The sequence below is a fragment of the Tolypothrix sp. VBCCA 56010 genome, assembly GCF_050875635.1.
In the GTDB taxonomy this organism is placed as follows: Bacteria; Cyanobacteriota; Cyanobacteriia; order Cyanobacteriales; family Nostocaceae; genus Hassallia.
Genome location: NZ_JBPAOH010000002.1, coordinates 57672 through 115342 on the forward strand (window position 1 = coordinate 57672; position 57671 = coordinate 115342).

Consider the following 57671-nt stretch of genomic DNA (forward strand, 5'->3'; position numbering starts at 1 on the left):
AAACCAACGCTTCTAGCAAGCTTTTATGCGTCTGGAATTGTCCCACTCAGGCTGAAGCGATCGCCAAGCGCTCATTTACTCCAAGTGATAATTTGCAAATTTTATACCACGGCTCCATCGTGCCATCGCGACTACCAACAACCGTATTAAAAGCTCTGGTAATGCTGCCCGATAATGTCAAATTGCGCGTGATTGGCTATGACACAGTAGGTCATCAAAATTATACACAAAAATTGCGAGATATCGCTGAACAATTGGGAATTGGCAAGCAAGTAGAATTTCTTGGCGCTATGCCTAGATATGAACTATTGCAAAAAAGCTTGGACTGTGATATAGGGCTGGCATTCATGCCGATAAGTAGCCAAGATATTAACCTGCAACGCATGGTGGGTGCTTCTAACAAGCCTTTTGACTACCTCGCTTGCGGTTTAACATTGCTAGTTTCTGATTTACCCGATTGGAAGCAAATGTATGTTGAACCTGGTTACGGATTAGCTTGTAATCCTGAAGACCCAGAAAGTATTGCTGCTGCTTTAAAGTGGTATTTAGAGCATCCGGTTGAAATGCGAGAAATGGGCGATCGCGGTCGGCAATGCATTTTGGAAAAATGGAATTATGAGACTCAATTTGAAGTCGTTAAAAACCAGATGAATAAAATATCATGAAAAGAAATTTTTATCATCATTTGTTTTGCAATGCCCATACTTTTAGATGAAAATTTTAACTTATGCTGCGTATTGCTTACTTTGTCTCTCATCCGATTCAATATCAAGCTCCTTTATTGCGACTGATCGCCGCCGATCCAGAAATTGAACTGAAAGTTTTTTTCTACAATGATTTTTCTTTAAAACCTTATCAAGATTTGGGATTTGGACGTGTAATTGAGTGGGATGTGCCACTAATAGAAGGTTATGATTACTGTTTTTTAAATTGTTGGGGTAGCAAGCAGCAAGAAATGTCCCAACAATCCCTAGCCAAAGATATTAGCAAACAGTTAAAACAAAAACAATTTGATGCTGTTTGGGTGCATGGATGGTCTTGGCTTTGCAGCATCCAAGTAGTGTTGGCAGCCAATCGCTTAGGTATTCCAGTGTTGCTGCGGGGAGAAACTAGCGGGTTGGGGGAACCAACTCATCCTTTGAAAAAAAGGGCAAAAAGAGCTTTTTTGAACTGGCTATTTCCGAAGATTGCGGCATTTCTCTACATCGGAACTCTCAACCGTCAATTTTATAAAAACTATGGTGTTGAGGACGATCGCCTGTTTTGCGTGCCTTATGCTGTTGACAATGACTATTTTCAGCAGCGAGTAATGTTAGCGCGTGCCAACCGTGAAGAACTGCGGCGATCGCTTAATTTAGATTTTGGTAGACCGATTATTCTCTACGCTGCTAAACTGATTGAGGTGAAACGTCCGCAAGATTTGCTTGCAGCTTATCGCTTGCTTTCATCTGATGGGATCGAACCAAAACCTTATTTGTTATTTGTGGGAGATGGCATTTTGCGCTTAACTTTAGAAGCCGAAGCGAAAAAAACAAATTGGCAGTCAATTCGCTTTTTGGGTTTTCGCAATCAATCAGAAATGCCTGCAATTTACGATTTGTGTGACGTATTTGTTTTACCATCTAATTTTGAACCTTGGGGATTGGCAATCAATGAAGTGATGAATGCAGGCAAAGCTGTTGTTGTTAGCGATCGCGTTGGTTGTGCCCCTGATTTGGTGAGGGAAGGGCAAAATGGACGGATTTTTACCGTAGGAGAAATTACGGATTTAGCAGAGGCAATTCGCTTTTGCATCGACCACCAAACAGCTGGAGATATCAGCCTCAAACAAATTCAAAAATGGAGCTATCAAGAAGATATCCAGGGACTCAAACAAGCTTTAAATTACCTCAAGCATAAGGTGGCTGAATGAAAAAAGTTTTGATTGTCGGACAAACGCTAGAATTAGGTCGTACTGAGGAACTTTACGGACGAGGATTTTCGGCACTTGGTTGTAAAGTTCAACATTTCACTTGGCACGAAGCAGCACCCAGCTTAGTTTCCGGTTTGTTGTGGGATAAAGTAACTTGGCGACTTGCATGGCAACTACGAGCTAAAACCGCAAATCAGAAATTAGTTGAGATAGGCAATCAGTTTCAGCCTGATTTAACTGTGGTTACTTCACCAGATTTGCTTGCTCCTAGCAGCATACAAGCTTTGCAGCAGCATGGTTTAGTCTTTGTCTTTTTTACAGATAATCCCCTAGATGCACATCACACCCATAGTAATTCCTGGGTCAAGGGGGGGTTAATCTTGTGGGATGCAGCTTTAATCTGGAGCCGAGAATTAGTTGAGCGGTTAACTGAAAATAATGTCAAAAAGGCGGTGTTTCATCCTTTTTGTAGCGATGTTGAATATCACTTTCCCAAAAAGCAGAGTAACCCAGCTTATGATGTAGCGTTTATCGGTAATTGGGATGCTAGTCGCAAACGCGAGCAGTATTTGAAAGCGATCGCTGATTATAAATTAGGGCTGTGGGGGTCTAATTACTGGAATACTCATTGTCAAGAACCTGCATTAAAAAATCTGTGCCAGGGAATGTGCAGTTATGCAGAAATTCCGGAAATTTTAGGCTCTGCCAAAATGGGTTTAAATATTTTACGTCCGCAAAATGAAGAGGGACATAATATTAGAACCTTTGAAATTCCGGCTACACAAACGCTGATGTTGAGCGAGCGAAGTAGAGAATTATTGAATTTATTTGTAGAAGATAAAGAAGCAGTTTATTTTTCTAATCCTGAAGAATTAAGAAATAAAGTTGCATATCTTTTACAAAACCCGGAAAAAATTAAATTTCTTGCTCAAGCAGGATATCATCAGGCACTAAAACATAAAATTGCTGAGAGAATCACAGAAATTGCTAACTTGTATCAACAATTGAAATCTTCTCCATCCAGTGACGCTAAGGTTTTGCACTCATAGAAGGTATAGCTATGAGAAAATTACAAATTAAAATTAAAAAATGAAAGTTACTGTTTCAGTCTTTGGGCGATTTCATGCCTTCAACTTAGCCCAACAATTGCAAAAGTCAGGTTATTTATACAAATTAATTTCTAGTTATCCAACGTTTGAAATTACTAAATATGGTATTGATAAATCTTTTATTAATTCTTTATTGTATTGGGAAGTTTTATCTCGAAGTTGGCAGCGAGTACCTAGTTGGCTTAAAGGCGATCGCAATTTACAGCTATGGTTTCTAGAACAGTTTGATCGTTCAGTTGTTAGCGCTCTATCACCAGGATTTGATATATTTGTGGGATGGTCGGGATGTTGTTTTTGGTCTATGTATCGCGCTCAAAAAATGGGCGCTAAAACAATAATTGAACGTGGAAGCAGCCATATGCAGTACCAAACAGCCATCCTCCAAGAGGAGTATGAAAAGTGGGGACTGCAATTTACAGAAACTCATCCCGGAATATACGACAGAGAAATTCAATCATATAGTGATACAGACAAAATTGCCATCCCCAGCGTATTTGTCAAGCGGACTTTTTTAGAACAAGGAATACCAGAAAGTAAACTTATTCACGTTCCCTATGGGACTAATACAGCAGAATTTTATCCAGAGCTAAAACAAGATAATATCTTTCGAGTCATTCACTGTGGTGGTATAACTCTGCGTAAAGGTGTGCAGTATTTATTGCAAGCTTTTTATGAGTTGAATCTACCCGAAGCTGAATTGTGGCTGGTGGGTACAATCTCTTTAGAAATCGAGCCTTTTTTAGCCAAATATCAAAGCGATCGCATTATTCTCAAAGGCAATCACCCTCAAAGCCAACTACGTTTTTTCTACTCTCAATGCTCGGTATTTTGTCTGGCTTCGATTGAAGATGGTTTTGGCATGGTGATTCCGCAAGCAATGGCTTGTGGACTGCCAGTTATTCATACAACTAATACTGGTGGTGAGGATATTGTGCGAGATGGCATTGATGGTTTTTGTGTTCCTATTCGGGATGTAGAAGCTCTCAAAGAAAAAATTATTTGGTTATATGACAACCCAGATAAGCAAGTTGAAATGGGGAATAATGCTTTAGCACAAGCTCGTAAATCTCTTGATTGGGATGATTATGGACAGAAAATTAGCAGTGAATATTTAAAGATTTTGCAGCCAGTATCTGCCGACAAATTAACTTAATAAATGAATTTATCAGCCCAAAAATGAACAAGCAAAATCAGGATATACAAGCTATTGCCGGACACATATTAGACCTTTATCTGTTGGCATCATTCAAATTTAAAAATCCCCATAGCTATACAAAATTTCGCCAGATTAAAAGCCTGAAAAAAAGAACAAACGCCAGTGTTTTTGTCGAAACTGGAACTTATTTAGGTGTAACCACCAAAAGATGTGCCCCCATTTTCAATCAAGTCTACACAATTGAGCTTGATAAAGAACTTGCAGAACTTGCCAAAAGTTTTTTATCTAATAACAAAAACGTTGAAGTTATTCAAGGAGATGCTTTAGAAGTATTGCCTCAATTATTAAAGCGTGAAGAAATTAACGATGCGCTGGTATTTCTAGATGGTCACTTTTCGGGTGGGATAACTGCATGTGGAGAAATACCAGAACCAGGAATTGAAGAAATAAAAATACTTGCTCAACACAAACACAAAATTAGGTGTATTGTTGTTGATGATTTTCGTTCATTTGGAACCGAGTCAAGTTTTCCCACAAAATTTGAATTACTGAAAGCAGCAGAAGAGTATTTTTCTGATTATGAAATAACTGTTCACCTAGATCAGTTAATTATTGTCAAGTGAAGTAATGCCAAAAACTTTTGACTGGCTAGGTAAACATGTCCAAACAACCTACTTTATTAGTTTATCCCCAATTACCCAAAGCCGGCTTAGGCAACATGCTTTTAGTTTGGGCAAAAGCAGTTTTGTTTGCTGATATAAATCACCTGCCTATTGTTGCACCTGTTTGGGGCAAAATTGCCATTGGTCCTTATTTAAGAGGTGAACGAGATAAAAGGTATTATGGTCATCTCTTTTATCATAAAAATTATGAGTCACGATGGAAATCTTCTCTGGCAATTTTCAGAAAAAAATATCTTCACAATAATCCAGCAATATCTCAAATAGAATTATCTCATTTAGAGCCGAAAAATGTAGATTTGCATCTATTTATTTTTAATCAACTGCCACATTGGAGTGACTACTTTACAGATTTAAAAGAATATCAACCTCTGATTAAGCAGAAACTGTATTCTATCATTCGTCCGTCAGTATTTGAAGCCATTTTAAATCGCCCAACCCCAGAAATCGGCATTCATATTAGAATGGGAGACTTTAGAAAACTTAAACCGGAAGATGACTTCACTAAATTAGGTAATGTTCGCACACCTTTGAGTTGGTTTATTCAGGTTATTGATGCAGCTCGTAAAATTGCTGGTTATGATGTGCCTGTAACTATATTTTCAGACGGTTATGATCGCGAACTTGATGAACTGTTAAAACTTCCTCAAGTTTCCCGTGCAACTGCTGCTTCTGCTCTCTCCGATATGCTTACCTTGTCTAGAAGCAAGCTTTTGATTACTTCTTCAGGCAGCACATTTAGCAGTTGGGCTTCATATTTAGGACAATGCCCGACTATCTGGCATCCAGCACATTTCCATGCAGGTGTTTTTCCTGCTGATATTAGCCAGAGTATATTTGAAGGAGGGTTAGATCCAGAATCAATGACAGTTCCCGATTTACTAATTCATAATATCAAATTAGCATTTGCTTATTTGTAATAGCTTTATCGTCGCTTCGCTCCTGGGTGTGGGGTGTGGGGGAGCCAGTGCGGTGGGCGGCTCTGCCGACTTGTAGCATCTGGCGTTGTGGGGTGTGGGGAAAACTTTCATGTTTTGTACATCCCACACCCAGGAGCGATTGGGTTTAAAACCCCACCGTCGCTCTTAGTGTCAACAAGCAGGTTGGTGCAGCACCGATCCAATTGACCCCTACACCCTACACCCTACCCCCTACACCCTGTTCAATAGAGAAAGTATTACCTGCATTCAAAAGATTAAATAGCTTTTACTTAACGTCTATCGAGCCAATCACCCAGCAGATTTTAAAGATTAGCCAATTAGAGAATGGAAAAATAAATGATAAGAATAGCCATTTTGATTCCCAGTTATAATAATGAAGATACTATTAATTATACCCTTGAATCTATCCAAACTCAGCGTGAATGGTTAAAGAAAATTTCTGCTGTTTATATTGCCGATGATTGTTCAAGCGATCGCACCATAGCATTGGCACAAGCAACTTGGCACTCACCCATCGGACTGCATATTTTGCCAGCAGATCGCAACCAAGGTCAATGGGAGAATGTAAATCGGGCAATAAATTTAATCAAAGAAACAGCAGATTGGTGTTTGATTTTACATTCTGATGATATTGCCAAACCAAATTGGCTAGAAATGATAATTTCTAGAATAGAAGCTTGCTCAGAAAACATAGGTAGTATTTGCTCCAGTTGGGATAATTTAATGCCTGATGGTTCTATAAAACAGGGAGAGGATGACCCTGATAAACAACTTGAAGTAATTGAGGGTAATGATGATGCCGTTAGGGGAACTTTACTTAAAGGTTGCTGGTGGCATATATCAGGTTGTGCTATTCGGGTTAAAATGCGTGAAGATTGTGGAAGCTTTAATCATAAATTTCCATACCAAGCTGATTGGGAATGGCTGCTGCGTTCTCTTAAGAGAGGATGGGCTGTTGAGTACATTCCTAGAACATTAATTTTGTACAGGCAAAATGTAAGTAGTGTTTCTTCTAAATCGTTCCAAACTCATCGAGATATTAGAGAATTTTTGGAAATTATTCCCAAATATATAAATTTATTAGAGCCTAAAGATTTGTTTTATCTTTATCAACAAAGAATTAACTTTCTTTTCCGGCGGTTAGTCAAATCTTTAATTACACTAAATACTCAGAGAGTTTGGCAATCTTTCCAAGTATTTTTTATGTTGTTGGGCAGTTTGAGAGCATGTCAAAAGCAATTAAAGATGATTGATGAGTAAGAAATATATTTGCTGACTTTGTTAGTATTTATAGGAGTTAAATGAAACAAAAGCTTGGGTAACTATGTTTACAGTAGAGCGGCAGTGGTTAATTGTCTGGCTATTCGTCTGGGTGGGAGTGATGGGTTTGGTGGTCTACAGTCAATGGAATAGAAAATTACCCAGCGTCGGCTTTCCACTGTGTTATTTGTTCAATCTATCGATAAACCACTGGTTTGGAGCCATGATCTATTCCTTTCCGTGGTACTATCCCCAGTCTGCTTACTTACTTAGCGTCGGTTGCTCCCCAGAAAATACGATTTCAGGTTTTCAAGTAAGTGTGCTTGGTGTCATAGGATTCGGATTTGGCAGCGTATTTCTTGCTCCCTGGTTGCTAAGAAGTTTCAAACCCCCTTGGCTGCGGGAGATGCCAAAACAGCCTAACTTAAAGTTACCTAAAACTTACATTTTATTAGGGCTGCTTTTTTATTTTGTTATCGGACCAATTTTAAGTAAAATTCCTAGCGTCGCTGCCTTGACAGGTTCGGGTTTCTCATTGTTGTCTGTGGGTTTATGTTTAGCTTGCTGGAAAGCTTGGTGCATGGCTGATAACAAAGCCTTTCTATCTTGGCTGTTGATTTCCTGCTGTATACCTTTTTTATCTATGGTGAATGCAGGCTTTATTAGTTTTGGCGTAGCAGCAGTTCTGATTGTGCTGATATTCGTATTCACTTTTTACCGTCCCCGATGGCAAGTCTTAATTATCGGATTGCTGGTAATGTTTTTAGGTTTATCTGTCTTAGTTACCTATTTTCGCGATCGCGATATAATCCGCGCTCAAGTTTGGGGTGGACAAAGTACCGAGTCACGAATTGAGCAAGTATGGAAAACAATGACTAACTTCGAGTTTTTTAATGTCTACAAACAGCAACATTTAGAAGTAATTGATGGTCGGCTAAATATGAATATTGGAGTGGGTATGGCTATCAACCACATCTCCGAAGGTATGGCTAAATTTGCTGATGGTGAAACGCTGGGGCAAGCAGTAATAGCAGTAGTTCCTCGTATTTTATGGCCCAACAAACCGGTATCTGCGGGTAGTGGGGACTTAGTCAGCCGATACACAGGCTTAGAGACTCCTCCGGGAACTAGTATAGGAGTAGGAAATGTTTTAGAGTTCTATCTCAACTTTGGTACATTGGGAGTAGTTTTCGGATTTATCCTTTTTGGCACTGTGCTGCGAGTATTTGATATCACAGCCGGACAAAAATTGCTCTCTGGTAATTGGGTAGGATTTGCTTCCTGGTTTCTGCCTGGACTGGGCTTGATGAATCCAGCCGGTTCCCTAGCAGAAGTGGTATCAAGTGTATCTGCCTCTGCGGTTCTGGTTTATCTCATTAACAGGTTTTACCTGAACAAACAAAAAAGATTATAATTTGCTTTTTTCAGTCCAAAAAGGAAGGAGTAAATCTGATTTTATTTAGCTGATTGGTGCAGAAAAAGGGGCAATTAATACAAATATACTAGCTGCGATCAAAGCGAGATGCAGATGAAACTATGTTTACTTTAAACTTCCAAAATATCAGCACTAGTCAAATAGTAAATGAACTAAAAAGCAAAGGATATTTTGTTTTTGAACAGGCATTGACCGAACAGTATGTTGAAGAACTACTTCTAGACGTAGATTTCAATCAAATTATAGTTAATAATAATGATGTTGGTGTAGTTACTGCTTACAATCAAAAATTTTTAACTCATTGCCTTGGTAGCTCCAAAAAAGCCTACGATCTTATCACATCTCAAAAGGTTTTAGATATATGCAAAGAATATTTTACTGACAGTTACAAGCTAACTAATCATAGAATTTATCAAACAAGCAAAATATCGCACATGCCCTGGCATACAGACAATAATCGACAGGTTGGTAAGCAATTAGTCAGCAAACATAATATGCCGGGACTATTATTTTTGTTTTATTTATCGGACGTAACTAAAAATCCATTTCAATATCTAAAAGATTCTCACAAATGGTCTCACAAATATAGTCACGAGATTTACCTTAGTGATCGCTTTATCGATAATAACTATAAACAAGATATTCTAACATTTATGATGAAAAAGGGAAGCCTTATCTTGTGCGATATCCACGGAGTACATAGAGCAGAACCTTTTCAAGATAATCGTTACACCAGAACTACCTTACTGTTTCAGGTCGATCAAGTTGGTAATGAGAACGCAGGACATGGTGAAAAAAACATCGTTAATACTGAGTACATTGATAATCCAACTCAAGAGGTGATGGATTACTTAGGATTTGGTTTTAAGAGAGAGTATCCGGCATTTCCTTGCACCTCAGTTGCCACCATGACACCTGAAGACATCTTGAAAATACAAAAGCAGTTGTTACCCTTAACATTACAGGCTTTTGCCAAAAGTCTAGCAACATTTTTGTTACCTGGTGAGGTAAAAATTAATGCCAAGCGTTTGTTATGGCATCTCAAATCAAGCCGCTCAATGATAAGCAAACTTTTTAAAAAGTAATGAAAGTTTTGTTGCTAGCTAATTACCAACCAGATGCCATACAAAGCATGGATTTGTTTGCTTCCATGCTAGAAATTTACTTAACTAAACTTGGTCATAAAGTGCGTGTAATTCGCCCAAAGCCTTGGTTTGGTACTATGTTTAAGTCATCCCCAAAGGTATTAATAAAATGGTTTGGTTACATTGATAAATTGATTCTTCCATTACAATTTAGCCAAACATTATCTTGGGCAGACGTAGTTCACATCTGCGATCATGGCAATGCAATTTACACCAAATATTTGCAAAATACGCCCCATGTTGTCACTTGTCATGATTTATTAGCAGTTCGTTGTGGTTTAGGAGAGTTTCCCGGATATCAAACTGGATGGACTGGTAAACTATTGCAGAAAATGATGATAAGAGGGCTAAATAAAGCCCAAAAAGTCGCGTGCGTTTCCAAACAAACTAAAAGCGATTTGATACGTCTTAGTTCTCTGCATGAAAATGATATAACAGTGATTTCTGTGGGTTTAAACTATCTGTATAAACCGATGGCTCAAGCAGATGCCAAGCAACGTTTAGCAGCTTTGGGAATTCCTCTAGATTGTCGATTTATTCTGCATGTAGGGGCAAATCATTGGTACAAAAATCGGCTAGGAGTTTTATCTATTTTTCAGGCACTGATGTGTAAACTGCAACAACCATTTTATTTAGTTATGGCAGGAAAACCCATGACTGATGAAATGTATCAGTTTATCAAAACTCATAATCTGGCTGAAAAAGTAATAGAGTTAGTAGAAGTTGATAACGAGAATTTGCGATCGCTCTATTCTGCTGCAACTGCTTTACTATTTCCTTCCCTGCAAGAAGGCTTTGGCTGGCCCATTATAGAAGCTCAAGCGTGTGGTTGTCCAGTGATTACATCAAATCGCCAGCCAATGAATGATGTCGGGGGAGAAGCAGCTATATACATAGAACCAGACAATCCCCAGTCAGCAGCAGAAAAAATTATCTGCCATCTTGACACGCTAGAAACACTTAAGTCAAAAGGATTTATTAATTCTCAAAGATTTACAGCCGAAAAAATGATTGATGAATATGTTGAGCTTTATCAACAAGCAATTGATGAAAAATTTGGGAATCCAGCAGTGTAGGGAATTGCATTTACCTTCAGGGAGTGGGAGATGAGATTAATTACATCAAATATTTTCTTAAAAAAGCCAGAAAGTCGCCAATATGAAAAAGATAAATGTTTAGATTTACATTTATGGTTTCCTGATATTTTTGAATTTAAAGGAGGTATTCAAGTTTACTCAGCCTTTTTGCTAGAAGCATTACAAAGCTTATATCCTCAGATTGATTATGATGTTTTTCTGAAACATGATACTCGGTCAAGAGAATATTTTTCTTTTATAAATAAGACTAGATTTCATTTTGCCGGAAATTCGCCGATCGCTCTGCGGACAGTTGTATTTGCGGCTAAAATTTTCGGACATGGACTCTGGCAACGTCCTAACTTAGTTATTGCCTCTCATCTCAATTTTACAGTTGTTGCCTATTTGCTAAAACGCTTAATGGGCACACCTTACTGGACTGTTGCCCACGGGGTAGATGCTTGGAATATCACCAACCCTACCCTGAAAACTGCTCTAAATAATGCCGATCGCATTTTAGCTGTCAGCAGTTACACGCGCGATCGCCTGCTGAAAGAACAGAACCTAGATCCAGGTAAAATATCTCTTTTACCCAACACCTTCGACCCCAGTCGCTTCAAAATTGATGGCAAACCGTTACATTTGTTAGAGCGATACAAACTCAAACCCCAACAACCAATTATTTTAACCGTCTCTCGGTTAGCTAATACTGATGCCTACAAAGGCTATGACCAAATTTTACACGCTTTACCAAAAATTAAACAACAGCTTCCAGATGTTCATTACATTCTAGTTGGCAAAGGCAACGATCGCTCCCGGATTGAACAGCTAATTGTCGATCTCAATTTGCAAGATTGCGTTACCTTAGCAGGCTTTGTTGCAGATAGCGAACTGTGCGATTATTACAATATGAGCGATGTTTTTGCCATGCCCAGTCGAGGTGAAGGATTTGGGATAGTCTATTTAGAAGCACTCGCTTGTGGCAAACCGACTGTAGGGGGAAATCAAGATGGTGCAATTGATGCCTTATGTCACGGTACACTTGGAGCCTTGGTCGATCCTCAAGATGTGGATGCGATCGCTCAAACTCTCATCCAAATTTTACAAGGTACTTATCCCAATCATTTAATGTATCAACCAGAAGCTTTACGACAAAAAGTAATTGATACATTTGGCTTCCGAAATTTCAAACAAACTCTGGCAGAACTGATGCAAAATTTTGCACCAATCTCTCAATAATCAATGAGACTTAATTTTTCAGCCGTTAAACCAGTAAATACAACTACAGATCAGCCCCAAGTCTGTCATGTGGTTGCAAGTATTAACCAAAACACTGGCGGCACTGCACATTTAGTTGCAGACCTAGCAGCAACCATTGCCAATCAAGGAATATCATCTCATTTATTCACTCTAGATTATCAACAACTTGGTAGCCAAATTATACCTGCAAATGTCAAACTACATAGCTATCCCGCTACCTTTTTAAGCCAACACATGCGAGGATTTCATCCCCAAGCCAGTCATGCTTTATCGCAGTTAGCATCAACAGAATTAGATTTAGTTCACAATCATGGTTTGTGGATGTTTCCCAATCTTTATGCGCGGCAAGCTGCAAAATCGCATCATTTGCCTTTGGTAATTTCACCTCACGGTATGCTTGAGTCTTGGTCTTTAAAGCGCAGTCGCATCAAAAAGTGGCTTGCCTGGTCGCTGTACGAGCGCAAAAATTTACATAGTGCTACAGTTTTCCACGCTACCTCTAGTGAAGAAGCAAACTCTATTCGTCAACTTAATTTGCAGCAAGCGATCGCTCTGATTCCTAATGGTGTGCATCTTGCTGATTGCAATCAACAAGCGAGCAAAGAAGTATTAACAGAATTATTTCCGGAACTAATTGATAAGAAATGGTTGCTGTTTTTTTCTCGATTGCATCCCAAAAAAGGTATAGATAATTTACTCTACATTTGGCAAAAATTAGCCGCGAAATTTTTCGACTGGCATTTAATAATTGCTGGACCTGATTTAATTGGCTACCAAGCAAAATTAGAATTGTTAGTAGAACAATTGAATTTGCAACAACGAGTAACTTTCACTGGTATGTTGTCGGGACAGCAGAAATTTTCCGCGCTCAGTAATAGTGATTTATTTATTTTACCAAGTCACTCAGAGAATTTTGGCATGGTAATAGCTGAGTCTTTAGCTTATGGTGTGCCTGCCATAACCACCAAGAATACTCCTTGGCAGGATTTGGCAACCTACGGCTGCGGTTGGTGGGTAGAAGACAATCAGCAGGCATTAATGATTGCTTTGATTGAAGCGATGGAAATGTCCTCTAACGAACTGCAAGCAATGGGTGAAAAAGGACGAAATTTGGTGTCAGTAAAATATTCTTGGAATTCTATCTCTAGGAAGATGGTAAATCTATATCACTGGATTATTGGTGGTGGTGAGCCACCAAGTTTTGTTCAGTTTTATGGTTCAGAAATGAGCGCACTCGTTATGAAAAAACGTTCGCCCTTGGCGTTGCCGGAGGCTACCGCAGAGGGCGCAGAGTTCACAGAGTTTGGGAGAGTTTGAGAGGTTTTTGCGCTCATTCCTATGGTTATTAATTGGGAAGACTAATGTGATTATTTCCATTGCTACCGGACCTTGGTTGCCCGTGCCGGCGGTGCAAGGAGGTGCCATTCCTCGACTTTGGCAAGGTTTAGCAGAAGAATTTGCTAACAGAGGTCATCAAGTGAGAATTCTCTGTCGTTGTTATCCAGGACAGCCTCAAACAGAAACGATCAATGGTGTTGAATACATTCGACGTGGGGGACTGCCTCAAAGTACTAATATTCGCTTGGATTTAATCAAAGATTTGCTTTATGCTTTGTTGATTTTTCCCACCTTGCCGCGTGCCGATATTTTGGTCATCAACGACTTTTGGTTGCCTGTATTTGCGGCTTTACGTTTCTCTTCGGGGCGAATTGTGGTGAATTCGGCTCGTTTTCCCAAAGGACAATATCGTCTGTATACAAAAGTAGCTTGCTTTGCGGCTGTATCGCAGGCAGTCAAAGAGGCGATCGCGCAAGAATATCCTCTTCTCATACCGCGAATCAAAGTTATCCCCAATCCTATTGATACGAGTATATTTTTTCCCGCAACTTCTTCTAAATTCGCCAATCAAGAGAAAGTTATTCTTTATGTCGGCAGAATTCATCCAGAAAAAGGTATCCATCTGCTTGTAGATGCATTCTTAATCTTGGCGCAACAAATTTCTACCGCTAAACTGAGAATTATTGGTCCACAACAAGAAAATCAAGGTGGTGGCGGAGATAAATATTTACGCAGTCTCAAATTGCAAGCTGAAAAATTAAATATTGAATTTTTAGAGCCTATATTTGATGTAGACAAACTAGCTGAAGCGTATCGTCAAGCCGATATATTTTGCTATCCTTCGCTAGCAGAAAAAGGCGAGTCTTTTGGAGTAGCCCCTTTAGAAGCAATGGCATCAGGTCTTGTACCAGTAGTTTCCGACTTACCTTGTTTTAGAGACTTCATTGAATCAGGAAAAACCGGATATTTTTTTAATCATAAAAACACCGATGCCGCCAAAAATCTTTCAGCTACATTAGTCTCAGCAATACTCAATTGGGAAACGACTACTAAAATGGGTGCAAAAGCTGTGCAAAAAGCACAAGAATTTAGCTATCAGCAAATTGCTAACGTCTATCTGTCTAATTTTGAACAATTATTAACAACAACGAAATAGGATATATCATGGAAAAAAAGACAATTCAACGCTTTTATGACGAAGTTTATACAGAATATCTGTCTGAAGGTTTAAGTGAATTTGATGGTTATGAAAGAAATCATGTTTTGAAGCGAATTTATCCTCAAGTAAATGGCAAGCGATTGTTAGATTTAGGAGCAGGTCATGGAACTATCAGTAAGTTTTTTCTTGATAAAGGCTATGAAGTGTATGCCATTGAGTGGACTGTAGCCGGAGTGCAAAAACTCGTGAAAATAAAAGTCAATGCAATTCAAAAAGATATTGAAGATACTCCTTATATCTATGAAGATAATTTTTTTGATGAGGTTTTTTGGGGAGATAATATAGAACACCTTTTCTTTCCCGAACAAGTCGCTCAGGAAATATATCGAATTCTCAAACCGGGTGGAAGATTAGTTTTAAGTACCCCGAATCATGGCTGGATTATCAATCGGCTGTATTACCTATTAATGGGTGTACCTAGAAGAACAGAGGGACATAAAATTCCTATTTGGGAATGGCAGCATATTCGGTATTTTAATAAAGCTGAAATTAAGAGGTTTTTAAATCATTGTGGTTTCAGCAAAGATTTTGCTTTTTATGGAGCTGAACGCAGACAACCATTTGCAGCTTTAAGTAGGTATTTCCCTTCAATTATGGGATCTGTCATGGTTGTGGAAATTCGTAAGTAAATGTATATGCTTGACGAAGTAACTCCGCTGATTCTCACCTATAATGAAGCGCCAAATATTGATCGCACTCTCCAGCATCTTAGTTGGGCAAAAAAAATTGTTGTCATTGACAGTTACAGCACCGATGAAACTCTGGAAATTCTCAACTCATATCCTGAAGTGCAACTAATGCAAAGGAAATTTGATACCCATGCAACTCAATGGAATTATGGACTAGAACAAGTTACATCCGCATGGGTTCTTTCCCTTGATGCAGACTACATCATCACTGATGAACTAACCGCTGAAATCGCATCTTTGCCAGCAGATGAAGATATCGATGGCTACTTTGCTTTCTTCAAATACTGTGTTTTTGGCAAACCTTTAAGAGGCACAATATTGCCACCACGTCAAGTTCTTTTTCGCCAAGAAAAGGCTATTTATATAGATGATGGTCATACTCAGTTGCTAAAGATTAATGGTAAATCTAGGATGCTTTCATCCTATATTCACCATGACGATCGCAAACCTCTAAGTCGCTGGTTATGGGCACAAGACCGCTATATGGTGATTGAAGCCAAAAAGATATTAGAAACTGCAAATAGCGAACTCAGCTTGGGCGATCGCATTCGCAAACAAAAAATCCTGGCTCCCTTCATTGTTTTATTTTATTGCCTGATTGTCAAAGGCGGTATTTTTGACGGTTGGCATGGTTGGTATTACGCACTTCAGCGTATCTTGGCAGAAATTCTGCTAGCAATTCATCTGATTGAAGCTGAGAAATTCAAACCTTAATTCTGCTTTTTCTACATTAGTTTATCAAACTTAATCATATGAACATCCTGGGAATTAACGCTTATCATGGCGATGCTTCAGCTTGCTTAATCCAAAACGGTGAACTCATTGCCGCAGTTGAAGAAGAACGGTTTAATCGAGTTAAACATTGGGCTGGATTTCCCGCAGAATCTATCCGAAGTTGTTTAAAAGTGGGTGGTATTAGTGCGGCAGATTTAGAACATGTGGCTGTATCTTTCAATCCGAAAGCCAACTTAAATCGCAAGCTGCTGTTTACTCTGCAAAATCGTCCTTCTGTGCGATCGCTTTTGGATCGATTTAACAAGCAAAGTAAATCTGCCAGTCTTTTACAACAATTAGCCGATGCTTGTCACTGCCAAAGCGAAGATATTCGCGCCAAAATCCATAACTTAGAACATCATACCACCCATTTGGCTGGTAGTTTTTTTGTTTCTCCCTTTGAAGAAGCGGCAATTCTTTCAATCGACGGGATGGGAGATTTTGTCAGCACTCTGTTAGCTGCCGGACGCGGTAACGAGTTAGAATATTTTTCTCGCACTCACTATCCCCATTCCGTCGGCTATCTCTACAATGCTGTTACTTTATACCTGGGCTTTCCCGCTTACGGGGATGAGTATAAAGTCATGGGATTGGCTCCTTATGGCGAACCTGAATATTTAGAAGCCTTTCGCCGAATTATATATCCTAAAGGAGACAGCTTTGAATTAAATTTAGACTACTTTACCCACCACACCCAAGGTATTGCTATGAATTGGGAAAGTGGTTCTCCAACTGTTCAACCATTCCACAGCCCAGAGTTAGAAAAATTACTCGGTGCAGCGCGAGATCCGAAATCGGAAGTGACATCAAAGCATCAAAATATTGCCGCATCTGTGCAAGCTGTGACTGAAGAAATTATCTTTCATCTGCTAAATCGTTTAAGCGATCGCTACAAAAGCGAAAATCTCTGTTTGGTCGGTGGTGTAGCTATGAACTCTGTCGCTAACGGTAAAATCACCCAAAATACTCCCTTTAAAAATATTTACACTCCCATCGGTGCGGCTGACAACGGCACATGCTTTGGTGCAGCTTTTTATGTGTGGCATCAAATGCTAAAACAACCGAGAAAATTTGTTTTAAATCATGCTTACTGGGGGTCAGAATTTAGTAATGAAGAATGTTTGTTAGCTTTGCAACACTACAATTTGCAACCTAAAAAATTAGAGCGCGATGCACTTTTAAATCATGTTGTAGATGCTTTGTGTGCAGGTAAAGTAGTCGGTTGGTTTCAAGGTAGGATGGAATTTGGTGCTAGAGCTTTAGGTAATCGCTCACTTTTAGCCGATCCGCGTCGTGCTGATATGCGGGATATTATCAACTTGAAAATCAAATTTAGGGAAAAATTTCGCCCCTTCGCTCCTAGTATTTTAGAAGAAAAGGTCAGCGAATACTTTGAAATTGATGCGCCGGTGCCTTTCATGGAAAAAGTCTTTACAGTTCGCTCTCAAAAAAGGAAACAAATTCCTGCCGTCACCCATGTTGACGGTACTGGACGCTTACAAAGTGTCAGTCGCAGTACCAATCCCCTTTATTGGGACTTGATAAATACATTTGCTCAACGCACTGGTATTCCCGTCGTTCTCAACACATCCCTCAACGAAAATGAACCAATTGTTAGGACTCCTAATGAAGCCATTCTGTGTTTTTTAAGAACTCATATGGATGCTATTGTCTTGGGTTCTTATTATGTAGAACGCAGCGATATCAAAGTTGGTGGTTGATAGTTGTTGGTTGATAGTTGTTGGTTGATAGTTGGTGGTTGATAGTTGATAGTTGATAGTTGTTGGTTGATAGTTGATAGTTGATAGTTGTTGGTTGATAGTTGTTGTAGGACTTACGCAAAATATCTCTGGAACTCTTATTCCTTCGTGTCCTTCGTGTCTTCGTGGTTCGTTACTCCGTGAAAGAGTGCGTAAGTCCTATGTTGGTTGATGGTTGTTTACGACTAACCACTAACCACCAACCACTAACCACCAACCACCAACCACTAACCACCAACCACCAACCACCAACCACTAAAGATATTTTTGCCGATCGCCTCTAAATTACACTTGACAAAAACCTTGATTCATGTGTCAAAGTTTAACTTTTGATTAATTTTCGTAACCTGAAAGCGATTTTTTCAGGTTTAGGGAAGTTATGCGGCAAGTGATGCGATAAGTTAACTATAATACTGGCAGTTATGCTGATTCACGACGAATTTGATGCTACTTCTTCTATAATGTATAAAATATATTTTTCAGAAGTAATAGTAAAATTCATGTCCAAACAAAGTATTCATGAGATAGTTTTTCTCAAAACTTTGACACGTAGTGCGAGCAAAATATCTCCGAAATTGACAGGAACACTCGAATCCTGGCGTTTTCGGCTGATTGAATCTGTTCCATTTTTGATTGCTTGTGCAGTATTTCTAAGCGTTATCAGCCTGAAAAGTCCTATCCTGCTTTTTTGTCTACTTGTTGGTAGTTTAATTACAATAATTATACAGCAAATTGGGCATCAGGTACATCTACCCAGGCGATCGCTCATATTGTTACAAATCTTAGCAGTAGCGATCGTCTTGAGTTTATTTTGGTTAGACTATTTTGCAGTTCCCGCACAAGCCCAATTTTTTAAGAGAGCTGAAGATTTTTTTAGGGGCACTCTCACAAAAGATGCAGGAACAAACGATGGTACCCAAGCAGCAGTTAGCTTAATATTCAATGTTTTGCGGGCAATTTACCTACTTTACATAGCAGTTTCTTTGATTGGTGTTATTAACGCAGTTCGCAAAGATGAAGATTGGCAAACTATCGCCAGAACTCCTTTATTAGTAGTTGTCGCCGTGACAATTGCTGATGTTCTCACAGGCTTTATAATTGGCGATACTAGTAAATAATTTATTTAGATAAAATGAAAAAAAGCTAAAAATTTCATGACTCAAGACAAAGAAAAAGACTTTCGTCCAGTCAATCAAATTTTAGGAAGCCAACCTTCATTAGGACCAATTCCCGCCGATCAAGTCCTTCCTTGGACGCTTATTGCCCTAGCTGCTTATTTTATCATCAATGGAATTTTTGGGGGAATTTTTCCGGACGACTTTCAAAAATGGTTGTGGACGATACTAATTACTATTTGGGGAATGGCGACTTGGTGGATATTAACAGGTGGTAGGAGTTGGCGTTTTTTAAGTAAATTTGTTGGTGTTCCTGCTTGGACTAGAGGCTTTGCTCGTTATCAAAGCATACTATTCGTAAACCATGAAGCAAAAAATCGGAAAACAAAGCGTCGGCGTCGCAGGTAGCGAGAGATTAACACCATTTGAAGATGCTTTACACCTAGCGACAATGTTGCGCGTCTCACTTGGGGGACGTGATATAGGCGCTTATCTTTTGACAAAGGGAACTCAAAAAAATAGATTTTGCTTTGTTTTTGGTTTTGAATGTCGAGGTATTCATACAACTTTAAGAACAGACCAAATAGATGCAATTATTAGTAATATTGAATCGGGTTTAAAAGACATTCCCGCTAATGAAAGAATAACCTTTCATTTGAGTTCTTTTAGTTCCGATAAAAAGCGACAAAAAGAACTAAGTTCAATCATCAAACAAACGCCATCAAAAGATTTAAAATACTTGTTAATGGCGGAAAGAGCAAGAACAAAAGAACTTACTGTTTCTGGTATTCGCAAACCGAAATTTCTCAAAATTTATGTAACTTATACCGTTGAACCCAACTCCACCAATACAGATGATTCGATAGAAAGGCTTTTGGCAAAAGCTGAATCGTGGTGGTTGAAATTCAAAGGAGATATAGCAGAAGTTGAAAATCAGCGTATAGAAACCATTGTAACCAATGCTTACAAACAAGGTTTTTCTCGCTGGGAACAAATATTATCCAATCAAATGGCTTTGGATGTTAAGCCATTAACTAGTAATGAACTTTGGGGAGAAATATGGAGAAGATTTAATGATACCCCACCGATAGAAATTCCGCAATTAATGACTTTAGATGAAAATGGACTACACGAAGAAGCTTATTCAGATTTAGCTAGTACTAAATTACTTGTAGATAATATCCACAGTACAACTTTGCTGATGGAATCTGATGTACCTTGCGCCGATCGCTCGTGGGTTCATGTTAAGAATAATTATATTGGTGCATTAACATTTTTAGAAAAACCTGGTGGTTGGCAAAATAAATCTTCTCAACTGCGCTATTTATGGGAATTGTTGGCAAGAGAAACGGTTGTTGATACAGAGATTTTTTGTGAATTAACTGCGGCAAATCCAGCAATAGTAAAAAATACATTGCAACGAGTGCTGAAGCAGTCGAATGTGACAGCAACGATCGCTCAAGAAAAAAGCCGAACAATTGATGTCAACGCTCAATTAAAATTAAGAAAATCCGTAGCAGCACAAGAACAATTATATGAAGGTGCAGTACCTATTTATACGGGGATAGCGATTTTTGTACATCGTCCAAGTGTGGAGAAATTAGAGGAAGCAATAAGATATATTGAAAACTGTTTTCAACGTCCAGCAAGGGTAATTAGAGAAACAGAATATGCTTGGAAAATTTGGCTGCAAACTTTACCGATAGTTTGGGAAGGTTTGTTAGCAAAACCCTTCAACCGTCGGCAGTTGTATTTAACAAGTGAAGTACCAGGATTAATGCCTTTAGTATTAACTAAATCTAGCGATCGCCAAGGTTTTGAATTGATTGCCGAAGAGGGAGGAACACCGGTATATTTAGATTTATTTGACGAACATAAAAATTTAGCGCTATTTGCGACAACTCGCGCAGGTAAATCAGTATTGGTGTCAGGAATTTTAACTCAAGCTTTAGCGCATAATATTCCGGTAGTCGCGTTAGATTTTCCCAAACCAGATGGGACATCTACCTTCACCGACTATACAGAGTTTATGGAGAGTGGAGCATATTTTGATATTTCTAAACAATCGAATAACTTATTTGAACAGCCAGACTTGCGATCGCTAGATCCAGATCAACAGCGCGATCGCCTGCTCGATTATACAGCCTTTTTAGAATCAGCTTTAATGACAATGGTTTTAGGGTCATCCACAGAAAATCCATTGTTATCGCAAACCGTGCGATCGCTTCTTAATTTGGCTTTAACAGCATTCTTTGCAGATGAAGGTATAAAAGAGCGATATCGAATCGCAATTGCAGGGGGATTTGGCAGTCCAGCTTGGCAGAAAACCCCCACATTAAGAGACTTTCTCTATTTTTGCACAACAGAACATCTACAAATCAACTCTGTAAGTGGCAGAGTTGAAGATGCCTTAAGTCAAATTCAATTGCGCTTGCGGTTTTGGCTTTCAAGTCGCGTCGGACAATCGATTTCTGCACCATCTAGCTTTCCCACCGATGCACAACTTTTGGTTTTTGCTTTGAGAAACCTCTCAGATAATGAAGATGCAGCAGTGCTATCTTTAAGTGCTTATTCAGCAGCATTACGACGCGCACTCAGCAGTCCAGCTTCCATATTCTTCATTGATGAAGCACCAATTTTATTTGAATTTGACCAAATTGCTGACTTAGTTGGCAGAATTTGTGCCAATGGTGCAAAAGCTGGAATTAGAGTTATTTTATCAGCACAAGACCCCGATACCATCGCCAAATCTAAAGCCGCATCGAAAATTTTACAAAACTTAAGCACACGATTAATCGGACGCATTCAACCCGTTGCCGTCGATAGTTTCATGGATATATTAAAATATCCCCGTGAAATTATTTCTCGCAATGCTTCAGAAAACTTCTTTCCTCGCAAAGAAGGCATTTATAGCCAATGGCTGTTAGATAATAACGGTATTTATACCTTCTGCCGCTATTATCCAGGTTACGAACAATTAGCAGTAGTTGCTAACAACCCCAACGAACAAGCAGCACGGAGTAAAATTATGCGACATCACAGCGATAAATATGAAGCAATTTCTACATTTGCACGTCAATTAGTAGCTTCATTACGTGGTAGTTAACATAGCAATGTTAAAAAGACCTAACCCCCCACCCCCTTCCCTACAAGGGAAGGGGGAGTACATTTCCTCTATAAGGGAAAGTATATTTCCCTCCCCTTGTAGGGGAGGGACGACTTTGACGCCAGTCAAAGTCAGGGAGAGGTTTTGCCTTTAATATGGTTGAACTACTGAATAAAATAAAGTACTAAATTCCTATAGATATTTTTCCCGATTCAGACCCATGAAAAAAATCACCCTTTTAACACTTTCTCTATCATTCCTCATCATCCTACCAGCAACAGCCCAACTAGGCAAAGTTTGGACTGATTTTAAATCATATTCTAACGATTTACAAACTTATTTTACAGACAATGTAAATGTAAATGGAAACGACAGTTTAAAACTAGAACTTCAATCTGAATATGCCATTCCTAACGTAACAGGAGAATTTAAAATACCTAACCCTTTTGATACCGGAGAAAATGAGAGATTTATCAGCTCCATATCAGATAAGTTTGAAAATAATCCTGAAGTACGTTCAACTTTAGTTAGTAATGAAAGAAATCGTTTAATTACTCGTAGTTCAGCCGCAGGTATTTTGGGTGAAGGTCAAATTAGGTCAAAAAACAAGTTAGAAGATACTGAAAACAGACTGGAAAGTATTGGCGTGTTTTCCGACGAAAATCAGCCAAATTTTCTAGATTATATTCAACGAGAAATTGAGAAAGTTCAGATAAATCCTGGAACTGGACAATCACCATTAGGATTAGCACAATTGCTTGGTATCCGCGATCAACAGCAACAAACTCAAATACAACGCGAACAAGTAAAAATTGTAGCCGAAACACTTGGTCAAACAATACAGACGAATCAATCTTTGCAATACACTAATTTAAATCTCGCAAGTCTTTCTCAGCAAATGGAAGATACAAATCGTGCTAGAAGAGTAGACGCATCCGCAGAAGCAGCGCGACTTTTGCGAACCACTTCTCAAACAGATTTGTTTGGCAGAGAAAATAAATAAAATTCATGATTAAGAACGTATTCTTACGTAGTGAGCGGTTTACCGCTCATATCAAGTCTTTTAAGCGGCTGAAGTAGTAGGGTGCGTTACGGCATTCGCCTAACGCACCATGATTGACCAATTTGGTGCGTTACGCTGCGCTAACACACCCTACACTTAAAATTTCTTTACACTTATCATAAATAATTTAATTGAGCCTTAACTTCCTTTTAAAGAAAATCTATAAAAATGAAAGATATTTTCCCAACTTTTTTACTTCAAATTGGCAATAATGATGATGTTCTCGTCAATGGAGCTGGAGCCGCAACCGCTACAAGTATTGCCGATGGTTGGCAGCTACAATGGGTAGATTTATTACAAAATGACACTACTAATAATTTATATGGAGCGCTGACGAATCTGGGTACCTTTTTTGCCGTCGGAACCCTACTGTTTTTTATGGTACAGTGGCTAAAAGATGCTATCAACAGCGATTATTCCCGTCCAATATCGGCTTTAATTTGGCCTTTTGTAGTAGTGATACTATTAACCAATTCCGGAAACGGCACTGTATTGTCCAATTTTACACTAGGGGTAAGGAATTATCTCAATGGAGTGAATCAGCAAGTAGTGACAACAGCAGACGCTAATCAAACTTATCAGCAAGCACTGAATATGAGTGTTGCTGAAGATATAGTCGGTTCTTTATTGCGTCCTTGCCAGTCCCTTACTGGTGAACAACAAAATGAATGCTTTAGGAAAGCTAAGGAAGAAGCTGACAAACTCTTGGAGGAATATAAAAATTTATACGGAAGAGATAAAAATTGGATATATAAACTAGAAAATAAAGTAAATAATATTGCAGATCCTACAGGTTATATCTCGGATAATTCATTTGATTCTTTGTTGGGTTCTACAGTCCAAACTAGTATCAAAAACTTTTTAATTTCATTGCAATATGCTTTTCAAAATTTGATAGAAGCGACAATGTTGCTGATAGCAGCTTTGGGACCTATAGCTGTGGGTGCATCTTTACTACCTGTAGCTGGTAAACCAATTTTTGCATGGCTTACCGGGTTTTTATCGATAGGGATTTCTAAGATTTCATTTAATATTATTGCCATATTAACTGCCGCAGTTATTGTTAATGGTCCGGGACAAGATATTAATGCCGATCCTGATTTAATGTGGTTTATAATTTTTCTGGGAATTTTAGCCCCGATTGTATCTTTATTTGTGGCTGCTGCTGGGGCATTTGCAGTCTTTAGTGCTATCAGCAATACGGCTTCGTGGGTGAGGGAGAGAGTATAAATCTCAAGTAAGGGGGATGAGAAAATGGTACGTTTGCTGGAGAAAAGACAACGAACAGGAAGTATTTTAACAATTTTTGCGATCGCTACTTTCAGTTTGCATCTATCGGCTATATTTTTATTAATATTTCAAGGCATAAATATTCGCCAACTCAGCTTGAGAAAACCTCCTAACTTTGTCCAACTAATAGATGGCAAACCAGCAAATCTTCCTGATGTGGAAAGACAACCTGAAGCAATTCGGCAATTCGTCAGTAAAACGATGACATCAATGTTTAACTGGTCGGGAAAACTTCCACCACAATCTATCGAAGAAGTTACACAACCTCAAGCAGATGCAGGAATATCAATTTCAACTTTACGCGGTGGTAGCAAAAAAGTTAGTACTACAAGTTGGATAGCCAGTTTTGCTTTATCTGAAGATTTTCGCAAAGGTTTCTTAAGCCAAATTGCGGAAATGACACCCCCAGAAGTTTTTTCTAATAACCCTCGTCAAGCTATTTCCGGACAGTTAGCTATTAAACGAGTTTATCCACCTGAAAAAATTGGTTTGGGTAAATGGCGAGTTGGGATGGTAGCTGACCTGATTCAAAAAAGACAAGCTGACAATAGAACAATAGTAACTCGTTTTAATAAAGATTTACTTGTCCGGGCAATAGATTCTTTTGCCGATCCACAAGTTGATAATACCACTGTTCTGCAAAAAGCAATTTATAGCGTCCGCGCTGATAAATTAGAAATTTACGAGATTCGTAATTTATGTTTAATCGATGAATACAATAATCAGAATCAAGATATAAATGTATGCGGTAATAGACAAATAACTGATAGTTTTATTAAATAAAAAATTTCTTCATGACTTACGCCGAATAATGAAAAACGAACCACGAAGACGCGAAGGACGCAAAGAAATAAGAGTTGAAGAGAGTTTTTGCGTAAGTTGTATTATTTGGGAGAATGTTAATGCAGATACTTAAGTCGGAAAATAAGAAAAGCAGTATTTTACCATTATTTGCTGTCGCAACTTTTGGTTTGCATTTGCTGACTTTATTAGTACTGTTCTTCCACTGGTCTATGTTGCAGCAGTTACAGCGACGATTAACACCTCAAAGTTTAGTGCAACTTGCTGATGGACATGCGATAACAGTAGACCCCAAACTAAATTTAGAGCGAGATCCTGAGACTATTCGGCGCTTTGTGGGTGAAACTATGACTTTAATGCTTACTTGGTCGCAGCAACAGCAGCCAAAAACTGTCTGGGAAGTTAGTTCTGAACTAATAGCGAATGAATTGCAGCCCAAATTACAATCAGAAATTAGTCCCACTGAAAACTTAAGTAGAGGAACTGAAAATGTATTGGTTATACAAAGCATTTCTCAACCCACAAAAATAGAAGATGGGAAGTGGAAGGTGGAAATGTTTGCTAATCAAATAATTTTTACAAATTCTGATAGATTGGGAAAATCAGTTTCCTTTAATAAACAAATTTTAGTGAGAGCAATTGATGAACAAGCTGCTTCACTACCAAACTCACCGTTACCTTTGAACTTGGCAGCTTATCGGCTTGGCGAAGCTAGATTAAAAATTTATAATATCTGTGAAATACAAGATAAAAAATGTTCATAAAATTATAAGTTAAACTATAGGACTAATATTTGATTTTTGAAATATACTAGGGTGCGTTAGACGAGAGTACGGCACCGAGACATCAGGACGGTGCGTTAGGACGAATGTCCTAACACACCCTACGTATACTACGTATACTGTGAAATACAAGATAAAAAATGTTCATAAAATTATAAGTTAAACTATACTAAGTAATTGCACGTTGAATTTATATCTAGTCACTGCTGAAAACGCCTGCCACAATGACTTTATTGAATTTTAAATTTAAAATTACTTATGACCGGATATTCAATTTCTCCAGAAAATTTGCCACCAAATCGAGTTAGTCCACCCGAATTAGACTCTTTAGATTGGGAATCACGGATGGCAAGATTGGTTGGTTTGGAAGAAGAATCTTCATCTGTTAATACCGACCAAGCAGTAGAAGAATCAACTTCTTTGGTACAACCTTCGTCTGAACCTCAAGAAGTTCGGACTAAGGAACCTCTTTCATCTAACCCGTTTGCTAAGTTAGGCTTGGTGGGTGCTGGTACTTTGGGTATAGTTTTGGTGGCTGGGGTGTTTTTGTCGCAGCTAATCAACCCTGCCAAGCAACAGCCAAAAAAAAATAATTCTGTTTCCACGCGATCGCAACCAATCACCGATTCCCGCCCGCAACAGCTACAATCAGAACTAGAGACTTTAAAAACTAAATTAGCCCTGACTGAACAAGCAGAAGCGGTGAAAGCAGCACAACAAAAGCTGAGACTTCAAAAACCAACACCGACTCAGATTGCATCTCGACCGACTCCAAAAGCACAACGGTCAGCTTCTGTCAATACACCGAGGATACCACTGCAAAGGATACAAACACCCGTGCGAACAGTTTATGTGCCTCGCACAGTCACTATTGAGCGTATCGTTAAAGCACCCTCTGTTCCCCAAAAGGCGATTCCACAAAAGCCGATTCCACAAAAGGCGATCGCACAAAAGCCTGCTAATTCTCAAATTTTACCATCACGTTTGCCGATAGTTGCACCAAACACTCGGCAAATAGTTACAGCAACTCCCAAACCCACACCAGACCCGCTTCAGGAATGGGCAAAGTTAGCAAAATTAGGTAGCTACGGTATGGTTTCTATCACTGGTACAAGTGCTGTTCAAGCAACTCCTCCTCCACCTCCTAATAATACTCGGTTACAGGCAAGAAATACCGACCCAGACGACGAACCAGAAGAAGAGTCAACCCCTCCTGCGGTCAGCCAAACAAAACAGCAGACCCCGAAATCCGTGGCTGTAGGAACTAAGGCGAAAGCAGTATTTGCGACCGCTGTATTCGGGGAAACTACCAGACAAACTACTAATAGCAATAGAAAAGACGAAAGCGGCAAAGACGTATTTGTAGCGACTTTGAAAGAGCCATTAAAATCTGTGGATGGTGCGATCGCTTTACCTGCAAAAACCCAGTTCTTAGCTCAACTTCGTTCTATTTCCGAGCAAGGCTTCGTACAGTTGGATGTAGTCAAAGTTATTCTCCCAAATAATAACAGCTTCATAGAAAAAAGCTTACCGCCAAATGCACTAACGATTCGCGCTCCTCAAGGCAAACCTCTCATAGCAAGCCAATTTTCCAATCAAGGAGGGTCTACGGTGCTATCGGATGTAGCAGGATTCGTCTTGAGTGGTACTGCTAAAGCAGCAGAGATATATAATCGTCCTGATTATCAATACTTCGAGTACTGTAGTGATTATCCTGAAGGTGAAGAGAGAAACGCATGCTACAGAAGACAGAGGAATCGTTCTAACAACTCCAGCAGACGCAACATCTTAGCCGGCGTTTTGGAAGGGGGTGCGACTAATATAGCTAACCAATTTAACCAACGCAATCAACAAGCTATCTCTAGAAGACAGAATCAACGCACTAACGTTTGGGTTATACCCGCAGGTAAAGAAGTTGAACTATATGTAAATCAAACTTTCCAGCCATGAAAAACGATACAAAATTTCCAGGAGAAACCCCAGATAAATCTTATTTATTACATCTGGCAACCTTGATTTTTTCAACTGCAATTTTATTAGTTGCAGGTCGTGTTTTAGCTAATAATGCCGTTCTTCGTTCGATGTTTTCCTGCCAAGCACAGGGTTTGGGGGGAGCAACACCTCAGATCGATATCTGGTATCAACAAGGAACAAACTTAAGTTTTATTCAAGCCGGAGAAACAATTAAGAAAGTTTGGTTAAACGACCCTTCACAGGTAACTATAGATTTTGACGGTCCGATGTGTATGCAGTTTGGTCAAGACCGTAATGTTAGTCAAGGAGATTGTAAAAACTCAGCCGCGAATGTAATTCAACTTAGACGAATTCCCAAACTTAAAATTGCCGGATTGCCTAATACTAGTAATACGCTTTTAACAGTAGTTACTGAAAAACAAGGCAAAACAAAGTTGTATGCATTTCGAGTACTATATGGCGACGGTAGCCCTGAATATAGCACTTTAGCAATTTTCGCAGACCCTCCTTCTACTAATGAAGCGCCTTGTGTTAGACCTGCAAAATAATTTTAAAATAATCACCGCAGGCTTATTTCATCAACATTAAAAACTCTGCGACCCTTTGCGTAAGCCTTTGCGCTTCTTTGCGTTTCAAAAATATATAAGTAAGTCGGCGCTAATATTTCAAGCTATGTTAATAAATTTAAATGTAGGGTGTGTTGTCGCGCAGCGCAACGCACCGTATTGAATTTAAGGTGCGTTAGCCTACGGCATAACACACCCTACGAACTTTGGCTTCTTTGCGTTTCAAAAATATATAATTACGATGAAGATCGGATTTGATATCATTTAGGAAGACTATATTATAATGAATAACGACCTAGTTCTTTTTCTTATTAGTATTGGTGTACTTGTTTTGTATCTCGTCTTCTCGGCGCTGACTGAGATGGGTACTAAGCTACCTTGGAAAAAATAGCGCCCAAGGTTTTCGAGAATTAGCCTATCAAAAAACCTTTACCATTGAGGATTAGCCATAATTAACGCCTCTGCCGCAGAACTATCTAATGGACGCGAGAAAAAATATCCCTGTCCGTATTCACAGTTCAACTTTCTCAAAAGTGCCAATTGCTCTTGAGTCTCCACCCCTTCGGCAGTCACATCCATACCTAGTTTATCTGCCAGCGTGACAATTATCTCAATAATTTCTAAATTCCTGTTATTAGCGTTTATCGGGCTGACGAAAGAACGGTCAATCTTCAACACATTAATCGGAAAGCTATAAAGACGACTTAATGAAGAATAGCCCGTACCAAAGTCATCAATTGATAACTTAATCCCCATCGCTCGAAGTTGTGACGCGGTATTTGCCTCATCACCATTTTCCATAATTGCGCTTTCAATAATTTCTAACATCAGACTGCACGCATCAAGACCAGTTGAGTGCAAAATTTGTGCAATCTGCTCAATCAAATCCGCTTGGGAAAATTGCTTGACACAGAGATTGACACTGATTTTCTCTAGAGAACTCGTAGGATAGCCCATCCGCCAGACTTGCATCTGGCGGCAAGCCTCAAAAAGCACCCAGTAGCCAATCTCGACAATCAGTCCAGTTTCCTCCGCCAGGGGGATAAAATCTGCCGGAGAAAGCAGACCGCGTTCTGGATGCTGCCAGCGCAGCAGAGCCTCAAAACCGGAAATTGTGCCACTAGAAAGCGAAACAATCGGTTGGTAATAAACCCGAAACTCCTGACGTTCAATTGCTCGACGCAGATCGGTCTCTAACTGCAATCTGTCCACAGCATTAGTATACATATCTGGGTGGAACAGCTCGTAACGCGACCTGCCCAGCACCTTAGCTCGGTACATCGCCGTGTCAGCATTTCTCAGTAAATCTTCTGGTTGGTCATAGGTGAGTATCAAATTCAGAGCGATGCCAATACTTGCCGTAGTGAAAACTTCTTGCCCGTCAAGGTCAAAGGGTAATGCCAGTTGCTGTTGAATTCGCTCAACCACCTCAATTGCCTCTGACAAATTCTCGATTCCCTGAAGCAAAATTGTAAATTCGTCTCCCCCAAGCCGTGCAGCGGTATCTATCGAGCGTATGCAAGCTTTTAGCCTGGTTGCTATTTTAATCAGAAATTGGTCTCCAAGTAGATGTCCGAGACTGTCATTGATCACCTTAAACCGATCCAGGTCGAGAAACAGCACGGCAAATAAATAATCCTCATGTTGTTTAGCTCGATCGCACGCATCTTTTAAGCACTTCATAAACCAAGCTCGGTTGGGTAGACCTGTGAGTGCATCGTGAAACGCATTGTGCAGCAGTTGTGACTCAGCTTGTTTGCGCTCAGTGATGTCATGGGTGATCCCCAGAATTTGATGAATTTCCCCATGCTCATTTAAAATCGGCACGTAGGTGACAACTACGGTAAAAGAGCAACCAGGCAAAGTGATATTGCATTCTCCGGTTTGCTTGGTGCGCGTCTCCACAGTTTTTTGCAGAAGTGGTAAATACGCATTCGTGACTTCTTTTGGGTGTATCTCCTCATCCGTATGACCAATATATGCCTCTAGAGGAAAACCACCGCGATTAACTCCGAAAGCATTGACAAACTGGAACCGCCGCAGGGCATCATAAATTACAAATGTATCAGGGATGTTATCAATTGCCAATCGAAATCGCTCTTCACTCAGGCGTAGCGCTTCTTCTGCTAGCTTGCGATCGCCAATTTCAGCTTGTAGTTGACTGTTAGCCTGCAATAGTTCTGTAGAATAAGCTTGTAAGTTTGTGTAAAGTTTTGCATTTTCAATTGAGATAAATATTTGGCTAGTTAATAACTTTAATACTTCCAAACGGTCAGGAGTAAAAGCTCCAATAGTCTGGTTATTTTCCAAATAAAGCAGACCCGCCAATTTGCTTTGATTCAACAGCGGCATACACAACACTGATTTCGTTTGGTGTTTAACGATGTATAAGTCGCGGGTAAAATTACCTGAGTGCAAAGCATCATTCAAAATAAGACTGTCTTGAGTACGAATAACATAATTGACTATGCCAAGAGGAACTACTGGTATATTGTTGCGATCGCTGACCGTTTCTATGGGAATAGACTGCAAAACTTCGATATCATCAGATGTAACCGTTCCTGATGCTTGAATCAGCCATTTCTCTTCTTGCTTCAAAATGAGATAACCTTTTTCTGCCCCCGCATTTTCGAGAACAATTTTCATCATTTTTTCTAACAAAGTATTGAGTACAATTTCACTCGACAGAGTTTGAGAAGCTTTGAAAATGCTGTTTAAATCGAGTTGCGAGGATGTTTTTGACTCGGTGGATAAAATTGTTGTGGTAGTCTGGGTGGAACTTGACGGGGTTTTGGCAAAAAAATCAGGATACCGTTGTTCCAAATCATTGACCTTTGCGGTAGCTCCCCAGCTAACATAGCTATAGTGAGCCTTTGTCATGTATAGTTGGGCAAACTCTTCCATTCCACGCGCTAGATAAAAATTTGCCGCTAACTCATAAGCTAATGCTTCGTGTTGAATGTATCCGTTGTCCCTTGCTTTTTTTATAGCTTGTTCATACAAATCCATTGCTTCAACAACTTGACCCAAAACTCGCGCTTTTTCTGCCTCGACTAAATCGTAAGTGTGCTGAAAATTCATCGGTGCATGAACTGCCCAGGTTTTCATTTCCTTTTGGTTAGCTGCCACTTGTTCTATATATTGTTTTCTTTCTCGATCTTCAAGGTGAAAATAATTGGCTAAAAGAGAAAGAGAGTAATATAAATTATGTTCAGCATAAGGTAATATACCTTCTAAAGCTTGTTTATTGCCTGCTGCATCCTCACCATTCTTAACTGCTATAGTATAATCGTTGAATAAATAACTGAGCCACGTTTTTGCGAAATCGATGGCAAACAAAGATTGAAAGTTATTATTTCTTTGTAAAATGGGTAGCATTTCAGTTTCATCGAACAGCTTTCCCACCAGTCTGTTGGATTCTCTAGAATCTCCCATGAAATTTAATATTAATTGACTCCATATTTTTGCATAATTCAGAGAAAATTCTTGTTTAATAGATTCAACTAAACTGATATAATTTTTATAGGTTTTCTTGACAGATTCTAAAGGCTCTCCCACTAAAAGTAAATTAGAGCAATAGTTAATAGCTGCATAAGAAGCATATTCTATATCTCCAGTTTCCATTAATACTTGAAGCGTTGACTGCAAAGATTCTAAAGTGTTGCGTTTATGTTCTTTCCAGGGTCTGATAAAACAGTTAAACAGTAAGTTAACCTTCCCTTCTATTTCTGAACTATCAAATTGCTTTAATATTTTCAACGAAAGCTTGCCAAGCTGATAGCCAAAATCGAGGTCAGATTGCGTCCGACAAAGAAGGAAACCATATAAAAGATAGGCAAAAGCGGCAAAAGATGAATTTCCATAGTTTACGGATAGCTCCATCATTGTAAATATAATTAATGGAGCTATTGAAGAATTTGTTGTATGAACCGCAGACCATATAGTCTTTAAAATTCGCATTGCTACCAGCTTATCTGGGTCAGTCATTGGTGGAAGATTGTATAAATCATCAATGACCAATTGGCTTGGCGGTGATTTTGACAAAGATATGCCTAACAGCTTCAAAAATTGTAGCCCAATATCTATTGAGGCTTGCATCTGGTTTTGAGCGATATAAAGCTGAATTTTAGTTTCATAAACATTAGCTTTTTCTCGCACAGTCTTAACTTGTTGTAGAACAATATTAGAGAGTAATTCGCTTCGTTGGTAGTTAGTGTTTAAATATTCTGCATATGCTGCTGACTCATACAAACTTAGTGTCAAGTCATACTGAGTCTGCCAACTATCTTCTGCTAATAAATCTAGCCCAACATTCAAATAATTGACTGCTGCTTCATAAGCCATTGCTGACTTTGCTTTCTCACCCGCTATCAAATTCAGTCTGGCGATTTCATCGCGTTCAAGTTGATCGGTTACAAATTCACTGCCTATATTAAGATGATCGACGATTTCAAATATCTCTTCTGATAACGCTTCTGGTGCAGTATTCTGCAACAGCAAACGACCTATTTGTAAGTGAATTGCTGTTTTCTGCGCCTCATCAATTAAGGCATAAGCCGCTTGTTGTACCCGGTCATGCAGGAATTTAAAGCTAACTTCATTTGCAACAAAATCATCTTCTGTGTTTATCAATTTGTACTTGTTATTTAAAGAAAGAACTAAGCCTGATTGCATCGCTGGAAACAAATCAGCCAAGACCTGAGTGGGTTGATGTTGATAGATAATGCCTAAAGTTGATAAATCAAATTTATTGCCAATGCAAGCGGCTAACTGCAATACAATTTGGGTGGAAGCTGGTAACTTACCAATATTGCTCGCCATCAATTCCACCACATTGTCTGTGATATCCTTAGCTTGGATTTGTGCTACATCCCATTGCCACTGTCGCACCTGTCGGTCAAAAGTTAATAATTCTTCGGTGTAGAGCGATTTCAAAAACTGAGTGGTAAAAAAGGCGTTTCCTTGGGTTTTATCATACACTAAATCGGTTAACGGCTGCGTTGAAGTGGGTGGAGACTTTAAAGCCTCAGAGATGAGAGTGTTGACATCTTGCACAAGCAGATTATCTAAGTGAATCGATGATAAAACTCCTTGTGTTTCGATTTCTTCTAACGTCATCATCAGCGGATGACTAGCATTTACTTCGTTGTCGCGATACGCACCGATGATGAGTAAATATTGAATAGTGGCATCGCTCATGATTGTTTTGAGCAGGTTCAGTGATGCTTTATCTGCCCATTGCAAATCATCGATAAATAAGACTAAAGGATGTGACTTTTGGCAAATAACTTTGATAAAGTTTTGAAAGACTAAATTGAAACGATTTTGCGCTTGGGATGCTTCCACTTGGACGACAGGTGGCTGAGTACCAATGACTCGTTCTAAATTAGGGATAACATCTATCAAAACTTGTCCATTATTGCCAACTGCTGCTAATATTTTCTCTCGCCATTGATTTAATACTGCTTCAGTTTCAGTCAGCAGTTGTTTGCATAATTCATCGAAAGCTTGAGAGAATGCGTAGTAAGGAATATTGCGTTGGTACTGGTCAAATTTGCCCCAAATGAAATTGCCACGTCTTGCAGTAATTGGTTTATGGAGTTCTCGAACTAAGGCAGATTTGCCGACGCCAGAATATCCAGTAACCAGAATCATTTCGATTTTGGATTTTGGATTTTGGATTTTGGATTGAGAGGCGGCTTCGATTTTGGATTTTGGAATTTGGATTTTGGATTGAGAGGCGGCTTCGATTTTGGATTTTGGAATTTGGATTTTGGATTGAGAGATTGTCTTCCCCTCTTTTTCTTCCACTGCTACTCTGGTAAAAGCTGCGAGGAGGATTTCAATTTCTCGCTTTCTGCCATATAATTTTTGGGGAATTTGAAAGCGATCGCAAATATCTTGTCTTCCAAGAGCAAAGACATCAATTTGCCCTTTAGTTTCTAGCTGGTGCAGACATTGCTCTAAATCCGCTTTTAGACCATAAGCTGATTGGTAACGATCTTCAGCGTTTTTTGCCATTAACTTCATGACAATATCTGAGACGATTGACGGTAGGGAACATGTCCCTACAACCGAATGCGGTGGTACGGGTTGTTTGGCAATATGGCTATGCACCAATTCCAACGTATCACAACTGTTAAATGGCAAAATACCGGTCAGCAATTTATAGAAGGTAGCACCTAACGAGTAAAAATCGCTGCGATAGTCTATTGCCCGATTCATCCGTCCTGTCTGTTCGGGTGAAATATAAGCGAGTGTGCCTTCTAAAATATTAGGATTACTCAATGTGGGATTTTCTCGTGAAAGTACGGTTGAAATCCCAAAGTCAATAATTTTGACTTGTCCGGTGGTTCGGTTGAGAACAATATTGCTGGGGTTGATGTCTTTGTGGATAATGTTGGCAGCATGAATTTGACTTAAGATGTCAGTGATGGCGATCGCTAACTTCAAAAACTCACATAACTCAAGTTGACCCGCTATTGCCAACAGATCCAACGAGTCCCCGCCGAAATCTTCTAAAACCATCACCAAGCGCTCGGTGTCCCGAAAAAGCGCGTAAGCATTCACCACTCCAGGGATTGTCAGGTTGCGAGTGATTTCATATTCTCGCTTAAACCAAGCAGTGCGCTCTGGAGTAGGATAAAAGTCTTTGAGCATTTTCAGCACAACGGGTTGCTGAGTATCCACCCGCCGACCACGATAAACTAGAGAATTGGCGCTTTCATATAGTTGCGCCATCAGGTGGTAAGCGGAAATCGTCAACATTTGTGGTCAATTTGATACAAGATGCGGTTAAAGCTAAATAGCCTCTGTGTACCAAGCGCGAGTGCGAGGCTCGAATTAATTTGATGCGATTACCTTGGTTATCAGCGATCTAGATATGGTATATTGCGATCAATTGATTAGTCATGATTTGGATTACTACTAAACTATGACTTACGCACTGTACAAATTGAACATCATGTAATATTAACGCGGTTCGGTCGTTTTCAACAAAATTTTTAAGTCGGGTTTGTTGATTTCCTGAAAATTTAACTTGCTCATAACTAGTGCCAGGACTTACGCACAATTAGGAAAAAACGAACCGCAGAGGACGCAGAGGACACAGAGAAATAAGAGTTGAGGAGAGTTTTTGCGTAAGTCCTATACCGGAAAATTTGGCTTGCTTATAACTAGCTTTGCGTTGCTCAGCTGCGAAGTGCATCCCCCGACTGAACATCAAACCAGTGGATATTCTGCGGCGGCAGAGCTAGGGTAATTTCGGCATCACTCCAATTTTGGTCTGTGGGTAACAAAGCACGTACATTTGGCGATTCTGTCTGAGAACTGGCAACACGCACGCTGACCAAATTGTGCATACCCAAGTTTTCCACTAGATAAACTCGACCTTGAATAATCTGTGTATCTTCGCTTCGGGCAATGCGGACGTTTTCTGGACGGATACCGAGGACAATTTGCGGTGGAACTGTTGGGATATTTGGTAATTTCATGCGGAAATTGCCTAATATTGCGTAACGTTCTTGACAAGGCAATGTCAGCAAATTCATTTGCGGACTGCCAACAAATCCAGCCACAAATAAGTTAGCGGGATGGTTATAGATGCGTTCTGGCGGGTCGAGTTGCTGCACGTAACCGTTGTTTAATACTGCGACTTTGGTGGAAAGCGTCATCGCTTCTGTTTGGTCGTGAGTAACATAAACTACCGGGGCTTTTTGAGTAGAAAATATTTGCTTGATATCTGCGCGGACTCTTTCGCGGAGTAGTGCATCCAAATTACTCAGCGGTTCATCTAATAAATACGCTTGAGCGCGACGGACTAATGCTCGTCCGACTGCAACCCGCTGTCGTTGTCCTCCTGATAATTGACCGGGTTTGCGCTGCAATAATTCTTCTAATCCTAAAAGTTGAGATACTTCTGTGACTCGCTGTTGAATTTCTGCGCGGGGTGTTTTTTTCAGCTTTAGTCCAGAGGCAAGATTTTCAAAGACGGTCATGTGAGGATAAAGCGCATAGCTTTGAAAAACCATTGCCATATTGCGATCGCCTGGTCGTTTCGATGTAATATCTTCACTACCAAGCAAAATTCGACCGTGGGTAGGTTCTTCCAACCCCGCTATCATCCGCAGCGTTGTAGACTTACCACAGCCAGAAGGACCGAGTAAAGTCAGAAATTCATTGTCATCGACAGTTAAACTAATGTCTTTAACTGGAATAACTTTAGGGTTATAGGTCTTATTTAAATTTTTTAGTTCAAGTTTAGCCATACTTTTAACTCTATCCCTTAACAGCACCAGCCGTTAGACCTTGGATAATCTTGCGCTGGAAGAACAAAACGAGTAAAACTAAAGGCAATGTCCCGACAATTGTTGCTGCGGCAATTGGACCGTAGGGAATTTCAAATTGGGTTGCACCCCCTAATTGCGCTGCGGCTACGGGAATTGTTTTCATTTCTTCACGAGTAATAAATGTCAGGGCGAAGATAAACTCATTCCAGGCAAATATAAAGGTGAGAATTCCTGTTGTCACTAAAGCGGGAATTGTCATTGGTAATAAAATTTGCAAAAGCATTTGTAATGTGTTATATCCATCTACCTTTGCGGAATCTTCTAAGTCTTTTGGTAATTGTTCAAAGAAGCTACGTAATACTAAAATTGTTAAAGGTAAATTGATTGCGGTGTAAGGAATAATTAAAGCTAAATAATTATTACCCAAGTGCAGCTTTTGAATAATTTCTAACAGTCCCAAAAACAATAAAATTCCCGGAAATAAGGTGATAATCAAAATACCTGCAAGGATGAATTTTCCACCCCAAGGACGCAATCTTGCTAATGCGTAAGCAGCAGGTGCGCCAAAAGCTAGAGAGAAAGCTGTAGAAATAATCGATACGAAAGCGCTATTTAAAATGTAGCGCCAAAACGGACGGCGAGTAAATAATTCTGTGTAGTGATTGAAGGTGATGCGAGTCGGAAAGTAAACGCTGGGAACTTGGGAAATATCTTGATTCACCTTAAATGAAGTCAAAAGCTGCCACATTACAGGTGCTAAACAGAAAATTACCACACAAGCGATCGCTATCCCTAACAAGATATTTTTTATAGGATTTTTTACCATAGTTGTAGGTTTGGGATTTGTAGAACTTACTTCAGGAATTACAGCCATAGCGATTTTAGATTTTAGATTTTATATTTTGGCTTAGTAGGACGTATTACTAAATAGTCACTCATAAAAATATTTCTTCCCCTGTCCCCCTGTCCCCCTGTCCCCCTGTCTCCTTGTCTCCTTGTCTCCCCACTTTCTACTTCCGAGATTTGTTGAGAAAGAAAAGCGCGATCGCCACCATAAAAATTAACAACATGAAAGTAGATACTACCAACGCCGCGCCATAACCAAAATCTAAGTAGCGCATGATGGTAGAATAAATATACAACGATACGACTTCGGTTGCACCGCCAGGACCTCCCCCAGTCATCACCGCAATCAAATCGAACACACCAAAAGCTTGAGCAAACCTAAATAATGTAGCGATGAGAATTTGCGGTATCAACAACGGTAGCGTAATTTGCCGAAAACTTTGCCAAGGTGTCGCACCATCTATGGCATGAGCCTCATACAAATCTGATGAAATTGACTGCAAACTAGCTAATAGTAGAATACTAATAAAAGGTGTCGTTTTCCAAATATCAGCAACTATTACCGCTATCATTGCCAGTGTTGGTTCTCCCAACCAGTTTATATCAGCTTGAATTAAATGCAGTCGCCGCAAAATATCATTGACGACACCAAATTGATCGTTAAAAATCCACGTCCAAGCTAGACCAATCAGCGCTGTTGGCAAAGCCCAAGGTAAAATAGCGATCGTTCGCACTACACCGCGTCCAAAAAAACGCCGATTGAGAATCAAAGCAACACCCATTCCCAGAATTAATTCTAGAAACACGGTTACTGTAGTAAATATTGAAGTTGTCCAGAAACTTTGCCAAAAACGACCATCTCCTGCCATTCGTGCGTAATTGTCAAAGCCAGAAAAAACAGGTTGTAGTTTGGTTGCCAAATTTTGAGTAAACAAACTTAACCAAAAAGCACGAGCGATGGGGTAGCCAAAAACAAACAATAGCATTAACAAAGCGGGCAATAATAAAATTAATGCTGTGCGTTGTTCTCTACCTCGAATTGTTTGCATATTTGTTAGTTGTTGGTTGTTGGTTGATAGTTGTTGGTTGATAGTTGTTGGGCATTGGGCAATGGGCATTGGGCAATGGGCAATGGGCAATGGGCAATGGGAGATTTTTTCCATGCCCCATGCCCCACTATCTATTTCAACAATCTTCGCGTTTCATTTGCGGCGGCTTTCATGGCACTTTCTGGGGTCATGCTGTTTGTTAAAGCGGCACTTAAATAACGTTGCAAAATGTCTGAGGCTTGGGCATATTGGGCTATGGGTGGACGTAAAACCGCTTTCTCAACTATTTCTAAGAATTTGGGGTAGTGGGGATATTTGGCGATAATTTCTGGGTCTGTAAATAATGTGCGTCGGCTGGGTACAAAACCGGCATTTAAAATAAATCGCCGCTGTGCTTCTTCGCTGGTAAAATATTTAATTGCTTTCCAAGCTTCTTCGGGATGTTTTGATGATTTGGCAATTCCCAAACCCCAACCCCCTAAACAACCTGCGCCACTTTTCGGGTCAATACCAACCATTGATTTAATTCCAATTTTGCCTTTGATAGGCGAATCTTTGGCATTTGCAAGGGGCCAAACATAGGGCCAACTGCGTAAAAATGCTGCTTGACCACTTTGGAAAATTTGCCTTGTATCTTCTTCGATGTATGTTGTGACTCCAGGTGGAGAAATGCCTTTTTTAGTTGTTTCTTTGAGAAAGGCGATCGCTTTTAATGTTTCTGGTCGATCTAGCCCAACTTCTCGCGTATTCGGATTTACCCAAAATCCCCCAAAGCCTTCTAAAACTTCAACAAACATCGCCGCAGCACCTTCGTATTGGCGACCTTGCCAAAGATAACCCCAATTAATTTTTCCTTGCTTTTTCAAAGCTTGAGAAATTTTTAGTAAATCTGCAATCGTTTCTGGCGGTTGGAATCCTTGTTGCTTGAGTAAGTCTTCCCGATAGTAGAGTACCCCAACATCGCTTCGCATGGGAATTCGATATAATTTCCCCTCGATTCGTCCTGCTTCTACATCTTTGGGCGAAAATGCGGCTAATTCTTGTGGTGTGATGCGATCGCTCAAGTCTCGCAACCATCCACCCGCTGCAAATTTCGGTGTCCAAATGACATCCATATTCACTATGTCATAAGGAGAATCACCCAAAATAAAAGCTGAAGTATAAAGGTCTTCAAGCAAATTTGTGGCATTGGGTCCTTCGAGAACGTTAATCCGAATTCCCGGATTTTTCGCTTCAAAGTCTTTAACTATACCCGTTTTCCAAGGTTGCGCGTCAGGCGCAGTCATCAACAAATTCAAAACTACTGGTTGCTGCGATAAAACTTGCTGAATCGATAAAATGATGCCCAATAATACAGCAAAAAATATCCCAATTGGCGATTTCAGCTTTTGTAGTATTTTTTGCTGACATTTATGTATTTTCATTTGCAAAATGTTGCTTAAATAATGCAAATCAATAATTTTATTGGAAAAAATTATTTGAAACTTTGCTTGTTAAATATATCTTTGTACATCATACCTGACGGATAAATATAATAAATCGTTTGTTACAAACTATTAAATATCATGAATAATTTTGAGAATAACTGATACCAAGTTCGTTTGATTAGTTATAATAACCCGGAACCCCACCCCCTTTCGGCTTACGCCAAAAGTCCCCTCCCCGCTTGCGGGGAGGGGATTTGAGGGCGGGGTGCTTATTGACCGTGGATAGTATAAATAATTATCCGAACATGATATGATACCTTTCTTAACAAACAAAAAATATAGCCTCTACATCAGGTGTGTAGAGGCAGATAATCGTAATGAACTGAGCAATAAACATCTTCAAAAACCGATTTACTAAAGCTATAAAACTAGATATTTTTCACTTTATTTTTCCATTAAACATCTAAAAACCTGATTTGACAATCGAGAATGATTAATTTTGCTATCAACCGCATATTGACAAAAAAGACATTTAGGCAGATGCGATCGCTCTCAACTATATGTAATACATAAATTGTATCTGTCGCCGACTATCTCGCAGTTCGCAAAGGTCTTGGAGTGTATACTTTTGCCAAACTGAGTTAGCAGCCTGACGCGCTTCGTACCAGACATCTTGAATTATTTTACTTTCTGTTGTTTTGGATGTTGTATCATCAGTCAAAATAGTTTCTACGCCTTCAATGCAGTTTAATACATCTAAAAGCGTAATCTGTTGGGGGTCTCGTGCCAAGATATAACCGCCCTTCGATCCGCGTATGCTTTTAATTAAACCTCCACGTCTCAATGTGGCTAGCAGTTGTTCTAAATAACGTTGGGGTATATTTTGTAGCATAGCTATGTGTTGGATTTGCAGAGATTCGTTACGGGGGTAACAATTTGCCAACTCTAACAAAGCTAGAAGTGCGTATTCAGATTTGCTCGATAGTTCCATAGGTGTAATGCTTTAAATTGACACCATCAGGATGAAAATGAGAGAGATTAAACTTGTAGTTGACACTATTTGTGCTATAATCCCAACTTTAAATTTATCACATTAATCCTGACAGTTTATTAGTACATGCAGGTTGATTTAACTTTATAAATTCTTTTTGATAAAAGCAAATATATTTTTTTTTTAATTTGATAAATCAAAGTTATTAATTCAGACAAAACAGGTGTTTTCATTTCTACCCGACATTCTGTAAGGGTGCATTCCGGTAAATTAACTCAAATTTTGACAATTTTTAACTAAACCTTTACTGTTATTGACTTACTTTGTTCTTGTCATTTTAGATAAACTACCTAAATCCTGTCGTTTTTTAGATGTATGCAATAATCAACGTTCTTTGTACCATCAGACTCAAAGCAATGGATTATTGCTAAACTAAGCATCTTTTTATCTAAAAAAAGAATAACGATACAGAATCTTAGGAGTACAAATGCTTGAGGCGATCGCTGTTGCTTGGCTACTATTATTTTTTGGCGATTTTTTTTCTACCTTCTTATACCATATACCAGAGCATGTTTTTGGTAGGCTTCACTTGCAAACGCACCATTCTTGGAAGAAAAACTTTCGCCACTATGCAATTTTAACTTTCAATTTCCAGGTTCTTTTAGATGGTATTTTGGGTGCTTTGCCATATTTGCTGCTAGCAATATTTCTGTGGACTTTCTCTCCCGTTGGTGTTATTTGTGGGTTGCTTTTTGGTCAGTTTCATGTATGGTGGAGACATATAAGTGTCTTGGGTTGGGAAACTCCTAAGTTTTTGAAGATGCTGTGTCAGGTTTTATATATCACTACTCCTGAGAGACATTGGCTACATCATCAAAAAACTAACGTCGGTTACGGTGATATTTTTACATTCTTTGAGCAATCGGCAAAAATTTGGATGCGATCGCTACGTCTCCTCAGACTAAATCTGCGTTCCTCGCTTACCCTGATACAGTAACGAAAATACTAAATTTTTGTTCCATTTGCATAAATAAAATAATTGTTCGTTACCTTGATATCAGCCTGAAATCCAACTTTTAGCAACTTGTTATAAAGTTCATCAGGCTGATAAAAAATCTTGACTATCTGAAATTCTTCACCATTATTTAACTTCCGGGTTTGATAAATGTTTTTGTCGGATTCAAAAATATGATTCTTGGCTGTGGATGTAGGCTCAAAGCGTGAGTCTACCAAAAAAACTTGTCCGCCAACGCGAACAGAGTTATAAACTTTCGTCAAAAACAAATCAAGTAATGCTGGTGGTACATGAGAAAGCCAAAAAGCAAAAAATACCAAATCATATTCAATATCCGGTTCCCATGTGAATAAATCAAGTTGATGATATTTCACAGGAAATGAAAGTAACTTTTTGCGATTAATTTCAATTACTTCCTTTGAAGCATCTATCGCAGTAATTTTCTTGCCAATCTTTACAAGTTCTTGCGTCCAGATACCTGTTCCACAGGCTAATTCTAAGATGTTCTCTGCGGCTTGAAGTTGATGTAACGCGCTTTTGACAACAGCAACCTCGTCAAACCAGCGCTGGTTGAATTCTTCGCCGCGATCGTAGCGACCAAGCCGATAAAACCACTCATCATATTCGTTTGCTCTGGCACGATAATACGCGATTTGTTGTTGAATAATATTATCTGTCATCGTCTTTGCCCTAGCTGCGCTTTAGCCTGGGGCTATACTAACAAAACCCCCTCCCCCCCTCTCCCCCTCCCCCCTCCCTCATTACGTGGGGTCTAGAAACTCTAGCTGACAATCCATCTCTACACCGTTGGGAAGTTTTACCCGCACACTGCCAACTCTAGACGGGTACAAATCGACAATAAACATTTCTCCTAATACTTTATGGCGTACTGGTTTCTTGGCTATGTAATATTTGGTGGCTGTTTCAATGGTCATGCAATCTACCTCTGCGGTTTCTTTGAATCACGTTCCACTAGTACTTATAATTACTATCTTTGGTATCAATGGTTGCACTATATCGCTGATAAATTTTCTGGCTAGTAGTTTACACTCTAGATCTGATTCTAGTAGTCTGGCAAGTCAACTTTGTGCTTGTTAATGGTAAGAAGAAAAAGCTCTTTTCTCAAGAACAGCTTCCCCAACTCCCCTGCTCAAGAACAGCCTGCCTTCACCCGTGATTTTTGGGTTGGTCGAGTACTAGGGTATCTCTCGGCATTTCGCCTAAAACCGTAAGATATAACCCGGCTAGTACCACCACAAAGCCAACCCAAGTCCAAAAACTCAGATATTCCCAAAAAATCACCCAAGCAAGGAATACACTGAAGACGGGTTCTAGGAGATGAACCAGAGAAACCGTTACAGATGATAGAGAAGTGAGGCTGAATGTTAACAGTCCATGTCCGAAAAACTGACAAACCACCGCCAGGGATAGGATAGCGAACCAAGCTTGGGAAGACTGGGGAAAAACTGGTTCGTGGTTTAATAATAGGAGTGGTAAGCTAGCTAATGCACCTGTGCTACAGACCCACAGTTGGATTGTGGTAGGAGAAAATTGAGTGCGGAGATATTCCAAAATCAGCAGGTACGCAGCTAACAAAACAGCAGAGAGAATGGCAAAGCCATCGCCTTGCACCCGACTGGCGTCTATTTGCATCTCTCCCAACTCCAAGATGAATACTCCAGCGATCGCTAAACTCAAACCCAACAAAAATCGGCGATCAAACTTTTGTCCCCACAGCCACCAAGCACCCAAACTAGTGAAAATTGGTGCCAGATTATGCAGCGCCGTTGTAATGGCAACACTGGTTTGGTCTAAAGCCCAATACATAGTGGCTAAGGTCATCACCCAAAGTATTCCTGCCAAAGGCAGCAGCAGCAGAGTCATGGGATGATGGGGCGTATTTTCAACAGGCTCGGATTGCAGGCGTTGATAAACTGTTTTGCCCCCTGTCCATAGACTAAAGGCGATCGCTGCCACCAGCAAGCGACTAAAGGCAATTCCTTGAGGAGTTAGATCGGGACTACAAAGTTTGGCAAAGATAGAGCCAAAGGAAATCGCGAACACACCGATGAAACAGATTGTCAGGGCGATCGCTGACTTACTATAAGAATTAAATAACATTATTAAGATATTGTATACCCAGTTTAGTTGGAAAAGAAATTATCATATAATCAATCTCTTTAATTTGTTGGTTTAATGGCAGATTGACTGGACTGGGCTAAATATATACCTAATAAAATGACCACAAAAGTTATTTCGTCAAAGGAACTGACCTTTTCATTGAAAATGAGCCAAGCAAAAAAAGAGGCAATAACTGGCTCTAGGAGCAGCGTCACGGCGACGACTCCTGAGGATAATTTACTGAGGCTGTAAGCCACAAGTGCTTGACCAAACACCTGGCAGAAAAGGGCTTGGAAAATTATGAAAAACCACCCGATCCCAGTATAAGGAAACAACCTATTTTCTACTAGGGGTAGGACAGGTAACAGAAACGCGGTTGTGGCTCCGCAGCGCCACAGCATAATTGTGGCAGTGCTAAATCGGTTTCTTAAGCGTTCTACCAACATCATATACGTGGCGATGAAAATCGCAGTTAGTAAAGCGAGCGCATCACCAAGTATTTGGTCAGTGGCAAATTGCACCTTATTGATTTCCAAGGCGATCGCTCCACATACCGCTATAAGCATACCAATAATGAATTTGTTATCGAACCGCCGACCGAATAAAAAATACCCCGCCAAGCCGACGAATAAGGAGTTCATATTAGACAGTAAAGCCACGTTAGCAACGCTGGTTTGAGTCACCGACCAAGCCCACAGGATTGAGTATGTAGCTCCCGCAGTTCCCATCAAGAACAATAGTGCCAGTTCTCGTCTGGTCAAAGGCTTGTGTTCTATCGGTTGCTCATCAGACTTTTGAGACTGAAAAGCTTCAAGTCCGCTGAAAAAACCGAAAACGATTGTGGCGATCCAAGCGCGATGAAATGCTACAGCATTTGCTCCAATTTCGCGTTCGCATAATTTGACCAAGACTGGTGCTAATGATATAGGAATCAGCGCGACAAATAATGAGACAGTTCCGATCAAATCTGAGGTTTGGGAAAGTTGCAGTTGTGGTAATTCCTCTTTGGCTGTCATGACTTTATGGCTAAATATATTATTCCGTTTATTCACAACTTTGCTGGTTGCAACTTGTACAAATTATAAAAATCTGCCAATGACCCAATTCTCCTTAAAATTAGTGTATGAAGATTTTAATGGTTTTATAAGTTTTTATTCATTTTTTCGTGCTCGTACTTATGCTCTCGTTGTACTTAGTCATCTAAAGTTTGAAGTATGAAGTTGTTGACACAGTTTCAGCTGTTCGTATTCGCTCTGGGGGTCAACGGGTGTAACCTAAAAGCGAAGCTACCCAGCCGATAAAAGCACCACCAAAAACTAGCCATGCAGCATTGATGCGGAAACGAATCAGCAAAACGGCTGAGATAATAGCGATCGCCACAGCTAAAAAGTCCACATACGCAGCTTTTGGTATTAAAGTCGCTGCTGCTAATTCTAAAGTAACAACAACCATCAACGCTACAGCACTGACATTCACCGCATCAAGAAAGGCACTTGTCCATTTTGAAGCGCGTAACCGAGGAACAAGCGGATTAAGAATAGCCGTGAAGAAAAACGACGGCAGGAAAATTCCCACCGTTCCCACTATAGCACCTTGAACACCTGCAATGACGTAACCGATAAAGGTAGCGGTAGAAAGAACCGGTCCTGGGGTAAATTGACCGATCGCGATCGCATCGAGTAACTGTTGTTGCGTTAACCAGCCGTATTCCTGAACTAATCCACCTTCCAAAAACGCTACCAACACAAAACCACCACCAAACAACACACTACCGACTTTCAGGAAAAATAAACCCAGCTTCCACAAAGAGACATTTGTTATTGTATGTGCAGTAGTCGCCGCACTCACTGCTGTTGTCTTAAAAGCCGCACCTGTGGTTAAATTAGCGATGAGAAAGTTTGCTGTGCTTGGTGGGGTTTTGCCGCGATCGCCACTACGCAACCAAATCATACCTAAGATGCCGCCAATTAAGAGGGCAATCACTTCCGAGAGTTTCAACAATAATAAGACTACTACACCCAAGGCGATCGCCAAATAGTAACGACTTTTTACAGCTTTTTTTCCCAAACGCCAAAGCGCATCCAAAATCACTGCTAAAACAGCAGGCTTAATTCCATATAGTAAAGGAGCGACTTGGGGCAAATTGCCATAGTTAACATAAATCCAGGCAAATACACCTGTAATTAACACCGCAGGTAAAATAAAGCAAACACCCGCAACAATCAGCCCCAGCCATCCAGCGTAGACATATCCTACATGAATCGCCATTTCTGTAGAATTTGGACCCGGAATCAAATTAGTTGCTCCAAGTAAGTCAAGAAAATGCTCTCGTGTCATCCACTGACGCCGCTTGACTACCTCCGATTCAATCATCGCGATATGAGCAACCGGACCCCCGAAACCGATGATACCCAACTTGAAAAACAGTGTGGCAACTTCGCTCAAACGACCGAGTGTTGAATTCATGACCCCTAGTTCGTAGTGAGCGGTTTACCGCTCATAGCAAGGATTTTAAGCACTGAAGTGCTTACTACATTAATTATTTATATTTTCATAACTATGTATTGACTTTTTCCACAGAAGATGCATCTAACTGAGATTGTTCGGGTTGCGCTTCATTAATAGCATCGCTGAAGTAAGAGCCGACAATCTTATCGTAGTTAGAAGCAACAGCTAAAAAAGCCCCACCCAAAATATAAATTGGTAGCGGTAGAGAAAGTTCTTGCACCCAGTCAAACAATTTTGCTAGGGCAAACAGCACGAAAAAGCAGGCAAGCCAAACTCTCATATTTTTATCCGAAGCCTTCAAATAATTCTACTTATAGGATAGATGGATTGGATCGTATTGTAGAGACGTTCCGATGGAACGTCTTTACGACAATTAGTTTACTGAATGCAAATCATCAACTCAAATTTGGGAACTATGTAATTAGCTAACTTTCCAACTGCTTACCAGCTAGTAATGCTACTTAAACTTACGAAAAATTTCGGTATCAATAAATTACGAAAATTATCACTACGCCTGATTCTTGTCGTTCCTTTTGTGCTGCAAATCTTTGCTGCCGTCGGATTGACCGGGTATCTATCGTTACGTAATGGGCAGAGAGCAGTTAACGAACTTGCTTCGCGACTGCGGGGTGAAGTCAGTTCGCGTATCGATCAACACCTTGATAGCTACCTGGAAACGGCTCGACATTTGGCTCAAGTTAATGGCGATGCTTTCGATTTGGGTTTGCTAGATCCGCAAGATTTAGAAGGTATTTCGCATTACTTCTGGAAGCAAATGCAGTTATATAACGTTGGTTATATTAGCTTTGGCTCTAAATTAGGTGAATTTTCTGGCTCTGGATATTACATGGAAAATACTGCCATCGTTGTTGATTATGTTTCTCCAAAGCGATACGGCAACAATAATAGCTACACCTACCAAACAGATAACCAAGGCAATCGTATCAAGCTGAGTTCTAGTTTCCCCGACTACAAATTTCAGAAAGAAGCTTGGTATGCAGAGACAGTCAAGGCAGGTAAACCGATATGGAGCCAGATTTATCAATGGGAAACTGCACCAGAAATCTTATCCGTCTCTGCGAACAGTCCAGTCTATGATAAAAATAAAAACTTGATAGGTGTTATTGGTATTGACCAGCGTCTTTCACTGATAAGGGATTTTTTGTGCCAATTAAAAGTTAGTCCCAACGGTAAAACTTTTATTTTAGAGCGTAACGGCTTAATAGTTGCCACCTCCAGCAGCGAGAAGCCTTACACAATTGTAGGTAAGAAACCACAACGACTCAAAGCAATAGATAGCAGTGATGCCTTAGTTCAAGCAAGCGCGAAATACTTAACACAGCATTTCGGTGACTTGAGCAAAATCAAGAATAGCCAGCAACTTGACTTTTTAGTTAATGGTCAGCGGCAGTTTATTCAGGTAACACCTTGGCAAGATGAATGGGGGTTAGATTGGCTGGTAGTTATTGCCGTTCCCGAATCTGACTTTATAGGGCAAATTAATGCCAACACCCGCATGACGATTTTACTATGTTTGGGGGCATTGGTGTTAGCGAGTTTGCTGGGCATGTATACATCGTGCTGGATTACCCAACCAATTTTACGGCTAAGTAAAGCCTCGGAAGCGATCGCATCCGGTGAGTTGAACCAAAAAGTACACGAGTCAGCAGTCAATGAATTAGGAGTTCTTGGTCAATCGCCCGCCGAAGATTTATCTCGATTGTACGAGTTAGCTTTGAAAGGTCGCGTTAAAGCTATACAAGACCAGGTTGATCGGCTTGCCCAATCAGATGAAAAACTTACTTTATTTGCTCAAGAAATTAGACAATTAGCCAAGAGCTTTAAAATAGAACAAATTCAAGTTTTTATTCAGCAATATTTGACGAATAACTAAATTTAGTTAATCATTTTCTGATGCATAACTTAGAAAATAACATTATTTTAATTGTGGACGATAACCCCACTAACTTAGCAGTAATATCGGAAGCTTTGATTGATGCGGGCTTGGAAATTGCTGTAGCAACGAGCGGTGAAAATGCTCTCAAGCAAAGTACATATGACCCACCAGACCTAATTTTATTAGATGTTCAAATGTCAGGAATTGATGGTTTTGTCACCTGTGAAAAACTGAAGGATAATCCACTAACTCATGACATTCCTGTGATTTTTATGACGGCATTACATGATACGGCAGATAAAGTCAAAGGTTTTAATTTAGGAGCCGTAGATTATATCACGAAACCGTTTCAGCAAGAAGAAGTTATAGCTCGTGTTTGCCTGCATTTAAAAATGCGAAATTTAACCAAGAAGCTGGAAGAACAAAATATTCAACTTAAGCAATTCACAGAAGAGTTAGAGCAACGAGTAACACAGCGAACGGCTGAACTTTCTGAATCTCTAAACGACCTAAAACAAGCTCAAATTCAATTAGTACAAAGTGAAAAAATGTCTGCTCTCGGTCAGTTGGTGGCTGGTATTGCTCACGAAATTAATAACCCACTCAGTTGTATTTCAGGTAATGTTGACCACATTGAAGAATACTTTCACGATTTGCTGGAACACTTGCAACTATGCCAGCAACATTGTGAGCATCCAGAAATTGAGGTTCATGCAGCAAAAATAGATTTAGAGTTTTTGATTGAAGACATACCAAAAATAATTGATTCAGCTAAATTAGGAACGAAACGTATACGTGATATTAGCAATTCTCTGCGAACTTTTTCCCGTGCCGATACTACTTATAAGGTATTAGCTGATATCCACGAAGGCATCGATAGCACTTTGATGATTTTGCAACATCGCTTGAAAGCAAATGATACTCGTCCAGCAATTAAAATAATTAAACAATATGGAAAGTTGCCTTTAGTTAAATGTTATTTGGGGCAATTAAATCAAGTATTTATGAATATTATAGCAAACGCAATAGACGCATTAGATGAATCTAGTCAAGGGCGCAGTTTTGCTGATATAGAACAAGTACCTAATATTATTACTATTAAAACAGAATCTATTGATAATCAAAATCTCATCATTAAAATTAAAGATAATGGCAAAGGTATATCATCAGAAGCTAAATCAAAAATTTTTGATTATTTATTTACTACTAAATCAGTTGGCAAAGGTACAGGTTTAGGCTTATCTATCAGTCGTCAGATAGTGGTAGAAAAACATGGAGGCTTTTTGAGTTGTGAGTCAGTCTTGGGAGAAGGGACAGAGTTAGCGATCGCTATTCCCATAACATAATTTGTAAGTAAATGTGCATAAATAAACGTTCCTTAACGTAGTAACGGCTTTAGCCGTTAAAATCCTCAGCAACGAGCGGTAAACCGCTCACTACGAACCAGGAAAACATTACAAATATGTGAATTCTTAACTTACATTTGGGAACTATATAATTAACATTCTCAAAAAATGCACTCATAATGCATCCGCTGTTGATTATATACGTACATGCGACCTCCCAAAATCAATGACTCAACTCAATTAGATCGTCAGATTATCGATTCCGATCGAAGAAAGCAAGTAGCTTTATTTAACTTTTTGCCTGCGATGCGTCAGATAATTAGCAGACTCAGTATCAGCAATAAGATTAGCATTGGCTATGCGATCGCTCTCACCATTGTCGTTGCTCCCACTCTTACTGGCTTAACTATCGGTAATTATTACCAGCAGGCAGCTAACAAGCAGAGAATGAGTATTCGCAAAGAGCGTAAGCTTTTGTATAACTTGCGCTCGGCTAGTTTAGAATTTGAACCAGTTAAAGAGTTTGCTCCTTATCTGCGAAAACCGAAAGAGTTTCAGAAAGCAAAAACAACGGCGATTCAGCGTATTGCTAAAGTTAAGATATTGCTGTCCTCTCTCAATTTATCAGCGTCAACTTCTTCGATAACATCCCTAAAGCCGCTACTTGTAAAGTATAACGGCACATTTGAACAATTTGCCCAAGATTTACAAGCTACCTTGGATAAAATTGACCCGGCAAATATAGAGCATGAAGATGTTTTGAAAGCAAATAAATTGCTAAACTATTTAGCAGATAACGATACAAATGTCAATAAAAATATTTTTTTTGATGACCTAGCACTTGTGATAGAAACTGCTGACAAACAAGAAGAATTGTCCGAAGTTGCTAATTATCACAGAGAAATTATCTTCAAAGTAATTATTTTTGTAACTCTCATAATATCGATAGCGATCGCTACTTATTTTATTATGTATATAAGTAAGGCGATCGCTTCTCCTCTAAAAGCATTAACTGATGTTGCTCAAAAAGCAACCCCAGAATTAAATGTGGAAACACCTATTACCACAACTGACGAAATAGGATTATTAACAGCTTATTTCAATCAACTGATTCACCAGATAACAATTCTTTTATCAAAGCAAAAAGAAGCCAAAATAGCAGTTGATATTGCCAATAATGCCAAGAGCGAATTTCTCGCAAACATGAGCCACGAACTGAGAACCCCACTTAACGGCATTTTAGGCTACGCTCAAATCCTAGAAAACTCCAAAACCCTAACAGAAGAAGAAAAACATGGCATTGGCATTATTCGCTCATGTGGTTTAAATTTATTAACATTAATAAATGATATTTTAGACATCTCCAAAATAGAAGCTCACCAAATGGAACTGCGTCCGACAGATTTTTATCTACCCTCTTTGCTACAAGGAGTTGTAGAAATTTGTCGCTTTAAAGCTGAAGAAAAAAACATCGAATTTATTTACCAACCTGCTGCAAATTTACCAACAGGTGTCACTGCTGACGACAAGCGACTGCGACAAGTCCTGATTAATTTACTTGGTAATGCGATTAAATTTACAGACAATGGAGGAGTAACTTTTCAAGTAGAGGTAATTGGTAATAGCAAATCGGTAATTGGTAATAGGGAATCCGTAATTGGTAATAGAAAATCGGTAATAGGTAATAGCGAATCGGTAATAGGTAATAGAAAAGAAGAATTCCCAACTCCCCATTCCCCACTCCCCACTCCCCACTCCCCACTCCCCACTCCCCATTCCCAATTCCCAATTACCAAAATTAAATTTAAAATTCAAGATACAGGGGTTGGCATGAGTCCTACACAAATAGAGAAGATATTCTTACCCTTTGAACAGCTAGGAGATAGCACACATCAAACAGAAGGCACAGGATTAGGACTAGCTATTAGCCAGAAAATCGTCGAACTTATGGGTAGTTCCATTAAAGTAAAAAGTAAGTTTGGTGTAGGTAGTGTATTTGAGTTTGAAATAGAATTTTTAATACCTGATAATTGGACAGAGAGTAATACTATCACAAGTGGCGGGAGAATCACTGGTTACTCTGGTTCCAGAAAAAAAATTATGATTGTCGATGACAGTTGGGAAAATCGCTCAGTAATTGTCAATCTTTTAGAACCCTTGGGTTTTACTATAATTGAAGCTGCTAACGGTGAATCAGGCTTAGAACAAGCAAGTCTTTATTATCCAGATTTGATTATATCTGACTTAGAAATGCCTATAATCGATGGGTGGGAAATGCTTAAGCAACTGCGAACAAACCAAAAGTTTCAAGAGACAATATTTATTATTTATTCGGCAAGTATTTTTGATATAAACCGACAAAAAAATCAAGTAGCAGTAGGTGATGATTTTTTGGCAAAACCGGTGCAAGCAGCGGAAATTTATCGCCTTTTGTCAAAGCACTTAAAACTGAGTTGGATTTACGCAGAAGCGCAAAAAGAAAAAGTGCGATCGCATCAGCCACTTTCTCCGGGAGTATCGCCTAAACCACAAACAACAGGTGAAATCATTGTCCCACCAGTTGACGATTTGGCAATGCTCATAGAATATGCAAAAAAAGGACAAATCAAAGGAATTCAAAAAGAATTGGAAAAAATTTACAAAATGGATGAAACCTATAAACCTTTTGTTAACCACTTAAATCAACTTGTCAAAAGTTTTAACATAAAAAAAATACGTGAGTTTCTACAAAATCATATAAATTAACGTGAGTTCGACTGACCTCTCCCACCCAACCTCCCTCTCTCTTGAAAAGCTTTGATGCCTTCTCTTCGAGAGGCTTCGCCAACGGCAACGCCAAGGGCGAACGGAGGAAACCTCCGCTCAAACTTTTCGCTCCTATAAGGAGAGGAAGGAGCAACGCAATAATAAAGATTTTAAGCCTCTCCCCGTTGGCGTCAGCCTGCCGTTAGGCAAGCGGGGAGAGGTTTACCAGAGGGGTCAAATCAAATAAGAACGAACTCACGTTAAATTAGTATCAAAATAAGCAATTAAATTAAAAACTACAATGATTAATTTACATAACCAAACAAACGACTTATTAACTGAAAGCACAAGCAACACTCTCCATAATATTGAGACAATATTAGTTATTGATGATAGCCCAACCAATCTACAAGTTCTTCACGCTACTTTAGAGAATGCTGGCTATGAAGTTATAGTTGAAATGGACGGAAACAGTGGAATTGAGCAAGTAAAAAATAATCCACCTGATTTGATATTGCTAGATGTAATGATGCCTGGAATAGATGGTTTTGAAACTTGTCGGAGATTGCAAGCAAATCCATCTACTCAAGAAATTCCGATTATTTTTATAACTGCTCTTTCTGATTCCGTAGAAAAAGTTAAAGGGCTAAGTTTAGGAGCAGTAGATTACATTACGAAGCCATTTAATCAAAAAGAAGTTTTAGCCAGAATTAAATTACACTTAAAATTGCGACAACTCAAATTAGAGTTAGACGAACAAAAACAGCAATTAGAGCAAAGAGTTAAAGAACGCACTGCTGAACTTTCTCAAGCTTTAGAAGAACTCAAAAAAACTCAATTACAGTTAGTCCATACTGAAAAAATCTCCTTTTTAGGGCAGCTAGTTACCGGCGTGGCTCATGAAGTTAACAATCCCGTCGGCTTTATTTCTACTAACTTATATCACGCTGACCACTACATCCAAGATTTAATTAACTTAGTGAAGCTCTACCAAAAAAAGTTTCCCACACCTGGGTACGAAATTGAAGATAACATTAAGGCGATGGATTTAGAGCATGTACTGCAAGATTTGCCGAAAGTGATTTCTTCAATGAAACTTGGTACTGAACGCATTCAAGGAATCATGCAATCGCTACGAAATTTTTCACGGGTGGATGGAGAACAGAAAAAGGCTGTTGATATTCATGAAGGGTTAGAAACTAGTTTGATGATTTTGCAGCACCGTTTTAAAGCTTTACCCAAACGTCCCACTATTAATGTAATTAAAGAATATGGCAATTTACCTAAAATTAAATGCTACCCCGTACAACTCAATCAAGTGTTTATGAATTTAATCTCAAATGCGATTGATGCGATTGAGGAACCAATAAAAGACATAGACGCATTTTCTACGGCTTCTCGCAGATTCGGACTAATTCGCATTCGCACCACCATAGACAAAGAGCAAGTAACAATTCAAATTTCCGACAACGGAATGGGGATATCAGAGTCAGTGCAAAGCCAGATATTTCAACCTTTCTTCACAACTAAACCAGAAGGTAAAGGTAGTGGATTAGGACTTTCTATTAGCAACCAAATTATCACCGAGAAGCACGGCGGAACGTTACAATGTATTTCATCTGTGGGGAATGGTACAGAATTTGTGATTCAAATTCCGTTAAAGAGTTAGAAGTTAAAATGTAGTAAGGGCTTTAGCCCTTAAAATCTTTGATCTGAGCGGTAAACCGCTCACTACGAATTTACGAGGCTATCCTAAATGCTGATGTCAGAGGCTGTGCAAAATGCTAAAAGTAAAACGAATATGAAAATTTGGATTTTTTAAGTGGAGAGCGACTCCGTGGAATCATTGACGTTGAAGGTTAAACAGCGAGTTCAAGAACTGCGGCAATTACTACAACAAGCTAGCTATGCCTATTACGTCCTCGATTCTCCCATAATGGAGGATACAGTTTACGATCGCCTATATCGAGAATTGCAACAACTGGAAACTGAACACCCAGAAGTTGTCACCCCAGATAGTCCGACTCAGCGCGTGGGTGAAAAGCCAGCTACACAGTTTACCTCGGTGCGGCACAACATTCCCCTCTACAGTTTGGAGAATGCCTTTAATGTTGATGAATTGCAAGCTTGGGATCGGCGTTGGCGACGTCAAGCACCGAACATAGATGCGGTAGAATATGTCTGCGAACTGAAAATTGATGGAAATGCTTTAGCTCTAACTTACGAAAATGGCGTTTTAGTCAGAGGAGCGACTAGAGGTGATGGTGTAACTGGTGAAGATATTACCCAAAATGTGCGAACAATTCGCTCAATTCCCTTGCGGTTGAATATGTCCGGGTTAGAAAACGTTGAACGGGTGGAAGTTCGCGGTGAGACGTTTTTACCTTTGGAGGTATTTAAGCAAATTAACTCACAAAGAAGTGCAGCGGGTGAACAATTATTTGCCAATCCTCGCAACGCTACCGCTGGTACACTGCGGCAATTAGACTCTCGCATTGTCGCGCAACGGCAGTTAGATTTTTTTGCTTACACGCTGCACATTCCAGGGTTGGATGACGCAAGTATTGCTAATACTCAATGGGAAGCTTTGGAATTATTGCAAAAAATGGGTTTTCGCGTCAACCCAAACAAGCGTTTGTGTGGAACTTCTGCCGAAGTTGCTGAATATTATCAACATTGGGATACAGAACGGCTGAATTTAGCTTACATGACTGATGGGGTGGTGGTAAAGCTGAATTCTTTTAAGCTGCAAGAACAGTTGGGATTTACGCAAAAGTTTCCCCGCTGGGCTGTAGCACTGAAATACGCAGCCGAAGAAGCACCTACCCGCGTAGAAAATATTGCGGTGAATGTCGGCAGAACTGGCGCGTTAACGCCTTTGGCAGAAATGCGCCCGGTGCAACTTGCCGGAACGACTGTATCACGCGCTACTTTACATAATAGCGATCGCATTGCCCAATTAGACATTCGCATCGGCGATACTGTCATCGTCCGCAAAGCTGGAGAAATTATCCCGGAAGTGTTGAGGGTACTCAAAGAACTTCGTCCCGACGACACTAAACCGTTTATTATGCCTACCCATTGTCCAGTATGCAACCAACCGGTAGTGCGAGAAACAGGTGAAGCGGTAACTCGTTGTGTGAATGCTTCTTGTGCAGCTATCCTCAAGGGTGCGATAGAACATTGGGTAAGTCGCGATGCGCTGGATATTCGCGGTATGGGGGAAAAACTGGTGCATCAACTTGTTGATAAAGGTGTGGTGCATTCGGTTGCTGATTTATATGACTTGACAGAAGACAAGTTTTGTGCATTAGAGCGGATGGGGAAAAAGTCAGCAGAAAAATTGGTGAGTGCGATCGCATTTAGTAAAAATCAACCTTGGTCGCGAGTATTATATGGTTTAGGCATTCGTCACGTTGGCAGCGTCAATGCCCAATTATTAACTGAGAAGTTTCCCACCGTAGAAAAATTAGCTAACTCTGACCAAGCAGATATTGAAACTGTTTACGGTATTGGTGCAGAAATTGCTCAATCTGTTTATCAGTGGTTCCACATTGCTGCAAATCAAACTTTAATTGAACGGTTGCAAGCTGCCGGGTTACAATTTGTTGGGGAAGTAAGCGAGGTTGCAGATAAAAATCAAAAGTTTGCCGGTAAAACTTTTGTAATCACGGGTACTTTACCAACTTTGAAACGCGATGAAGCGAAAGCTTTGATTCAGAAAAATGGTGGTAAAGTGACGGAATCTGTGAGTAAGAAAACAGATTATTTAGTTGTGGGGGAAGATGCGGGTTCTAAGTTGGAGAAAGCGCAAAGTTTGGGAATTACGCAGTTAAGTGAAACTCAATTGTTGGAATTGGTGGGTGAGTAATGAATCGTAATAAGAAACCCGGTTTCTCAAAGAAACCGGGTTTCTATAGTTCGTGCGTTATTTAGTTAGCGCTACTCTAAGAAATTTGGGGTCGGGGTGCCACCGTTACGACCAACAGCAGGAATTTCCAACAGATTATCTGTGGCTTTTCCGGTGCCGTCGTTGGTAACAGATGATGTGTTACCCGGATGTCCGTTGGGGACGAACAGTTGCGGATGGTCGAAGGGTGCTTTATCATAGCGGACTCGCTCATCCGTGAGTGATTTCAGGAAAGCTACCAAATCATCTTTTTCCGCTTCGGTTAACGGTGGTGAAATTGGGACAAGGGCGTTTCCTTGACGAAAGTCTCCGCCACGATTGTAGAATTCTACCACTTGCTTTAGAGTTAACTGTCCACCATTGTGGAAGTAAGGGGCGGTGAGTTCCACGTTGCGGAGTCCGGGCGTCTTGAAGTTTGCATCTGCAATTACTGTGGCATTTGCAGGGACTGTGACATTCGGGTCTTCGCCCAGAAGCTGCTGGAATTTACCTTGTTGAGCTACTCGCGCTTCCGAAAGTGGGTTGCCATACGGGTCATTATCACCGACAGCAAGGTCGTCTTGAATTGGTCTGACCCCAATTCCAAAGAAGCCCGTGTCTACAAAGGCTGTTGTGTTCCCTAAGTTAAAGCTGGTAATTCGTTGTTTGCTAACGTTGCTAACCGAAGCGCTGGTGAATTCTGCCCCACTATGGCAAAAAATGCATCCAGCTCTTGTGACATCGCTAAACAACTTGAGACCATTCTGCTGTTGAGGAGTCAAGGCGCCAGTATTCCCTTCCTGGAACTGGTCAAACGGTGTATTGTCAGAGATGAGTGTAGCCTCATACATCTGAATCGACAGTCCGAAGAACAGCGGGAAGTTGTACTCCATCAGCGTGTACTCATTGGTAGCCAAGGATTTATCCGGCTTTTTGACAATAGTTCGTTGACCATTGGCATCAATTTGGATCATCCGGTTAGACTTCCACCACTCTGATTTGAAAGCATCCTCAATCAACTTTTCGTAGGTAGCCGTTTTTAGACCGGGTTTAGACCCTCTGCTTTCGGCACCTAAAACGCTGTCTTGTGGGTGTACT

The 57671-nt window shown here is 39.8% G+C and carries 47 protein-coding genes (2 of these 47 cut by a window edge); 32 read left to right on the top strand and 15 right to left on the bottom strand.

Going from position 1 to position 57671, the window contains the following annotated elements:
- The 16 genes from AABK37_RS00910 to AABK37_RS00985 form a co-directional block, all read left to right on the top strand.
- On the top strand, positions 1 to 665 hold the 3' portion of the coding sequence (locus AABK37_RS00910; protein WP_432549738.1) for a glycosyltransferase. The gene continues 475 nt to the left of window position 1, outside the view; only the last 665 of its 1140 coding nucleotides appear in the window; its start codon lies beyond the left edge, outside the window; its stop codon occupies positions 663 to 665.
- Between the two features lie 62 nt (positions 666 to 727).
- Complete coding sequence (locus AABK37_RS00915) at positions 728 to 1912, top strand: glycosyltransferase family 4 protein (protein WP_432549739.1); 1185 nt, start codon at positions 728 to 730, stop codon at positions 1910 to 1912.
- Positions 1909 to 2961: a CgeB family protein gene (locus AABK37_RS00920; protein WP_432549740.1), complete on the top strand. Its 1053-nt coding sequence runs from the start codon at positions 1909 to 1911 to the stop codon at positions 2959 to 2961. The genes AABK37_RS00915 and AABK37_RS00920 overlap by 4 nt, the downstream gene beginning before the upstream one ends.
- A gap of 40 nt (positions 2962 to 3001) precedes the next feature.
- Positions 3002 to 4174: a glycosyltransferase family 4 protein gene (locus AABK37_RS00925; RefSeq protein WP_432549741.1), complete on the top strand. Its 1173-nt coding sequence runs from the start codon at positions 3002 to 3004 to the stop codon at positions 4172 to 4174.
- Between the two features lie 23 nt (positions 4175 to 4197).
- Positions 4198 to 4800: an rRNA adenine N-6-methyltransferase family protein gene (locus tag AABK37_RS00930; protein WP_432549742.1), complete on the top strand. Its 603-nt coding sequence runs from the start codon at positions 4198 to 4200 to the stop codon at positions 4798 to 4800.
- A 35-nt stretch (positions 4801 to 4835) separates the two neighbouring features.
- The gene (locus tag AABK37_RS00935) at positions 4836 to 5777 is read left to right on the top strand and encodes an alpha-1,2-fucosyltransferase (protein WP_432549743.1); all 942 of its coding nucleotides are present in this window, start codon (positions 4836 to 4838) and stop codon (positions 5775 to 5777) included.
- A gap of 357 nt (positions 5778 to 6134) precedes the next feature.
- On the top strand, positions 6135 to 7058 hold the full coding sequence (locus AABK37_RS00940; RefSeq protein WP_432549744.1) for a glycosyltransferase family 2 protein: 924 nt from the start codon (positions 6135 to 6137) through the stop codon (positions 7056 to 7058).
- Positions 7059 to 7122: 64 nt separating this feature from the next.
- On the top strand, positions 7123 to 8472 hold the full coding sequence (locus AABK37_RS00945; RefSeq protein ID WP_432549745.1) for a hypothetical protein: 1350 nt from the start codon (positions 7123 to 7125) through the stop codon (positions 8470 to 8472).
- Positions 8473 to 8594: 122 nt separating this feature from the next.
- Positions 8595 to 9578: a phytanoyl-CoA dioxygenase family protein gene (locus AABK37_RS00950; RefSeq protein ID WP_432549746.1), complete on the top strand. Its 984-nt coding sequence runs from the start codon at positions 8595 to 8597 to the stop codon at positions 9576 to 9578.
- Positions 9578 to 10714, top strand: a complete 1137-nt coding sequence (locus tag AABK37_RS00955; RefSeq protein ID WP_432549747.1) for a glycosyltransferase family 4 protein — start codon at positions 9578 to 9580, stop codon at positions 10712 to 10714. The genes AABK37_RS00950 and AABK37_RS00955 overlap by 1 nt, the downstream gene beginning before the upstream one ends.
- Positions 10715 to 10744: 30 nt before the next feature.
- Positions 10745 to 11953, top strand: coding sequence for a glycosyltransferase (locus tag AABK37_RS00960; protein ID WP_432549748.1), 1209 nt, complete (start codon positions 10745 to 10747; stop codon positions 11951 to 11953).
- A gap of 3 nt (positions 11954 to 11956) precedes the next feature.
- Complete coding sequence (locus AABK37_RS00965) at positions 11957 to 13291, top strand: glycosyltransferase (RefSeq protein WP_432549749.1); 1335 nt, start codon at positions 11957 to 11959, stop codon at positions 13289 to 13291.
- 46 nt (positions 13292 to 13337) lie between these two features.
- A complete protein-coding gene (locus AABK37_RS00970; protein ID WP_432549750.1) occupies positions 13338 to 14468 on the top strand; it encodes a glycosyltransferase family 4 protein in 1131 nt (376 codons plus the stop codon).
- A gap of 8 nt (positions 14469 to 14476) precedes the next feature.
- Positions 14477 to 15160 carry a class I SAM-dependent methyltransferase gene (locus tag AABK37_RS00975; RefSeq protein WP_039752618.1) on the top strand — a complete coding sequence of 228 codons (684 nt, stop codon included), beginning with the start codon at positions 14477 to 14479 and terminating at the stop codon, positions 15158 to 15160.
- Positions 15161 to 15166: 6 nt separating this feature from the next.
- The gene (locus AABK37_RS00980; RefSeq protein ID WP_432549751.1) at positions 15167 to 15934 is read left to right on the top strand and encodes a glycosyltransferase family 2 protein; all 768 of its coding nucleotides are present in this window, start codon (positions 15167 to 15169) and stop codon (positions 15932 to 15934) included.
- A 38-nt stretch (positions 15935 to 15972) separates the two neighbouring features.
- The gene (locus AABK37_RS00985) at positions 15973 to 17715 is read left to right on the top strand and encodes a carbamoyltransferase family protein (RefSeq protein WP_432549752.1); all 1743 of its coding nucleotides are present in this window, start codon (positions 15973 to 15975) and stop codon (positions 17713 to 17715) included.
- On the opposite strand, the gene AABK37_RS00990 is transcribed toward AABK37_RS00985, so the two are convergent.
- On the bottom strand, positions 17699 to 17836 hold the full coding sequence (locus tag AABK37_RS00990; protein ID WP_432549753.1) for a hypothetical protein: 138 nt from the start codon (positions 17834 to 17836) through the stop codon (positions 17699 to 17701). The two genes, AABK37_RS00985 and AABK37_RS00990, sit on opposite strands and share 17 nt — an antisense overlap.
- A 58-nt stretch (positions 17837 to 17894) precedes the next feature.
- Between AABK37_RS00990 and AABK37_RS00995 the strand changes: the two genes are divergently transcribed.
- The 10 genes from AABK37_RS00995 to AABK37_RS01040 all read left to right on the top strand — a co-directional run bounded on the left by AABK37_RS00995 (position 17895) and on the right by AABK37_RS01040 (position 28433).
- Positions 17895 to 18038 carry a hypothetical protein gene (locus AABK37_RS00995; RefSeq protein ID WP_432549754.1) on the top strand — a complete coding sequence of 48 codons (144 nt, stop codon included), beginning with the start codon at positions 17895 to 17897 and terminating at the stop codon, positions 18036 to 18038.
- A gap of 216 nt (positions 18039 to 18254) precedes the next feature.
- On the top strand, positions 18255 to 18872 hold the full coding sequence (locus tag AABK37_RS01000) for a hypothetical protein (protein ID WP_432549755.1): 618 nt from the start codon (positions 18255 to 18257) through the stop codon (positions 18870 to 18872).
- Between the two features lie 36 nt (positions 18873 to 18908).
- Positions 18909 to 19277 carry a hypothetical protein gene (locus AABK37_RS01005; protein WP_432549756.1) on the top strand — a complete coding sequence of 123 codons (369 nt, stop codon included), beginning with the start codon at positions 18909 to 18911 and terminating at the stop codon, positions 19275 to 19277.
- Entirely contained in the window at positions 19234 to 21975 is a 2742-nt protein-coding gene (locus AABK37_RS01010; RefSeq protein ID WP_432549757.1) for a hypothetical protein, read from the top strand. Before AABK37_RS01005 ends, AABK37_RS01010 begins: the two co-directional genes overlap by 44 nt.
- Positions 21976 to 22195: 220 nt before the next feature.
- On the top strand, positions 22196 to 22978 hold the full coding sequence (locus tag AABK37_RS01015) for a hypothetical protein (RefSeq protein ID WP_432549758.1): 783 nt from the start codon (positions 22196 to 22198) through the stop codon (positions 22976 to 22978).
- A 228-nt stretch (positions 22979 to 23206) separates the two neighbouring features.
- Entirely contained in the window at positions 23207 to 24268 is a 1062-nt protein-coding gene (locus tag AABK37_RS01020; RefSeq protein ID WP_432549759.1) for a hypothetical protein, read from the top strand.
- Positions 24269 to 24292: 24 nt separating this feature from the next.
- Complete coding sequence (locus tag AABK37_RS01025; RefSeq protein ID WP_432549760.1) at positions 24293 to 25111, top strand: hypothetical protein; 819 nt, start codon at positions 24293 to 24295, stop codon at positions 25109 to 25111.
- A 119-nt stretch (positions 25112 to 25230) separates the two neighbouring features.
- On the top strand, positions 25231 to 25893 hold the full coding sequence (locus AABK37_RS01030; protein ID WP_432549761.1) for a hypothetical protein: 663 nt from the start codon (positions 25231 to 25233) through the stop codon (positions 25891 to 25893).
- A 276-nt stretch (positions 25894 to 26169) separates the two neighbouring features.
- The gene (locus AABK37_RS01035) at positions 26170 to 27861 is read left to right on the top strand and encodes a TrbI/VirB10 family protein (RefSeq protein WP_432549762.1); all 1692 of its coding nucleotides are present in this window, start codon (positions 26170 to 26172) and stop codon (positions 27859 to 27861) included.
- On the top strand, positions 27858 to 28433 hold the full coding sequence (locus AABK37_RS01040; RefSeq protein WP_432549763.1) for a hypothetical protein: 576 nt from the start codon (positions 27858 to 27860) through the stop codon (positions 28431 to 28433). Before AABK37_RS01035 ends, AABK37_RS01040 begins: the two co-directional genes overlap by 4 nt.
- Positions 28434 to 28880: 447 nt before the next feature.
- On the opposite strand, the gene AABK37_RS01045 is transcribed toward AABK37_RS01040, so the two are convergent.
- The 7 genes from AABK37_RS01045 to AABK37_RS01075 form a co-directional block, all read right to left on the bottom strand.
- Positions 28881 to 35219, bottom strand: coding sequence for an EAL domain-containing protein (locus tag AABK37_RS01045; RefSeq protein WP_432549764.1), 6339 nt, complete (start codon positions 35217 to 35219; stop codon positions 28881 to 28883).
- Positions 35220 to 35641: 422 nt separating this feature from the next.
- On the bottom strand, positions 35642 to 36718 hold the full coding sequence (locus AABK37_RS01050; protein WP_432549765.1) for an ABC transporter ATP-binding protein: 1077 nt from the start codon (positions 36716 to 36718) through the stop codon (positions 35642 to 35644).
- Positions 36719 to 36728: 10 nt separating this feature from the next.
- Positions 36729 to 37613, bottom strand: a complete 885-nt coding sequence (locus AABK37_RS01055) for a carbohydrate ABC transporter permease (protein ID WP_432549766.1) — start codon at positions 37611 to 37613, stop codon at positions 36729 to 36731.
- Between the two features lie 136 nt (positions 37614 to 37749).
- The gene (locus AABK37_RS01060) at positions 37750 to 38634 is read right to left on the bottom strand and encodes a carbohydrate ABC transporter permease (protein WP_432549803.1); all 885 of its coding nucleotides are present in this window, start codon (positions 38632 to 38634) and stop codon (positions 37750 to 37752) included.
- Positions 38635 to 38639: 5 nt separating this feature from the next.
- A complete protein-coding gene (locus tag AABK37_RS01065; protein ID WP_432549767.1) occupies positions 38640 to 38762 on the bottom strand; it encodes a hypothetical protein in 123 nt (40 codons plus the stop codon).
- A gap of 3 nt (positions 38763 to 38765) precedes the next feature.
- The gene (locus AABK37_RS01070) at positions 38766 to 40058 is read right to left on the bottom strand and encodes an ABC transporter substrate-binding protein (RefSeq protein WP_432549768.1); all 1293 of its coding nucleotides are present in this window, start codon (positions 40056 to 40058) and stop codon (positions 38766 to 38768) included.
- Positions 40059 to 40617: 559 nt separating this feature from the next.
- On the bottom strand, positions 40618 to 41052 hold the full coding sequence (locus tag AABK37_RS01075; protein ID WP_432549769.1) for an RrF2 family transcriptional regulator: 435 nt from the start codon (positions 41050 to 41052) through the stop codon (positions 40618 to 40620).
- A 487-nt stretch (positions 41053 to 41539) separates the two neighbouring features.
- Between AABK37_RS01075 and AABK37_RS01080 the strand changes: the two genes are divergently transcribed.
- The gene (locus AABK37_RS01080; RefSeq protein ID WP_432549770.1) at positions 41540 to 42049 is read left to right on the top strand and encodes a fatty acid hydroxylase; all 510 of its coding nucleotides are present in this window, start codon (positions 41540 to 41542) and stop codon (positions 42047 to 42049) included.
- 8 nt (positions 42050 to 42057) lie between these two features.
- Here AABK37_RS01080 and AABK37_RS01085 read toward each other — a convergent pair whose 3' ends face one another.
- From AABK37_RS01085 to AABK37_RS01110, 6 genes are all read right to left on the bottom strand, one after another.
- Positions 42058 to 42747, bottom strand: a complete 690-nt coding sequence (locus AABK37_RS01085) for a class I SAM-dependent methyltransferase (RefSeq protein ID WP_432549771.1) — start codon at positions 42745 to 42747, stop codon at positions 42058 to 42060.
- Between the two features lie 81 nt (positions 42748 to 42828).
- Positions 42829 to 43002, bottom strand: a complete 174-nt coding sequence (locus AABK37_RS01090; RefSeq protein ID WP_432549772.1) for a hypothetical protein — start codon at positions 43000 to 43002, stop codon at positions 42829 to 42831.
- 232 nt (positions 43003 to 43234) lie between these two features.
- Positions 43235 to 44188, bottom strand: coding sequence for a DMT family transporter (locus AABK37_RS01095; protein ID WP_432549773.1), 954 nt, complete (start codon positions 44186 to 44188; stop codon positions 43235 to 43237).
- Between the two features lie 59 nt (positions 44189 to 44247).
- The gene (locus AABK37_RS01100; protein WP_432549774.1) at positions 44248 to 45204 is read right to left on the bottom strand and encodes a DMT family transporter; all 957 of its coding nucleotides are present in this window, start codon (positions 45202 to 45204) and stop codon (positions 44248 to 44250) included.
- Between the two features lie 244 nt (positions 45205 to 45448).
- Positions 45449 to 46654 (bottom strand): chromate efflux transporter, encoded by a 1206-nt coding sequence (gene chrA, locus AABK37_RS01105; protein WP_432549775.1) that lies wholly within the window; start codon positions 46652 to 46654, stop codon positions 45449 to 45451.
- Between the two features lie 91 nt (positions 46655 to 46745).
- Positions 46746 to 46976 carry a hypothetical protein gene (locus AABK37_RS01110; protein WP_432549776.1) on the bottom strand — a complete coding sequence of 77 codons (231 nt, stop codon included), beginning with the start codon at positions 46974 to 46976 and terminating at the stop codon, positions 46746 to 46748.
- 174 nt (positions 46977 to 47150) lie between these two features.
- On the opposite strand from AABK37_RS01110, the gene AABK37_RS01115 reads away from it, so the two are divergent.
- The 5 genes from AABK37_RS01115 to ligA all read left to right on the top strand — a co-directional run bounded on the left by AABK37_RS01115 (position 47151) and on the right by ligA (position 56555).
- Positions 47151 to 48590, top strand: a complete 1440-nt coding sequence (locus AABK37_RS01115; RefSeq protein ID WP_432549777.1) for a PDC sensor domain-containing protein — start codon at positions 47151 to 47153, stop codon at positions 48588 to 48590.
- 20 nt (positions 48591 to 48610) lie between these two features.
- Entirely contained in the window at positions 48611 to 49939 is a 1329-nt protein-coding gene (locus AABK37_RS01120) for a hybrid sensor histidine kinase/response regulator (protein ID WP_432549778.1), read from the top strand.
- A 207-nt stretch (positions 49940 to 50146) separates the two neighbouring features.
- Positions 50147 to 52684: an ATP-binding protein gene (locus tag AABK37_RS01125; protein WP_432549779.1), complete on the top strand. Its 2538-nt coding sequence runs from the start codon at positions 50147 to 50149 to the stop codon at positions 52682 to 52684.
- A 301-nt stretch (positions 52685 to 52985) separates the two neighbouring features.
- The gene (locus tag AABK37_RS01130; RefSeq protein ID WP_432549780.1) at positions 52986 to 54353 is read left to right on the top strand and encodes a hybrid sensor histidine kinase/response regulator; all 1368 of its coding nucleotides are present in this window, start codon (positions 52986 to 52988) and stop codon (positions 54351 to 54353) included.
- Positions 54354 to 54521: 168 nt separating this feature from the next.
- A complete protein-coding gene (gene ligA, locus AABK37_RS01135; protein ID WP_432549781.1) occupies positions 54522 to 56555 on the top strand; it encodes an NAD-dependent DNA ligase LigA in 2034 nt (677 codons plus the stop codon).
- A gap of 71 nt (positions 56556 to 56626) precedes the next feature.
- Here ligA and AABK37_RS01140 read toward each other — a convergent pair whose 3' ends face one another.
- On the bottom strand, positions 56627 to 57671 hold the 3' end of the coding sequence (locus AABK37_RS01140; RefSeq protein WP_432549782.1) for a cytochrome-c peroxidase. Its footprint extends 1049 nt past the window's final position; only the last 1045 of its 2094 coding nucleotides appear in the window; its start codon lies off the right edge, out of view; the stop codon is at positions 56627 to 56629.

Bases quoted from the DNA above. Each gene is read 5' to 3' on its own strand.
- AABK37_RS00950 (WP_432549746.1), top strand. From the start codon at position 8,595: ATGTTTACTTTAAACTTCCAAAATATCAGCACTAGTCAAATAGTAAAT.
- AABK37_RS00935 (WP_432549743.1), top strand. From the start codon at position 4,836: ATGTCCAAACAACCTACTTTATTAGTTTATCCCCAATTACCCAAAGCC.
- AABK37_RS01030 (WP_432549761.1), top strand. From the start codon at position 25,231: ATGCAGATACTTAAGTCGGAAAATAAGAAAAGCAGTATTTTACCATTA.
- AABK37_RS00920 (WP_432549740.1), top strand. From the start codon at position 1,909: ATGAAAAAAGTTTTGATTGTCGGACAAACGCTAGAATTAGGTCGTACT.
- AABK37_RS01095 (WP_432549773.1), bottom strand. From the start codon at position 44,188: ATGTTATTTAATTCTTATAGTAAGTCAGCGATCGCCCTGACAATCTGT.
- AABK37_RS01080 (WP_432549770.1), top strand. From the start codon at position 41,540: ATGCTTGAGGCGATCGCTGTTGCTTGGCTACTATTATTTTTTGGCGAT.
- AABK37_RS01100 (WP_432549774.1), bottom strand. From the start codon at position 45,204: ATGACAGCCAAAGAGGAATTACCACAACTGCAACTTTCCCAAACCTCA.
- AABK37_RS01005 (WP_432549756.1), top strand. From the start codon at position 18,909: ATGACTCAAGACAAAGAAAAAGACTTTCGTCCAGTCAATCAAATTTTA.
- AABK37_RS00925 (WP_432549741.1), top strand. From the start codon at position 3,002: ATGAAAGTTACTGTTTCAGTCTTTGGGCGATTTCATGCCTTCAACTTA.
- AABK37_RS01125 (WP_432549779.1), top strand. From the start codon at position 50,147: ATGCGACCTCCCAAAATCAATGACTCAACTCAATTAGATCGTCAGATT.
- AABK37_RS00955 (WP_432549747.1), top strand. From the start codon at position 9,578: ATGAAAGTTTTGTTGCTAGCTAATTACCAACCAGATGCCATACAAAGC.
- AABK37_RS01020 (WP_432549759.1), top strand. From the start codon at position 23,207: ATGAAAGATATTTTCCCAACTTTTTTACTTCAAATTGGCAATAATGAT.
- AABK37_RS01070 (WP_432549768.1), bottom strand. From the start codon at position 40,058: ATGAAAATACATAAATGTCAGCAAAAAATACTACAAAAGCTGAAATCG.
- AABK37_RS00945 (WP_432549745.1), top strand. From the start codon at position 7,123: ATGTTTACAGTAGAGCGGCAGTGGTTAATTGTCTGGCTATTCGTCTGG.
- AABK37_RS01000 (WP_432549755.1), top strand. From the start codon at position 18,255: ATGTCCAAACAAAGTATTCATGAGATAGTTTTTCTCAAAACTTTGACA.
- AABK37_RS01015 (WP_432549758.1), top strand. From the start codon at position 22,196: ATGAAAAAAATCACCCTTTTAACACTTTCTCTATCATTCCTCATCATC.
- AABK37_RS01040 (WP_432549763.1), top strand. From the start codon at position 27,858: ATGAAAAACGATACAAAATTTCCAGGAGAAACCCCAGATAAATCTTAT.
- AABK37_RS00980 (WP_432549751.1), top strand. From the start codon at position 15,167: ATGCTTGACGAAGTAACTCCGCTGATTCTCACCTATAATGAAGCGCCA.
- AABK37_RS01110 (WP_432549776.1), bottom strand. From the start codon at position 46,976: ATGAGAGTTTGGCTTGCCTGCTTTTTCGTGCTGTTTGCCCTAGCAAAA.
- AABK37_RS00985 (WP_432549752.1), top strand. From the start codon at position 15,973: ATGAACATCCTGGGAATTAACGCTTATCATGGCGATGCTTCAGCTTGC.
- AABK37_RS00940 (WP_432549744.1), top strand. From the start codon at position 6,135: ATGATAAGAATAGCCATTTTGATTCCCAGTTATAATAATGAAGATACT.
- AABK37_RS01045 (WP_432549764.1), bottom strand. From the start codon at position 35,219: ATGTTGACGATTTCCGCTTACCACCTGATGGCGCAACTATATGAAAGC.
- AABK37_RS00930 (WP_432549742.1), top strand. From the start codon at position 4,198: ATGAACAAGCAAAATCAGGATATACAAGCTATTGCCGGACACATATTA.
- AABK37_RS01035 (WP_432549762.1), top strand. From the start codon at position 26,170: ATGACCGGATATTCAATTTCTCCAGAAAATTTGCCACCAAATCGAGTT.
- AABK37_RS00960 (WP_432549748.1), top strand. From the start codon at position 10,745: ATGAGATTAATTACATCAAATATTTTCTTAAAAAAGCCAGAAAGTCGC.
- AABK37_RS00915 (WP_432549739.1), top strand. From the start codon at position 728: ATGCTGCGTATTGCTTACTTTGTCTCTCATCCGATTCAATATCAAGCT.
- AABK37_RS01075 (WP_432549769.1), bottom strand. From the start codon at position 41,052: ATGGAACTATCGAGCAAATCTGAATACGCACTTCTAGCTTTGTTAGAG.
- AABK37_RS01120 (WP_432549778.1), top strand. From the start codon at position 48,611: ATGCATAACTTAGAAAATAACATTATTTTAATTGTGGACGATAACCCC.
- AABK37_RS01025 (WP_432549760.1), top strand. From the start codon at position 24,293: ATGGTACGTTTGCTGGAGAAAAGACAACGAACAGGAAGTATTTTAACA.
- AABK37_RS00975 (WP_039752618.1), top strand. From the start codon at position 14,477: ATGGAAAAAAAGACAATTCAACGCTTTTATGACGAAGTTTATACAGAA.
- AABK37_RS00965 (WP_432549749.1), top strand. From the start codon at position 11,957: ATGAGACTTAATTTTTCAGCCGTTAAACCAGTAAATACAACTACAGAT.
- AABK37_RS01050 (WP_432549765.1), bottom strand. From the start codon at position 36,718: ATGGCTAAACTTGAACTAAAAAATTTAAATAAGACCTATAACCCTAAA.
- AABK37_RS01090 (WP_432549772.1), bottom strand. From the start codon at position 43,002: ATGACCATTGAAACAGCCACCAAATATTACATAGCCAAGAAACCAGTA.
- chrA (WP_432549775.1), bottom strand. From the start codon at position 46,654: ATGAATTCAACACTCGGTCGTTTGAGCGAAGTTGCCACACTGTTTTTC.
- AABK37_RS01130 (WP_432549780.1), top strand. From the start codon at position 52,986: ATGATTAATTTACATAACCAAACAAACGACTTATTAACTGAAAGCACA.
- AABK37_RS01115 (WP_432549777.1), top strand. From the start codon at position 47,151: ATGCTACTTAAACTTACGAAAAATTTCGGTATCAATAAATTACGAAAA.
- AABK37_RS01060 (WP_432549803.1), bottom strand. From the start codon at position 38,634: ATGCAAACAATTCGAGGTAGAGAACAACGCACAGCATTAATTTTATTA.
- AABK37_RS01010 (WP_432549757.1), top strand. From the start codon at position 19,234: ATGAAGCAAAAAATCGGAAAACAAAGCGTCGGCGTCGCAGGTAGCGAG.
- AABK37_RS01085 (WP_432549771.1), bottom strand. From the start codon at position 42,747: ATGACAGATAATATTATTCAACAACAAATCGCGTATTATCGTGCCAGA.
- AABK37_RS01055 (WP_432549766.1), bottom strand. From the start codon at position 37,613: ATGGCTGTAATTCCTGAAGTAAGTTCTACAAATCCCAAACCTACAACT.